The sequence below is a fragment of the Jidongwangia harbinensis genome, assembly GCF_020216025.1.
GTDB classification, from domain to species: Bacteria; Actinomycetota; Actinomycetes; order Mycobacteriales; family Micromonosporaceae; genus Actinoplanes; species Actinoplanes harbinensis.
Genome location: NZ_JAIWNC010000056.1, coordinates 1 through 53,995, shown reverse-complemented (window position 1 = coordinate 53,995; position 53,995 = coordinate 1). Strand labels below are relative to the sequence as shown.

Sequence of the window (53,995 nt, the reverse complement as noted above, 5' to 3'; positions counted from 1 at the left end):
CGAGGTGGAGGGCCTGCGCCGGGTACAACGACGCCGTGCGGTTATCGAGCAGGCCAAGGGCCTGCTGGTCGGCCGGCTCGGGTGCTCCCCCGACGAAGCATTCGCACATCTGTCCCAGATCTCACAGCAGAGCAACATGAAGGTCGTCGAGGTCGCCGCGGGCCTGCTCGGCATCGCCACGCCTGCGCCCGCCCCTGCTGCGGCGCCCAGGCCGGAGCCGTTCCGGCCGGAGCGGTACGTGCGGATGCGTCCGGGTGCACCGGGACCGGCAGACGCCGCGCCGTCACCGGCCGCCGCGCTGCTGGGCGAGGAAAGCATGGCCCGGTACCACCTGGCATGCGCGGCCGTGGCGAACGTGGACGACGCGCGTGAGCTGGCCGAGGCAGCCTGGGCGGAAGGGCTGCGGCACCTCGGCGTCACCGCGGTCGTCCTGGGCATTCTCGAACCCGACGGTGCGGTCCGCCTGGTCAGTACGCACGGCCTGGCACGCACCTTGGCCAGCAACTGGCAACGCGTTCCCGGCAGCCTCAACGTCGCGTTCCTCAAAGCTGTGGCCAACGGCCGACTGCTGTGGATCAGCCGCGCCGAGGCTGCCGAACAGGGATACGAGCTGCTCGGCGACGGCGAGATGCGGGGATGCTTGCCGCTGTACGACCGTGGACGCGTCTTCGGGGTGGCGTCTGTCATCTGGTCGCGAGGTCGCCGACCGGATGCCACCGTGCGGGCCTACGTCGGCGCGGTTGCCGAGGCCTGCGGCCGCCGGATGTCCCAGTTGCTGCACCGAGCGGACGGGACGGCGATCGCCTCCCCCGCGGCCCATTGGGTGGAGGCCGTGTTGGAGACGTTGCCTGGATCGTTCGCGCTGCTGTCGCCGATACGCGACGACGGCGGTGAGGTTCTCGATTGGCGCTTCGACCGTTGCAGCCCCGAGGCGGCGGACGCCGCCGGTCGCACCGCGGACGAGATCAGCGGTCGACGGCTGCTGGACCTTTATCCCCATGCCGGTACCAACGGCGTCTTCGACGGCTACCTTCACACCTTGCGCGCCGGCGAACCCTTCCGGTTGGGGCCTGCATTGACAGTTCTGGCCGGCGACCGGCACGACGTTCCCGCCGTGATGAGTGTGCGCGCGTCCCGCTTCGGCGACGGCGTGCTGGCCCATTGGCGATACCACGACGCCGAACGCCGCCTGATCTCGCACCTGGACCGGGTGCAGCGCCTCGGCGACGTCGGCTGGGCCGAGTGGAACCTCGTCACCGGCGACGACACCTGGAGTGCGCAGACCTACCGGATTCTGCGGCGCGGCCCCGGCCAGGGCCCCGTCAAGCTCAGTGGCCTCGTCCGGTACGTGGTGCCGGAGGATGCCACCGGCTTCACCGACGCGATCCAGAGACTGACGCGGGCCCAGGAGCCGATCGCGGTTTCGGTGCGGCTGCGCCGTGACGGCCGGCAGTTCCCGGTGCGCTTCGTGGCCGATCCGGTGACCGACGGCCGGGGCCGTCTGGTGGCGGTGCACGCCGCCGTGCACCGTCTCGCCGGCGGCGCGGGTTCCTGAGCCTCAGTCTCCCTCCAGCAGGCGCACGGCCCGGTCGGCGAGGTCGGCGTCGACCTGCACGTCGTAGTGCGTCGCGGTGATCCGGGAATGGGTGGCGAAGGATCGCCGGCCGCGGGTGAAGGCGTACCCGAGCAGCCCGGTGACGGCGCCGAGTACAGCGCCGAGGATCGCGGCGTTGAAGGCCAGCCAACCGACCGGCACAGTCGGCGTGACCAGGTCGAACAGGCCCAGCAGGGAGCCGACCAGAACGCCGACGACCAGCCCGGAGATTGCTCCGCGGGCAGTGACGTCTGCGGTGGACAGCTGTCCCGTGACACGGTCGACAATGGTCAGTCCCCGGCCGACGATGGTGGCGCGTTGCGCCGGGAAGCCGGCATCGGCGAGTGTCTGGACCGTCTGTTCCGCCTTCTCGTGGTCCGGGTGGACGGCGACCACCCGCTGCGCCACGCCCACTCGCGCGCCAGCCTCCTCCGCGGTCGGCCGGTCCGCTGCCGCGCGGCTCGGGCCATTCTGTTGTCCCGGGTATTCAGTGATGCTCATGATTGCCTCCTTTGGCGGATGCCGCTACCCCGCCCTGTCGGCCGCCAATCACGGCGGCCGCGGTGCACCCGTTGCCCCGCCGGTCAGCCCGGACCCGGCGCAGCAGAACAACGCTCGTCACGCGACGTGTGCTGCGCGCGGGCGTCTGCGGTGCCGCTGAGCTGGCTGTATGCCAGGAAGGCCCGTTCGGCGCCGGGTAGACCGTCGACGTTGTCCTGCTCCGGGTTGTAGCGCAGCACGAACCCGTCCTGGCAGAGCTCCCGGCCCACTGCGTCGATAGCGGGACTCGTCGGTGATCAGTCCGGGACGAGCAGGCGGTTGGAGACGTCGAAGACCCCGGGAATGGCCCAGGCCTGTTGTCCGGCCGCGTCGCGAGCCCGGCGGGAGTCCAGACGTCCCTCGAGGATGACCACGCGGTTCTGGACCGCGACGACCACATGGCCACTCCCGATCGCCGGGTCCGCGAGGAACCGGTGGGCGACCCGGCGCGCAAGCATCTCGTCGACCGGGTCGCCGAGGACGCCCTCGCTCTGCAGTCCCTGCGGGTACTCGGGCCAGTCGCCCTCGCCATCGGGCCTGTACGGATCCATCGGTCACCTCCCCGCCAGGGGCAGCATCGTGTCCGCGGCCTCCGCGGGCACCGTTTCTACCTGCAGCACGTTGTCCACGCGGGCCAGCATCAACATGCGGAGCACCGCCGGTCCCGGACTTCTCAGCAGCAGGTTCCCGCCGGCACGCACCATGGCCCGATGCGCGCTCAGCAACGCGGCGATGGCCGCGGCGTCCACCCTCGGGCATCCGGCGAGGTCCACGACGAGCCGCTCGGGCCGCACCTCCAGCGCATCGGCCAGAACAGCGCCCCAACGCCGCATGGTCCGGACGTCGAGATGCTCGACCACCAGAACAACGACTTCCTTCGGACCCATCGTTCACCTCCGCATCCTCAGGGTCGCGGCGTGGTGTGGCAGCGGTTCCGCGAGCGTGTGACGGTTGCATGACAGTCCGGCCCAAACGTCGCGCTGGAGCTGCCGAATCGCGCTGCAGCGGCAATGATGCAGTCATGTCGGCGGTACTGGTAATCGAGGACGACGATCGGATCCGGCTGTCGCTGGTGCTCGCGCTGGAGGACGAGGGGTACGCCGCGGTGGGTGCGGCGTCGGCCGAGGAGGGCCTGTCCGCACAACGCACCCGGCCGGCCGACACGGTGCTGGTCGACCTCATGCTGCCCGGCATCGACGGCTTCGAGTGCATCCGGCAGCTGCGCCGTACCGACGACGTGCCGGTGCTCGTGATCAGCGCCCGGGACGACACCAGCGACATCGTGGCCGCGCTGGAAGCCGGTGCGGACGACTATGTGGTGAAGCCGGTCGCGATCGCGGAGCTGACCGCGCGGCTGCGCGCGTTGCGTCGCCGAACCCGACCCCCGTCGTCGGACGAGGTGCCGGTGCTGCGTCTGGGCGATCTGGAGATCTCCGCCGAGGCCGGCGAGGTACGGCTGCACGGCGCCGCGGTCCAGTTGACCCGTACCGAGTTCCAGCTGCTGTGCGAGCTCGGCGGGCACGCCGGCCGGGTGCTGTCGCGGCAGCAGTTGCTGCAACGGGTGTGGGGCTACGACGGCGGCGACGAACGCCTGGTCGACGTGCACGTAGGCCGGCTCCGGCAGAAGATCGAGGACCAGCCCGGCACCCCGGAGCGCCTGGTCACCGTTCGTGGACTCGGCTACAAACTGCAACGATGAGGCGGCCCGGGCTACGCCTGCGGGTTACTGCCGGATTCGCCGCCGGGGCGCTGGCGTTGTCGGCCACCATGGCGCTGGTGTCGTACCAGATCACCCGGCAGTCACTGCTCGCCGAGCGGGAACGGACCACGATCCGGTCGGCGACCTACGACGCGGCAGTCGTCCGGGCCGGACTGGCCGGCACCCGGCCGGACGTCCGGGAGGTGCTCGGCTCGTTGGACACCGGCGGGAACCGGCGCGTGGTGGTGCAACGCTCCGGTACCTGGTACTCGCGCAGCGCGGACCCAGGCCTCACCGAGGCCATCCCGCCGGCGCTACGTGAACGGGCGACAGCGGGTAACGGCATCGCCGTGCAGCGGGTACGGGTCGACGGGAGAGCCGCCCTGGTCGTCGCCGTGCCGCTGTCGGAGTCCGCGGTGCTGTACGAGATCGACTCGTGGCAGGAACTCGAACGCACCCTGCAACTGCTGACTGTGGTACTGATCGTGGTGGCGCTGTGCACCGCCCTGTTCGGCGCCGGGCTCGGCTGGTATGCCGCCCGGTACGTGCTGCGCCCGCTGACCCGCGTCGCCGACGCCGCCCAGGAGATCGCCGGCGGCGCCCGGCAGGCGCGGCTGGACCCGGACGCCGCACCCGACCTGGACCGGCTCACGTCGTCGTTCAACCACATGGTCGACGAGTTGTCCGCGCGGATGGAACGGGACCGCCGGTTCGCCGCCGACGTCAGCCACGAGTTGCGGTCCCCCCTGCAGACTCTGGCCGCGGCGGCCAGTGTGCTGAACCGGCGCCGCGGTCAACTGGACGAACGGACCGCGGTCGCCGCGGGACTGGTCGTCGATGAGGTCGACCGCTTCCAGGGCCTGGTCAACGACCTCATCGAGCTGGCCCGAAGCGACCAGGCGGCAGACCGGACCCCGGTCGACATCACCGAACTGGCACGCCAGGTGTGCCGGGCACACGGCGTCGACCCGGCCCTGGTGAACGCGGCCGGCGGTGCGACCACCTGGTGCATCGACCGGCGCCGCATCGCACAGTTGCTGGGCAATCTGCTCGACAACGCGACCGCATACGGCGGCGGCGCAACGGCGGTCCACCTCCGGACCGCGGCGGACCGCGGCATCATCGAGGTCGACGACGAAGGTCCCGGGGTCAGCCCGGAGGACCAGCCGCTGATCTTCGACCGGTTCGTCCGCGGCCGATCCGCCACCGCACGTGCCAACGGCGCGGGCACCGGACTCGGACTGGCGCTGGTCGCTCAACACGCCGCGGCGCACCACGGCACCGTCGTCGTGCAGGACCGTCCGGGCGGCGGCGCGCGGTTCCGCGTCGAACTTGGCGAGTGCCTACCGTGACCCGCCGACTGTCGATGCTGCTGCTGGTCGCACTGCTCGGCGGCTGCGGCGTACCGCTGGACGACGCTCCTCGCGACGTGTCCGCCGTTCCTCCGCCCCGGGCGGGCGCCCCCGCCCCGGCCGACGCCGGCCCGGTGGTGGAGCGGATCTGCCTCGTCCGCGACGGGCGGCTGGTCCGGACGGCGCGGCGAATACCGTTCGCCCGCACCGCCCGGCAGCACCTGGCCGATCTGCTTGCCGGACCTACTGCCGCGGAAAGCGCCGACGGCCTGATCAGCGCCCTGACCACCGCCGAAGGGATCACGCTCGACCTGCAGGCGGGTCGGGCCGTGGTGGAGGTCGGTAGCCTGGTCGGCCAGGGCAGCCGCAGCGACCAGGTACTGGCCCTCGGGCAGATCGTCTGCACCCTCGGATCCCGCCTCGACGTCGGAACCGTAGCCTTCACCAGCCGCGGTCAGCCACTGGACGTACCCCGCGCGGACGGATCTCTGGCCAGCGGACCGGTCACCATCGCCGACTACTCCACCCTGATCGAGGCCTGACCCGCGACGACGACGGCCACGAGAAAGCGGCCTCGACCCGATTGGGGCGACCCGGACCTGGGGTAGGACGGCGGGCCCGGCCGGTCCGGAGACGTGACCGGCCCACCGATGCAGAAGGGAGAACCTGATGGCATCCCGAAGCACCACCTCGCTGGTCAAATTGAGCGACAGCGATCAGATCCTGGCCGACCCGACCGAGGACATCCGCGGCCGCAAGGTCGAAGACCGCAACGGTGAAGACCTCGGCAAGGTCGACGATCTGTTGATCGACGCTGAGGAAGGTAGGATCCGGTTCCTGCGGGTCGAACACGGAGGCATCCTGGGCATCGGCGCCACCGCGTCGTTCATCCCGATCGACGCGATCACCCGGATCGCCGAGGACACCGTGTACGTCGGAGAATCCCGCGAACGGGTCGGCGGGGCTCCGCAGTACGATCCCGACCTGATCGACGGGTCCCAGTACTACGACTCGCTGTACGGCTACTACGGCTACCCGCCCTCCTGGGGCGCGAGCGGCATATACCCCGGCATGCCCCACGGCCGGGCGTAAGCCAACCGGTCGGCTACCCGGGCGAGCGCCACACGCGCCCGCTCGGGTAGCACCATGCACACACCGTCACGGAGTCGACACAGTCCTGTGCAGTCATCGCGACCTCGGACGCTTACGCTCCAGACACGAAGGATTCACGACAAGGCCGGGTGGGGTGATCCCGTGTTCAGGATCCGACCGCAGTCAGAACGCCGACGGCATACGCGCGGCCGGCTGGTGGTTCTGGCCGTCTGCCTAGCGCTGGCCGGGTGCGACGCGCCCTGGCGGGACGAGATCCCGGAACCGGAGCCCACGCGCAGCGCGGTGCTCGACACCATCGCGGCCACCGACGTGGGCGAACGGCTGGTTCTCACCGCGAGTGTCGCCACGGTACTCGGCGACCGGGCATTCGTTGTCCGTGACGTCGACCTGCCCGACGACGGCCTACTCGTGCTCACCACGACGTCCACCGGGTTCCGGGCCCCTGATCTGGTGTCCGTCGAAGGGACCGTCCGACGCTTCACCTTCGCGGGCTTCAAGGTGCCGTTCGGACTATCCGGTCCACGCCCGTTCCAGCTGTTCGAGGGGCGCAAGGTCCTGGTCGCCGCCAAGGCGCAGTCGCTGGCGTGACGCGTCGGTCCGCGGCGGGTGTCACGGGTCGTCATCCGACCGCGCGGTCCGCTCTACACGAGCGCTCCAGACTCCTGAAGACCGGCCGGACCGATGCCGGCGAACCACACCACCGCCAGACGCTAGGAGAAGCCGTGTTCACCGTTTCGGATACCGCCGCCGACGCCATCCGTGAGCTCGTCGCCAACACCGACGCCCCACAAGGAACCGGCCTGCGCATCGCCACGCATCCCGGTGCCACCTCGCTCGAAGCCGCCCTCTCGGCCGAGCCACAGCCGGGCGACACCATCTACCACGCGGGCGAAGCACACATTCTCGTCGACGAGAGCGCCGCGGACGCGCTGGACGGCGAAGCGATCGACGCGATGACCGACGACAACGGGCACGTGCAGTTTATCCTCGGTCCCGCAGTGCCCGAACAGGCACTATGACGGCGATTCCACGACCGTGACCCGGTCACCGAAGCGTTCGCCTGGCGGGTAGGGCGACCAGTGCACTCAGGCGCAGCCCGCGCCGAGTGTACGTCGCGGCGATCATCGGACTGAGCGACGGGAGTGTCGTGGAACCTGGGCAGGACGACGGACTGCAACGGTGGGAACGCAAGACCGCAGCGGTGCTGACCGGCTTGGCCGTGCTTTTCATCGCGGTGTACGCGGTCCCGATCGTCCGCCCCGATCTGCCGCGTGTCTGGCTGCAGGTCTGCGCCGCAGCTGGGCTGATCATCTGGGCGCTGTTCGGTGTCGACTACCTGATCCGGCTGTCGCTGAGCGGTGATCGGCGCCGATTCGTGCGCACTCATCTCTTCGATCTGATTGTGCTGGTACTGCCGGTTCTCCGGCCCTTGCGCATGCTGCGCCTGGTAACGGCGATTCTGGTGCTCAACCGGCGGGCAGAGGCGTGGACGCGGGGCCGGTTGGCCCTGTACGTCGGATCCACCACTGTCCTGCTGGTCGTCGTGAGCGCCTTGGCGATCCTGGACGCCGAGCGCGGGAGCAAAGACGGCACCATCACGTCCTACTCCGACGCGCTGTGGTGGGCCGTCGTGACGATCACCACCGTCGGGTACGGCGATTTCTACCCGACCACGCTGACCGGGCGAATGGTGGCTGCCGGCTTGATGGTCGGCGGAATCGGACTGATCGGTTTCGTCACCGGATCGCTGGCCAGTTGGATCGTCGACCGAATCTCCACGACCGAGCGGGCCACCGAGGCGACCAAGGCCGACGTGGCGGCCGTACTCCAAGAAATTGGCGATCTCCGCGCGGAGTTGGCCGGCCTGCGCGACGACAGGGCCGTGGCCGGTCCGGGACGCCCGGCGTGCGGAACGTGCGGACAGAGCATCCCCGACTGAGGATGCGAACCACCCGGATCCGCGGCTTCGATGCTGAGCGGCGCTCTCGCCGGCTCACTGCCCTCGGGGAGGCGAACCCGCGTCTCCTGTTGTGCGGTGCAGGAGGCGTTCAACGATCAGGGCACCGATTCCGCACGCGATCAGCATCCCGGCCCAGCCGAAGGCCACCATGAGTACGCCGAGCGGCAGGCAGGCGATTGCGAGGAGCAGCACCAGGCGCAGTCCCCGTTGCCGGCGCGTCGTCCGCCCGGGACCATCCCCTGCGGGTGACGGCGACTGCAGGCAGGCGACCATCTCGTCGAACGCGTCGACGTCCATCAGGTCGGCGGTCGGTGCCCCGGCAGTGTCGGGCGGCACGCCACCAACCCGCGTCCGTACGCCGTTGCAGACGTCCCGCACGCCGTAGACGTCGCGGACCACCGCGCCCGCGACCGCCCGGGTGGGTCGGCTGTCGACGACGCCGGTGAGAAGCACGACACGATCCTGTACGTCGACGGTGATCCGCTGCCTGCGGGTGCGGTCGTCGGTCAGCAGCTTGTCGGTGACCTCGCGGGCGAGGCGTACATCCGCGTCCTCGGTTCGGCGCGATGAGCCGTCACCGTAGGGAGTAGATCGGTCTTCAGGCCACGGCCACACGATCATGTCTCCCCTCGAACCAGGGTCCTCACCTCGTCCGCCAAGTCTGGAACGGTCGTATGGAGGGCCGTGTGCGGGACAGTGACAGTTGTATGACGGTTACACATCGCTTGGCCGCGTCGCCGCTCGCGCCGCCCGGTGAACGTCATCGGACCGTCATGGCAGCGCGCCGATTCATACGCACGGAAGGCGCAACATGGAGGAGACGGTGCACCGCCGGCTCGGCACCGGTCCCGATCCAAACCGAGGGAGCTCCAGTGAAAGCACATCACCCGATCCCCGCGATCGTCGCAAGCGGGCTGGTCGTGTCCGCTGTTCTCCTCGCGGCCTGGCGCGGTTTGCCCCAGGGCGCCGTGTTCGGGGCAGTGGTCGGCCTTCTGACGAGCGCCTATCTGGTGCGCCACGTCGTGCGGAAGCGGCTGGTCTACGACCGTCTTCGGGACGGGTCGGACGGGAGCACCAGCCGAAGTATCGCTTCGGCGGGTAGTGCGGGACGGCAGACCCGCACTGCAGATGTGCGTGAGGCGAGCGGTGCGGCATGACGCGCAGCGACTGGCACCTGCTGGCACTCGCCGTCCTCGCGTCGCCGGTGCTGGTGACCGGGTGGGGACTCGCGATCAGCCGCGGGTACGCACCTGCGACGGCCGCGGCAACAGTCGTCCTCGGCACACTCGTCGTCTATCTAGCGCGCCACCGTATTCGGGTTCACCTCTGTGCCGTCGACACACCACGGCCGGGCGAGGCCCGCTCCGCCAGCGTGAACGAGGCATCGAAGCGAAAGTCGGCAGACATCCGCTGATCCTCCGGGGAGCGCCATTGACAGGCGTCGGTCACCGCGGCCGATACAGTAGACCGGATGGGTGACGATCCGGATCGGACCACGGGCGGGATCCTGCTGCCCTTGCGGCGGCCCGGCCCGGCGCGGACGATGACACGCCGGCTGGGGCTCGCGCTGGGCGCGCTGGCAACCATGAGTGTGACCGTGCTGGTGGACCGCGGTGGCTATGCGGACGAACGCGATGGCTACGTCTCGGTGCTCGACGCGGTGTATTACTCCGGGGTCAGCCTGTCCACGACCGGCTACGGAGACATCGTGCCGGTTTCGGACACGGCGCGTTTGGTGAACGTCGCGGTCATCATGCCGTTGCGAGTGTTCTTTCTCGCGTTGCTTGTCGGCACGACGTTCGAGGTGCTGACGCAGCGCACGCGCCGGCAGTGGCAGTTGAGCCGTTGGAGGGCACAGTTGCACGGACACACCGTGGTCGTCGGATACGGCAACAAGGGCCGGGCAGCGGTCAAGGCGCTCAGCGAGGGCGCTGAGACCCCGCCACAGTTCGTGGTCATCGACAGTTCTCCGACGACCGCCCAGGAAGCCACCGATGACGGCCACTCGGCGGTTGTCGGTGATGCGACCCGCGCGATGATTTTGCAGCGAGCCGGCGTTCGCCGCGCCTCTCGGATCATTGTCGCTGCGGACCGCGATGACACCGCCGCCCTGGTCACCTTGAGTGTGCGCCAGCTCAACGCCGACGCCCTGATCGCCGTGGCGGTCCGTGCGTCGGAGAATCTGCCGTTGCTGCGGCGCAGCGGCGCGACGACGGTCATCACCTCGTCCGAGGCCGCGGGCCGTCTGCTGGGTCTCGCCGCGCAGAGCCCGGCCGCCAGTGAGGTGATCGGAGACCTGCTCGTGCAGGGACACGGCCTGCACCTGATCGACCGGCCGGTGCGCCCGGATGAGGTCGGAACGTCGCCGGCGGATTGCGTGGACCTCATTCTGGCCGCGGTGCGCGGTGGTGAGCTGGTGCGCTACGACCGGATCGGCAAGTTCGTCGCCGGTGACCGGCTGATCCAGGTGCAGGCGCGCTCATTGCCACCGGCGCAATGACCACCGATCCCGCCGCATCCTCCGCAGTTCCCCCGCGACGATTGCAGCGTGGCGGCTCGCAGGCGACCGCAACGGCCGACGCTCGGCTCATCGCCGGCCTCTGGTCCGGATCGTCAAGGCGTGATTGCGGTGTACGCCTCCCCCGTCGTTGTTATGCCATCTTCATGGTCTGCTGATCCCCCACCGACGTAACGGCGGGCGCATCCCGTGGTCCTGTGCAGGACGAGTCCCGGCAGTTCGACCGTCGTGGCCGGTCAACCCCCCGCCGCCTCGGACAGCGAGCGGAATATCTGCTCGGCCGATGGGCGTCTTCTCGGTGACCGCGACAGACACGCGCGGTGGACACGTACGATGCGCTCGGGGAACTCATCGTTTCGTGGCAATCGCGGAACGGGAGAACCCGCTCGGGCGATCAGCACCTCATCGGTGCTGCGGCCCGGCCAGGCCGGCCGGCCGGTGAGACAGGCGTGCAGGACGAGCCCGAGGGCGTAGATATCGGTCGCAGGACCCGTGGGCCGGCCGCGGAGCTGCTCGGGCGCGAGATACGCGGGAGTCCCCCACACCCGTCCGTCTGAGTCCGCAGAGCTTTCGCCGGGCCCGGCGGCAACGCCGAAGTCGACGACCTTGACCTCGGTGGACGAGACCATGATGTTGGCCGGCTTGACGTCGTGGTGGACGATGCCCCGGCGGTGGGCCACGGTCAACGCCGCGGCGACAGCTGCGCAGGTCCGCGCGGCGTCGCGCCAGTGCATCGCGCCGTGCTGCGTCAGGCGGGCGGACAGCGTGCTTCCGGAGACGAGTTCCATCACCAGGAACGGCTGGCGCGTGCCCTGCCATTCTGCCTCGCCGTAGTCGAAGAGCCGAGCGATGTTGCGATGACTCAGGCGGGCCGCGGCCAGAGCCTCCCGGCGTACCGCCGCACGCAGGGTCGCATCGGTCGCACGGTCCGGAAGAAGCGTCTTGACCGCTACCGGCCGCTGCAACACGTTGTCGTCGGCACGGTGGACGACCGCCGTCCCACCACGGCCGATCGGTCGGCCCAGCCGGTATCGTCCGGCGAACAGCTGCATGCTCGGCGTCTCCGTGCTGAAATGTGTGCGGCAAGGGCTGTGCACCCGAAGTAGCCGGTGATCCCCGGTCGGCGCGCTCCGATCGTCCACCGGTCATACGGCGTCCGTCCTGCGGTTTCGTGACGGTCCGGCAACACTCGCACTGAACTGCCGCATCGCCCGATCAGGTGACCGCACGCTAAGCGGGCGATGAACGGCGCCGTCATGCAAATGTCATGCGACCGGGGGACGTCGGTGATTCCAGGAGGAAACGATGAGGGCCAAGGGAGGTAAGTAGTGCACAACTCGTTGATCGTGGTGGGCGTCGACGGCTCACCCCATTCGGAGACAGCAGTCGAGTGGGCCGCCACGCGCGCCCGGGAGACCGGCGCCCGCCTGCGGCTCACACACGCACACGACCTACCGGTACCCATCCCGACGATATCCTTGGCCGCCCCGGCATCACCCTCCACCGCGGATCCGGCGGCCGATGCCGCCCGGGCCGGCGAAGCCGTCCTCGCCACGGCGGTCGCGGTGGCCCACCGCCATGGCCGCGACATCGAGGTGACGACCGACCTACGCGTCGGCGGTGCCGCACCGGCACTCATCGACGCCTCCGAACAATGCGACCTGATCGTCGTGGGATCACGCGGGCGTGGCGGGTTCACCGGCATGCTCCTCGGCTCCGTCAGCGTGCAGGTTTCCGCCCACGCCGACTGTCCCACCATCGTCGTGCGCGACCAGCCACCCGACGCCGGTGCGGTAGTGGTGGGCGTCGACGATTCGGAAGCCGCACACACCGCGTTGGCGTTCGCGTTCACCGAAGCGGCCCGCCTCGGCACCACTGTCATCGCCGTGCACGCGTGGAGCCTGCCGCTCCCCACCGGACCCGGCGAAGCGGCTGCGGCCGCTTTGGCCGACGACCACACCCGACTCCGATACCAGGACGCCGCCCAGCAGGTGCTCACCGATGCGCTGGCCGGCTGTCGGCGGCAGCACCCGACCGTGCCGGTCGACGAGCGGCTCATCACCGGCAGCCCAGTAGGGGCCCTCCTCGAAGCCGCTACCGCACCGGCGCTGATCGTCGTCGGTTCACGCGGACGCGGCAGCTTCACCGGCCCGCTGCTCGGCTCGACCAGCCAGTCCGTGTTGCGCCACGCCCCCTGTCCCGTCGCAGTCATCCGTGCCAGGCAGGCCGTCTCACCGAATCCGCACCACGCCGATACGCGTGCACCGCAGAGGCCTACCGGAGCCTGATAAAGCCGCCGGTCGCTGTGTCTGCAGCGTAGCGATCTCAACGCACTCGACGCACAGCCCGGAACAGCGCACCACACCACCGGCGAGAGTGGACGTGCGACGGCACGACGAGGAGGACCGATGAGGCCGCTGACTGCGCACGGGCCGCAACAGACCAGCCCGGAACTGGTCGTGGTGGTGAGCCATCCGCTCGACGACGACATGGTCGAACGCTGGCAGACGACACTCGCGGAAGCGCTGGCGGCGCAACCGAAACGGTTGATCATCGACCTCAGCGCGTGCCCGCGCATGGACGCCGCAGCGATCGTGCTGCTGTTACGCGCACACCGGCAGATGGTGTGCGCGGACGGCACCCTGGTGCTGCGACGGCCGAAGCCGCGGGTTCGCCGACTGCTCAGCCTCGGCCGCATCGACCAGGTTCTCGAGGTCGATCCCGACGACCCGGAGACAACCTGACCCGGCGCATCCCGCGCGCACGCATCAGCGCGCGGACCACACCGAACCGGTGTGTCCGCGCGCTGACGGGCGAAGGACGGCGGCCGCAGTGCCGTCCGATTCAGCGGGGGGAGCCAATCGGCCGACGCGACGTGTCCCCTCGCCCGTGCACCAGCATCCCGGCGGAATATGGCGAATATCGGCCGGCCGCATGACGGTCGTATGACAGAGCGGGTGGACAGGTCTGTTGCTCGTCCGCGGAACGACGGATGACAGCCAGGTTGCCGTAATCTCAGGCGTCCGGGCTGGTCAGGCAATACTGCCGGCCCACCGGATCGCGCAGCGTCGTCTGCTCCGCCGCCACCCGCGCGATCGACGCGCCCAGTCCCGCATGCCGCCGCGCCTCGGCGGCACGATCCGCACATCTCAGATGCAGGTGCATGCCGGCCTCGTCGTCGCTGACGCGCCGCATCAACACATTCAACGGCGTAGGCCGCTCACGTACGAGCGCGGTACTCCAGAACCGCCCCTCGACGTCGAACATCGCCGATGGCGTGTCCAGGCACATTCGATGCAGTCGGCCCTCAGCCTCCGGCCACGCCGACTCACCCCGCCACGGCACCAGGCTAAACGACAGACCGGCAGGGGAACTCAGCGCCACCAGCTCACCGTCCCGGCGCACCACCGCCGCACCCACATCCACCATGCGACGCGCCTGTGCCGCCACATCGTCCACATGGAGATCCAGGTGCGCCCGCGCCGGACCCTCCTCGACCACGTGCAGAGCCAGGAAGGGATCACCGTACGCGGGACGGAGCGTCACGGAATCCCCACCGGCATCCCGCCACGGCGACAGCGTCGAGCTGGTGACCGCCTGCCAGAAATCATCCGCATCCGGTGACGGAGAATCCAGGACCCCGGTGATCCATCGAATCATGGCTCAAATCCTAGACGGACACTTCCGTCGCTCCCGAACCCGTTCGCTGTGCGTTTCGTGACGATGCAATGACCGTCTTTCTTCTGGTGGTCGTCGCCTGGGCGGCGATCCGGCGGTAGGTGGTCGTCCCGGTGGCCGCCGCCGGTCTGCTGCTCGTGCAGGCGATGGATCTGTGGACCGAGACGCCGCAGAGCCTGGCGGTGGTGCTGGTCGCCTCGGTGGTCGCGGCGGCGGCGTTCCGCTCGGCATTCTCGCGGCTCGCCACGACCGGGTACGTGCCATGGTCCGGCCGGTCCTGGATTTCATGCAGACTATGCCGGTCTTCGTCCATCTGCTGCCCGCGGTGTTTCTTCGGCATCGGCGTGGTGGCCACCACCATCTTCGCCGTCGCGCCCGCCGTGCGCTTGACCGATCTCGGCATCCGCCAGGTGGATTCCGAGGTGGTGGAGCCCTCCGCGGCCTTCGGCGCACGTCCGCGGCAGATCCTGTGGGACGTCCAGTTGCCGCTCGCGCTTCCGACGAACATGACCGGCGTAAATCAGATGATCATGCTGACGTTGACCGGTCCGGCACCACAACCCTCGGCCGCCGCAGTGCGCCGGACGCGTTGTCATCAGGCCGTCATACATCTGCGGGAAACCCTCCGCATTCGGCGAACAGGCTTGTCACTGGACACCCGGCGCCAAGGAGGAGAGCCATGGAAACGTTGCTCACGTCGCTGCGAAGCTGCGGATGAAAGGCGATCGGATGCATCCCTACTGGTCCTACTTCACCGACTACGGGTGGTCGCAGTCCCGCCGTAGCAGCCCCGGCCCGGCTGCCGCCCGAGACCCAGGCCGCGAGCTGGCGCATCGCGTCGCCGACCGGATTCTCACCGATCCCGCCATCCGCACCGGGGAGCTGGAGATCAGCGCGCAGAACGGCGTGGTCATCCTCGACGGGCGGATCGACTCCGCCGCCGCGAAGGAGGCCGCCGGTCGGCATGCGTGGTCGACACCTGACGTCCACGACGTGTGCAACCGCCTGGTCGTCGGTGTCTGATTCACTGCTGTCGACCGGCCGGACCGGCCGTCCCACAGTGCCATTCCGAGGTCGGCGACGGGCGGATCGGGTCGGACGCCGATGCACCAGACCGAGGCGCCACGAAGCGAACGTCGGTCAGGTGCACGCCTTGCGGCGGCGGCCTCGTTGGCCGACATGCCCATGCACCCTCTACTCCCGCGACTTCCGCAGAAACATGTCCGCCTCTTGCGACCCGGGTCAGCCCGATGAGGACGAGCGTTGTCTTGCCACTTGGCGAAGCCTGCGAAGCACGGGGCACCGTTGTTACGGCTCACGAACCACGGGTAGCAGCGGGGCATGAGAGCGAATTCAGCCATTGCCGTCATCACCGCCGTCATTCTCGCCGTACCCCTCAGTGCCTGCCGCACGGAGGATCCGGTAGCGATACCGGGCGACCAGCCGGAGCCCTTCCAGGAAAGTGTCATGGGAGCCAACGCCCAAGTAGGCGAGATCCTGCTGCGCAGCGTTCACGTCGAGGCACCGCAGAACCCGAGCTATCAACCTGGCGACGATGCTGTGGTTTGGTTCACGCTGCTCAATGAGGGTAGGCGACAGGACACCCTGACATCGCTCACAAGCACGGCCGCTGCGTCAGTGGAAATCCGATGGGACGACGACTGCGACGGAGCCGCGCGGACCGTGTCCGCACTCCCTCTGCAACCCGCCTTTCCCGGACTCACCGAGGCCTCCGGAGGCGTACCACCCTTCGACGCCTACTACGGCCGGCTGGTGAACTTCAAGCAACAGGTACTCGCCGGCACGACCGTTCCGGTGACTTTCACCTTCGCAGATGCGGGTCAGGTAACCGTCGGGGCACTCGTGCAGCCCAGCTCCGCGCCGCGTCCTGCACCCACCGCCCTCTGTCAGCCCCCCTCCGCATCTGCCGCATCCGCGCGTCCAAGCCGGTAGAGTCTCGATGCCGCGACGGTGAACGGGGGCACAACGTCAGTGCACCAGAGCACGGATTCGGGCAGGCCCGAACCGATCTTCCCGGCAGCCGGTCCAAGACCAAGCGTTGCATCTCAGTCGTCGGCTGAACGGTTGGATGCGTACGGTCCGCGACCGCCTGCCGGACGGCGGCCACCGGCCCTCGATGCCGCGCCCGTCAGTTCACAGCCCGGCCTGGTGCGGCGGAGGTACGACCGACGGCCCACCGTCCGAGGCCGCAGCCAGCGCCTCCGGCACAGTCTCGTACGCGGGGAACGCGGTGTGCAGGCGCATGGTCCGCAGCACGGTCAACACGAACCGCGACGGCGCCGCCAGCACGAGGTTACCGTCCCGCTGGCGGGCGGCCTGGCGGGCGCGGACCAGCGTGCCGAGCCCGACGGAGTCGATGGTGCCGGCCCCGGCCAGGTCGACGACGACGTGCGCACGGGCGGCTACAGCTGCCTCCAGCGCGGCGCGCAGCTCGTCCACCACATCGATGTCGACGTCCCCGCTCACCTGCACCAAGGATGCCGGCGCGGCGACGTGCCAGACGACCCGACCGGCAGCCGCATCGTCACCGGCCGGGCCGCGCGTGTGCCGGGGGGCCGCCAGCAGTGCCTCCTCGCAGGGCCGGCAGCGGTGCGGCCCCCGCGCGAACGCCGAGCCGGTCCAGCCGACCTCGGCGACCGCGACATAGACGACGTCGTCGTCATGCAGGCCGTGGCCGCCCGCGACGGCCACACTTCCGCAGCCGTCGCAGATCAGCTCCACGCCGGCGCCGGCCTTGGCGGGAACGGCTGTCATGTCGGATCTTCACCACCATTGGTCAAGGCCGATGCTCCCACTCGCTGGAGCTGGTCACGGCGCGATTGTCTCGGGACCCAGCATCACGGGAGGACATTGCGGCGGTTCCGCAGCGGCATGTCGGTTCCATGACGAAGCGGGGGCCCCGGTCGGACGTCAGGCCCGCTGCAGGACCATGGGGAGATCGCCGTCCTCGTCCGGCTGACGGGCAGGGAGCCGCCGATGCAGGTGTACCGGCCCTTGTCGAAGTACGGGCAGACATCCACTACGCCCGCAGCCGCGGCCGGCGCGCTGCCCGGCCCGCAGTCCGGCGCGAGACCGTGACGGGCAAGCGGACGCTCACCCGCACGGCGCGAGATACCCGGGTGGTCCTGGCCCTAGCGGTGTGGACCGGCGGCAGTATGGCTCCGCGAACCCATCTCGCCTGGGGGACGCGGGACACCGGACCGGCCGCCGCACCGATCGCTGTGCTGCTTTCCTCTTCCTCACCGCCATCGCAGTTCTGATCGGCGCAGGACTCAACGCCTCTGTGGACGACGTGTGGCCGCACGCGACCACCCAGCAGCGCCGCTGGCAGGTCCGCCTTCGACATGCCTAGCACCTCCCCTCGGGCTGGTTCCGAATCGGCATTGTCCGGTCCGGAACAGCGCTGAATGTCCTTCGAGGGTTCCGCACCTACCCGCTGCGAGCCCTGCTCGACCGGCTAAAGCGCCCAGCTCACCCGGAGCGCCTCGGCGTCGGGGTCACAGACCACCGTGTCAGGGCAGCACGCCTCGCGAGGCGAGCGCGTCCGCGATCTGCTCACGCAGCGCCTCGACGGTCTCGCGTGGCTGGATGTCGCCCGGCGGCGACAAGATCGCGGAGATGACCGTGGAGACGTTCTGATATGCGGGCGTCGTCGGGCGCACCGCGGCGTCGCGCAACTCAGCCAGGATGGTCTCCTTCATCGGGTACGCCCGCTCAATCTCCGGCGCGGCTGACCCGGGGGGCCAGTTCCGGAGCACCTTCCTGCAGCGCCGGATAGACGTACGGCCAGCTCAGCTGGAAGGCCCCACCGCCGTCCTGGAACTCCAGGCGCACCGGGTCCTCCACCGCGTTGCTGAGTGACGGGCTGGTGACGCCGGAGGTGGCGAAGCGCTTGAGCAGTTCCAGCGCCTGGACCGCGCCCTCGTCCAGCACCACCTCGTCACCCGCGTCATTGAGAATGCGCCCGCCCACACTGGCCACCAGTGTGTTGTAGAGGACGACCAGGCCTTCGTACCGGGCGCCCATGGTGAGGATGCGGTGGGTACGACCCTGAGCCTGCAGCTGCTGCGCTGTCCGGATCATCTCGGCCCAGGTCTGCGGCGGTTCCGCAACCAAGTCGGTGCGGTACCACAGCAGTTGGACGTTCGTGTTCTTCGGCGCCGCGTACAACCTGTCGCGGTACTGTCGTCCTCGGCCGCGAGCCGTCGCACCATCTGCACCCGCTGTTCGTCGGCCTGTCGCGGCAGTTGCTGATACTCGATGCGGTACCGGCCCCCGGCCGCCTCCGTGCAGTCGTCGACGACCTGTCGCAAGCTCTGCTCCGGGGCGCTGTAGAGAGCGATGTTTGGGATGCCGCCGTCGTCGTCTCCGCAGGCCGCCAGCGGCGCGAGCAGCACCGCCGAAGCGGCCGCGGCGGACGCGGTGTGTGAGTGCCCGGCGACGGGCACGGGTCTCGACCATGTCTTTCCTCCTCTGGCCGCAAACGACGTGGACGGCCGCTACCCGCGTCCTGCGACAGCCAATCGGCGCGTACCGGGCGCTTTCCAAAGCCGCGGGTGAAACCAACCCGGGCCTCGAGGCTGCTGCCGTGCATCGATCGACACACCAGTCACCGGTCGGGTGATCGTCGCCCGAATGTCACGAAGCGGCGGAACCGCCTACATATCCGGCCGCAACATTGGGCGCACGGATATCCGTGCCACGACGAGAACGGCCAGAGGAGCACCGCTGTGTTCACAGTTTCGGAGAACGCCATCAACGCGATACGTCAGATCGTCGCCCGCCCCGGGGTTCCACAGGGTGCCGGGCTACGCATCGCCACCAACGACGGCCAGGTCTCGCTCCACGTCGCCGTCGCTCCGACCTCGGAACCCGGTAACACGGTCTTCCAGGCCGCCTCCGACGCTGCGCTGTTCATCGCGGGCGACGCCGAGGAGTGCGTGGATGACAAGATCATCGACGCCCTCATCGACGACAACGGCCGAGTGCAGTTCGTCCTGGTCTCCCCGGCACCGGACAGACGCTCGTGACGGCCTGGCATGACTCGAGACTCAACGACGAAGTCGACTGCTGGGGTGCGCCCCGGTGACGTCGCTGCGGCTGACTCCACGAAGGTGCAGTCCGGTTTCGGTCCGGCCCAGCGGTCACTGCTGCCCACCGGCGGGAACTCCGGGTGCGGCGTTGTCCAACGGGACGGCTTCGGGACTCAGCAACCCCAACTGCACGGCCTGCCGGGCCAGGACCGTGTCGAGCAGCCAGTCGGCGACCACTCGTACCCGGTTACCTGGTAGCGACAGCAGGTGGTGACCGCGCGTCACCGCCTTGGCGGGACCCCCTGAGATGGAGGCCCAGCGGATTGGCCGCCGCGTCGGTTCCCGCAAGATCCACCACGAAGCCGAGATCGTGGTGCCGGTAGACGCGGCGACGACCGGTGCCGTAGGACGCGGCGATGTTGTCGGCCACCACCTTCCCCTGACGTACGGCGTGCTGAGCGGTCATCGGGGTGATCTTGCCCGGCCGAGTCAAATCCGGTACGGCGGCGGCGTCACCGCACGCATACACCTCCGGATGACCCGGCACCGTGAGGTACTCGTCGACCTCAAGCCGGCCGTCACGCAGCTTCAGACCCAGATCGGTGACCGAGGTGATCGGGGCGGACCCCGACGCACCAGATCAAGGACCTGGTCGCCACGAACCGGTGATCGGTCAGGTGCACTCCCGCGGCCGTCGCTCGGCCGCCGCACCGATCGCTGTTCTGCTGTTCCTCTCCCTCACCGCGATCGCCGTCTGGTCGGCGCGGAGGTCAACGCCTCCGTGGACGACGTATGGCCGGACGCTACGACCCAGCAGGGGCGTCGGCAGGCCCGCCGTCCGAGCGAGGACGACGTGAACGTCGGCCCCGGGCCGCCCACGGCTGTTTAGCGCGCCCCCTGCGAGGTAATCGGGCGACAGACCACGCCGTCCTGCACTCACCGGGAGCCCTCGACATGCCCAGCACCGCCCTCAGGCCGGCAACGAACCGGCATCCTCCGGCGCCGGACGACTCTGAATGACACTCAAGGGCGGCTCCGCCCGCACCCGCCTGCGCGTTCTGCTCGACAGGTTGCGCACCCAGCTGTGGCCACTGCCGGCGGCGGCGATCGCCGCGGCGATCGGCCTCGGGGTGGCCATGCCCCGGCTGGACGCCCGCCTTCTGGACGATGTGCCACCCACCGTCGCGGCGCTGCTGTTCTCCGGTGGTCCGGAGGCCGCCCGCAGCGTCCTGCAGACGGTCGCCGGATCGCTGATCACCGTGACGTCGCTGACCTTCTCGCTCACCGTGGTTACCCTGCAGCTCGCCAGCGGCCAGTATTCGCCCCGGCTGCTGCGCACGTTCGCCCGTGACCGGGTGGTGCACCTGACCCTGGCGATCCTGCTGGCGACATTCAGCTACGCGCTCACCGTGCTACGCACCGTGCGGACACAGGACGACGAAGCGCCGGCGTTCGTGCCGCGTCTGTCGGTCAGCACGGCATACGGACTCACCGTGGTCTGTGTGCTGGCCGTGGCCGGTTTTCTCGCTCATCTCGCCCAGCAGATCCGCGTCGAGTCGATGCTGCGGGACGTGCACGCGGAGAGCCGGCGGACGATCCTCGCCACGGTGCCGGAGGCCGCTTCCCCGCAGCCGGCTGCGCCGGCCCTGCCACCGGACGACGCCGGCGTCCGGCTGAGCGCGCACCGCTCCGGCTTTCTCGCCTCGGTGGACCACAACCGACTGCTCGCGATCGCCGACGCGACCACGACCGTCATCCGGATCGACCGGCATCCCGGAGCATCGATCATCGCCGGGACACCGATCGCTACGGCCTGGCCGCTGGACGGCCCGCATCCGGACGACGGGAAGAAAAAGAAATGGGCGAAGCGGGTGAACGCGGCAATCGAGTTCTCGTTCGAGCGCACGGCTGCGCAGGACGTGGCGTTCGGCATGCGGCAGATCACCGACGTGGCGGTCAAGGCGCTGTCCCCGTCCGTCAACGACCCGACCACCGCCGTGCACGCGCTGAGCCACGCCTCCGCCCTGCTGTGCGAGGCGGCCGGGTACAACTGGGGTCCGCAGCGCTGGTGCGACGACGCCGGCCGGGTGCGGGTGGTATTGACCCGGCCAAGCTTTCCGGCCCTGCTACAGCTGGCGGTCGGCCAGCCACGGCGGTACGGGGCGGCTAAGCCCGACGTACTCGCCCGGATCCTGCAGCTGCTGCGCGAGGTGGCGTGGGTCGTCCGGGACGACGGGTACCGGGCGGCCGTGCTAGAGCAACTCGCGCGCACCCGGGCCGTGGCCGCCCGTCAAGAGTTCGACGAGGCCGACCGCTCCGGGCTCGACGACGCCGCCCGGCTCGTCGAGTCCGCGATGCACGGCCGGTGGCCGTCGGACGCATGACCCTGGTGCTACGAGGGAAGGAATGCCCATGTCCGCTCGCGACGGCGGCCGCCCGTACGCCCGGCTGGTGCGGCCCGCCACGGCGGTGGCCGCGGCGCTGATACTCGCGCTCGCAGCCTACCTGGTGATCCGCATACTGGTCCGGCTGGTGCCGATGACCATGGCCATTATCGTAGCGCTGCTGCTCGCCGCGCTCCTCGGTCCGGTCACCGCCCAGCTCAGACGATGGGAGGGTTGCCGGCAACCGTGTCGGCCCTCTGTGGCGTCGCCGGCCTGCTCGGCCTGCTTACCGCGGTGTCATACCTGATCGGGCGACGCGCCGCCGAGCTGCAGCAGACCCTGCGCGAGACCCTGCCCAGCCCGGTCGCGGGTGCCACCGGAGCGGCGGAGGCGCTGGCGGCCGCCCTGCTCGCGATCTTCCTGCTGTTCTTCTTCCTTCGCGACGGCGCCGCCATGTGGCGGTGGCTGACCGCCCGCCTGCCGGCCACCGCAGCCGCCCGCGTGCACCGCGCCGGCCGGTCCGGATGGCACACACTGAGTTCGTACACCCACGGCATGGCCGCGGTGGACACGGTCGGCATCGGCGCCGCGCAGTTCCTGGTGGGAGTGCCGCTGGCGTTTGTCGCTGTCCGTGCTCACGTTCCTCGCGGCTGCTCGGGTACCGCGGCGCGAACGGCGCCGAGCCGGAGATCGATCGTCGGTCGCGGACGAGCGCGATTGACGCCTGCGCGTACGCTCGCAGATGGTGAGCCGGGAAGCCTGGTCGGCATGGTGATGACGTGTCGGCGGCTACCGGAGGCTCACGGTGAAAGTTCTGATCCTTACTCTCGGCACCCGCGGTGATGTCCAGCCGTTCGTGGCGCTGGCGCAGGAATTGCAGCGGCGCGGTCACGAGGCGGTGGTAGGAGCGCCGACGCGTTTCGCCGAGCTGGTCACCGGCCAGGGCGTGCAGTACGCGGGCATGGACGATGGCCCGCTGCATCTGCTGGACGGCGACTCCGCGGTCGGCGACGTCGCCTACGGCGGGCTCCGCGCGAAGCTGGCGCTGATGCGCCGGATGCCCGCGATGTTCACCCGGGTGCTCGAGGACTGTTGGCAGGTGGCTTCCGCAGGGCCGGGTCGGGCTGCTGACCTGATCGTGCACAACGGACAGGTCATAGCCGGACAGCATGTGGCGGAGAAGCTGGGTGTCCCGGCCGCGCTGGCGCTGCCGATGCCGATGTACGTGCCGACCGGGCAGTTCCCGTGGCCGGGCCAGCAGTTCCCGTCATGGTTGCCGGCGTCGATGAACCGGATGACCTATGCAGGTATGCGGGCGCCCGCGATGATGTTCGGCCGCACGGTGGATCGGTGGCGCGACGGACTGGGCCTGCCGCGGCGACCCGGCAGGCACAATCCGCTGCGCCGACCAGACGGTGGACCTGCGCCGGCGCTGCACGCGGTCAGCGCCGCGGTGGTACCCCGGCCCCCTGACTGGCCGCTCTCGGCAACCGTAACCGGATACTGGTTCGCGGACCGCACGAAAGCCGGCGTCGATCCGGGCCTTACCGAGGCGGTGCGGGACGACGGGCCGGAGCCGCTGGTTTTCGTCGGGTTCGGCAGTATGACCGGCGGGGATCCGCTGGCCAGAACCCGAATGGTCGTTGAGGCGTTGCGGGTGGCGGGTGCGCGGGGCGTGCTTGCCACCGGCTGGGGCGGACTGCGCGAAATTCCGTCGCCGAAGGATGTGTTCGTGACCGGAGAGGTCCCGCACGAGACGGTGTTTCCGCGGGTGGCGGCGGTAGTTCATCACGGTGGGGCGGGCACCACGGCAGCCGCGGTCCGGGCCGGAAAGCCGCACGTGGTGTGCCCGTTCGTCGGCGACCAGCCGTTCTGGGGTACGCGGATGCGGCAGCTTGGTGTCGCGCCGGATCCGATCGCGCAGCCCGATCTGACCGTGCCGGCGCTCGCCGCGGCGATCCGGCGGGCAATCAGCGATCCCGCGATGATCGACGCGGCCGCTCGGCTCGGTGAGCGTGTCCGGGCGGAGAATGGGGTCGCGACCGCGGTCGACCTGCTGGAACAGGAGGCCGCGGACCAGCGGTGACCGGCGTGCCGGGGTCCGGCGCCAAGCCGCCGGTCGACGACAGGTGACCGTGCACACCATTGCATGTCCGTAGTCCGTTGCTGGCGTCCCGGACGCCGGCACGGAACGTGACCGGCCACATTGCTCCCTCGCTCACCGCTGGTATGTCACCGGGCCAGCCTTCCACGGTGTTCGGCCCGAAGCGGGCACCGGCGCAGACGGCGGGCTTGACGTCGCAGGGCTGTCGTCAGTGCGAGTCCGTATGCGCCCCCGTCATGGTGGTGGACCTTCTGCGGTGGAGCGTGAACGTCAGGACCAGCACGACCAGTGCGCCGACGAGCAGCCCGAGGATCGCGCTGGCCACCGTCAGTACGGTGAGGACCACCGGCATGGCCCGCACCAGGCCGCGGCCGAACGCGGCGACGGCGCCGGAGAGTCGCGACAGGGTGATGACCATGATCTCCGCCGGGAGGATCAGATCCGTGCGTACCGCCCCGGAGACCAGCGCCTTCTCGTCCTGCACCTTCTCTCCGCCGCTCCGTGGGCGATGCGCTTGATCATCGGCAGCTCGCGCTCGGACGCCAGGCTCCGCACATACTTCGGCGTGACGGCGGCATCGTCGATGACGACGCCCGTGGCCTTCGCGCCGGCCGTCGCGGCCGCCGCACCGACATCATCGATCGACGCGGCGGCGGCACGAGCCAGCGCCGCCACATCATCGAACAGGGCGACGAGTCCGCCAGCCAAGAGATGTCCTTCCAGGGTCGTGAAGAGTCCTGCTGGCCATTCTCGTACGGCCCCCGGCCGCCTCGGCTGCCGCGTTCGACATGACCCCGATGCGGCGGGCGCTGTGACGGTGCGGTTGCCCGCACCGTCACGGCATCGTTCTATTCTTCTGCCCCGTCGTCCTCGAAGACTTCGTCGATGACCTCACCGGCGACGTAGCCGGCCGCGAGTCCTCCGGCAGCGCCCATGAGGACGCCGCCCATGCCGGATCCGTGACCGCCGGGGTGGTGGCCGCCGTGCGGGTGGCCGTGACCGGGCTGTCCGTAGCCGGGGGCGCCGTAGCCGCCGAGGTTCTGCCGGTGTTCGACGGCCTGCCGGATCCAGGCGTCGACCTGCTGGGTCCAGTCGAGGGTGTCGGCGGCGGCATGGTCGACGGTGTAGCGGCCGAAGCTGTCCTGGCTGCCGGTGAACATGCCGCCGCGCTTGTCGAACTCCAGGATGACCTCGACGGTGTGCGGGGTGGTCACGAAGGTCAGTTCGACCTCGTTGATGGCGTGCGCGTACTGGGGTGCCGGGAAATATTCGATCTCCTGGTAGAACGGCAGGCTCTGCGGCACGCCGGCGATCTGCCCGTACTCCAGGTCGGCACTCTTGAATCCGAAGCCGAGCTGGGCGAACGCGTCCAGGATGCGTTGCTGCGCCGGCAGCGGGTTGACGTGGATCGGGTCGAGGTCACCCTTGTCGACGGCACGGGCGATCGCGACCTCGGTACGCACGCCCATGACCATGCCCCGCAGCGGCTGGCCATAGACCGCGGTGATCGGGGTTTCCCAGGGCATGGCCAGTTGGAAGGGCAGGGACAGTTGCTGGCCGGCGGTCAGTCGCAGCGGGCCGCTGACGGTGGTGCGGTGGAACTCGCCGGTGGCGGCACCCTCGCCGTCGCCGCCCTCGATCTCCATCCGGGTGACCAGGCTCAGGGTGATGTGCTCGATCTCGACGTCGTGGTTGCCGCCGGTCAGGTTCACCTGCCCGGACGCCGAGCCGCCGGGTTGGGCGTTCGGGTCGGACAGCACCGTGTCGACGCTGGGACCGCCGACGCCGAGAGCGCCGAGCATCCGCTTGAAGACCACGTCTTTTCTCCTCCATGAGAGCAGTGTGGGCAGGTTCCCGGCCGGGCATGGTGCTGCGGCCGGACAGACGGTTAGCCGGGACTGATGGTGCGTCCGGCGCGGCGGGCGGCGTCGACGACCGGGTCGGTTTCGTCGTCGAACTGCCCGATCACCTGTTCCAGCAGGTCTTCCAGGGTTACCAGGCCGATCACCGTGGTGGTCTCGGCGACCAGGGCGAGGTGGCTGCGTCGTTGCCGCATCGTCGCGACGGCGTCCAGGACGCTGGTATCGGCCGGCAGCGACACCGTGGCGGTCATCAGGTCCCGTGCCGTGGCGGACCGCCGTGAGCTGGTGGCTTTGGCGGCGTCCCGGACGTGCACGACGCCCACGATCGCGCCGGCGTCGTCAGTGACGGGGAGCCGGGACCGGCCGGTCTCGGTGCTGCGCCGCTCGACCGCGCGGGCGTCGGTGCCGGCCGGGACGTCCAAGATGCGTGCGGTCGGCACCATCACCTCGCGTACGGTCAACGACTGCACCTGCAGCATCGCGGTGAGCAGTTCGTGTTCCGCGTCCGCGATGGTGCCGTGGTCCTTCGAGGTCTGCAGCAGCATGCGCAGCTGTTCGGCGTTGTGCACCTGGGCCAGTTCATCCTGCGGGGTCACCTTGAACAGGCGCAGGCAGGCGTTGGCCAGCCCGTTGAGCGTGACCAGGACCGGCCGGAGGACCGTGGTGAATCCGACGAACGGGATCGCCAGGATCTGCGCCGAGGTCTCCGGGTGGCTGATCGCCCACGACTTCGGCGCCATCTCACCGACGACGACGTGCAGGAAACCGACCAGGCAGACGGCCAGCACGAAGGCGATCACGTAGGCGGCCTCCTCCGGCAGGCCCACCTCGGTGAACACCGGTTCGAGCAGGTGCGCGACCGTTGGTTTGGCCAGTGCACCCAGGCCCAGGGTGCACAGGGTGATGCCGAGCTGCGCCCCGGCCAGCATCATCGAAAGTTGCCGGGTGCCGGTCAGGGCGGCGCGAGCGCCGCGCGAGCCGTCGGAGGCAGCGGTTTCGAGTCGATGGCGTTTCGCGGCGACCAGCGCGAATTCCGCGGCGACGAAGAATCCGTTGAACGCCAGCAGCATCACCGAAACGAGTAGCGACCAGGTGGTGCTCATGTGTTCACCGGCCCGTCGCTGTGGTGGTGGATGACGCTCAGGGCGACCCGGTCGGGTACGTGCCGACGCACGGCGAGCACCGTCAGCCGGGCCACACCCTGCGACCGCGAGCGCCCGCCGGCGTCGATCAGCGGTGGCAGCGGCACGTCGACCTGTTCGCCGGTGGCTGGGAGGTGACCGAGCCGGGCGAGGATCAACCCGGAGACGGTGTCGTAGAGGGTGTTGTCCGGGAGCCGGATGCCGGTGGTCTCGGCGATCTCGTCGACGCGGGCCCGGCCCGGGATCAGCCAGGATCCGTCGCGGGCGGGTTCGATGACTGGTTCGGGCAGGTCGTCCTCGTCGTGGATCTCACCGACGAGTTCCTCGGCGACATCCTCCAGGGTGATGATCCCGGCGAAGCCGCCGTACTCGTCGACCACGATCGCCATCTGCCGGTGTGCGGTCTTGAGCCGGTCCAGCACCTCGGGCAGCCGGGTGGCCTCCGGAACGGCCACCGGCACCGTGGCCAGCTCGCGTACCGGGGTGGTGGCCCGCACGTCCGGATCCAGGGTTACCACGTCGGCGATGGACGCCACGCCGACCACATCGTCCAGGCCGTCGCCGATCACGGGGAAGCGCGAGTGCCCGGTCTCCAGCAGGTCGACCACCCGAGACGCCGGCTCGTGCGCGCCGATGGTCGTGACGTCCACCCGAGGGCGCATCGCCTCCGCGGCGGTCCGGGTGCGGAAGTCCAGGCCGTGGTCAAGCAGCCGGGCGGCGCGTGCGTCGAGGGTGCCTTCGCTGCTGGCGTTGGCGATGATCCGGTCCAGGTCCTCGGAGGTGGCGCCCTGCGGCAGTTCCTCGATCGGTTCGATGCCGATGGCGCGTAGCAGCCGGTTCGCGGTGGCGTCGAACATGCGGATCAAAGGGCCCGCCACGGCCAGGTAGATCAGCGTCGAGCGGGACAGCGCCCGGGCGAGGGTCTCCGGTTTGGCGATGGCGAGGTTCTTCGGCGCCAGCTCGCCAAGCACCATCTGCACCACGGTCGCGAACAACAACGCGAACACCACCGCGATAGAGGTGCTGGCCGTCTCGGACAGGCCGGTCACACCGAGCAACTCGGCGGTCCCCCGACCCAGATACGGCTCCGCGACATAGCCGGCAAGCAACGCGGTGACGGTGATACCCACCTGGGCACCGGACAGCACGAACGACAACCGCTGCGTCACCCGCAACGCCCGTTGCGCCGCGGCGTCGCCGCGATCAGCCATCGCCCGCAGCCGTTGCCGGTCCACGGCCACGTAGGCGAACTCCTGCGCCACGAAATAGCCGGTCGCCGCCGTGAGCAGCACGATCGCGAGAACACCAACGGTGATCAGCACGAAAGGTCACCGCCGACGCGGCACCCACAGCGTGTCAAACAAGGCCGGGTCATACCCGGCCGAATACTGCAGCCCTCACCCGTATCATCAGACACAGACCGCAAACTAGCACGTCCAACTGTACGGTTGCTGAACGCCGATCCGCCCGGGAGGCCAACGAGGTGAGCAACCTTCTACGCATCGGCGAACTCGCCGCCCAGTCCGGCGTCAGCACCCGCACCGTCGACTACTACACCCAACTCGGCCTGCTGCAGACCGCCGAACGCACCGGTGGCGGATTCCGCCTCTACGATCCCGCCACCGTCGACACCATTGCCACGATCAGACAGCTCGAAGAACACGGCCTGAGCCTGCAGACCATCGCCACCGCGATCAACGGCGCCGGGGACACCGACCTGGCCTCAAGAATGGACAACCTCGCCGCAGGACTCAAAGCGTTGCAGGAAGCAGCCGAGAGCGCACCACACACTCAAGCACTGCTCACCCTAATAACCGCCCGGGCACACACCCTCATCGAATTGGCACTGGCCATCATCGACTCACCGCTCGTCTGACACCAACGGCGATCCGCCTTCCGGCGCAGCCCTCGGAATCACCACCCACCGGCACCCGCGACCGGCGCCGCCCGGATCGACGATCCGGGCGTTGGTAGCGCCCTGCCCGATCAGGGTCAGTACCTGAGGCTCGCGCCCGGTGACGGCGTTCAGCGACATTGAACGCTCCGCGTCGGCGATGGACGTTCGACCACCATTTCGATGAGGCGTCGGGTCACGCACGCGACCTGCTCGACTGCGCCTGACGGTGACGGCCCCGACGAAGGTGTCTCGCTGACCGCCGTCAGCCTACCCGCAGGTCGATGCGCGGCGGGTCGGTCAGGCTGTTGTGCACGGTGCAGTGGCTGGCGACCGCGGCGAGTGCGGGTATCCGTTCGGCGGGGAAGCCGGCCGGTGGGTGCACCACGATGCGGATCGAGGCGACCCGGGCCGGCCGGTCGCTTGCCATGGCGAAGCCGGCGCGCACCTGCATCCCGGCACGGTCGAAGCCGTGTCGGGTCAGGTACCGGCCGGCGTAGTAGGCCACGCAGGCGGCCAGGGAGGCCACGAACAGCTCGGTCGGGGTCGGGGCGAGGTCGGCGCCGCCATCGGTGGCCGGCTGGTCGACCCGGATGCGGTGACCGCGGACCTCGATCTCGTACTGCTCGCCGCCGCAGGGCGTCACGTCGAGCAGTTCCACGTCCGCAGCGGTTGTGTGCGTCATGGTGTTGCCTCCCATCGGTGCGGACGTTCAACCGATCAGGAACACCGGGCAGTGGGCCTGTTGGATCACCGACCGGCTCACCGAACCGAGCACCGCGCCGGTGAGGCCGCTGCGGCCACGCCGCCCGAGGATCACCGCGGCGGCGTTGCGCGAGGCGTCGATCAGCGCAGCCACCGGCTCGTCCCGGTGCATCTGATGGTGCACGGTGACGCCCTCGACTGTCTGCATGCGGTCGTAGAGGGTGGCCGCCTCCCCCGCGTGCAGCTGGATCAGCTCGCAGCCGCGGACCCGTGCCTCGGCCATGGCGAACTCCTTCGCACGCGCCGCGGCCGGGGAATCGTCCACGCCCACCACCACGGGCCGCCGCGCGAACTCCGGTCCGGGCGGCCAACCCGGCACCCGGACCACCAGGACCGGTCCGGGATGGTGAGCGGCGACGTGGTCGCCCACGGTCATGCCGAATGCCGCTCCGGCGGTGCCGTGCCGACGCCCCACGACGACGAGGTCCGCGTCCTTCACCGCGTGCAGCAGGGTTGCTGCGGGCGGGCCGGCCTCCAGCCGACCGATCGCCGGGACCGTCCGGGAATGCGCGTGGACGCGGTCGACCATCCGCTCGAGCAGCTGCGCGCCGCGGTCCCGGCCCTGATGGCGGCCGAGGCTGTGCTGCACGTGTACCAGGCGCAGGTTCCAGCCGTGCACGTCGGCCTCGACGGCGGCGTGGTCCAGGGCCACGCAACTGTCCGGCGAGTCGTCCACCCCTACCACCACGAGTCCAGCGGGCCGCGCCGGGACGGGCGCACGAGTCGGCGTAGGCACCCGGGCCGTCTCCCGGTAGAAGGTCGCGCCCAGATAGCGGCTCAGCGCCTCGCTGTAGCGGGTGGGGCGACCGAGATCGGCGGCATGCTGCCGGGATTCACGTTCCGTTCTGTGCCGGTCGAAGTCTGTCATCGCGCACCTCCCGCGCCGAGGCGTCCTACCTTCAGCACAACGCGCGACGGCTGCGGGCGCCAGAGTCATTGGTCCTGCGGTACCGGGCTGGGACTCCTCGGTGTGGTCTCGGGATAGGCGTACAGCTCGGCCAGACGGACCCGGGTGGCGTGCAGCCGCTCGGCCATCACGGCCAGGAATCGGGTGGTCAACTCGCGGCCCAGTTCCGCGTCCTCGGCGAGGAGCCGGCGAACCCCGGCCGCGTCGAGCTGGACAGCCTGGCATTCCGCGGCCACCACGGCACCCAGCGACCAGCGGTACGGCGGCAGCAGCCAGGACCAGCCGACGACGCCCTCGGCCCCGATCCGCTCGATGACGATGTCGCCTCGCCCCGGGACGTGGAAGTCGAGGGCGACCGCGCCGGAACGCAGCAGCCAGAAGCTGCCGGCCGGGGCACCCTCGTGGAACAGCCGGACGCCGGCGTGGCGCAGCGCCGGCCGTCCGTGCATCGCCAGCCGGTGCAGCCAGGTGGCCGGCACGTCCGCCAGGAACGGGTGCAGGGACAGGTGGTCAAAGACGGTCAGCGGCGCCATGGGCTCCTCCGCACGCATGCAGGTGGGACCCGGCCGTGGCGGCGGCCGGATCCCACGGGGCTTCACTTGGCCTTGCCCTTGCCTACCGTGATCGTGATGGGTTTGGCCCCGGACTCCGTTTCGCCGACGAGCGCGGTGATCTCGAGGATGCCATCGGTGTAGGTGGCGCTGAGCGTGTCCGCCCGGACGCCGGCCGGCAGTGGCATCGTGCGGTAGAACGTGCCGTAGTGGAACTCGGAGCGGCCCTTCTCGGCATGCTCCTCCTTGCGTTCCACCTGCAACCGCAGTTCGCCTTCGGCGAGCGTCAGATGCACGTCCTTGGCCGGGTCCACGCCGGGAATCTCCGCACGCAACACGTAACGGTCCTCCTCCACCGCCTCCTCAAGCCGGATGACCGGGCCCACCATCGGCAGCCAGGACAGTCCGAAGTCGAACGGATTCAGCATCGTGCCGCGGAACCGCGTGAGTGTCGACATGGCCCTGACCTCCTTTCGCATAGCTGTCACCACCATCCGATCTCTGCGCGTGCGGTGCCGTCCAGTGCCGAACGGCCCGGACCCGGTCACCGCTTTCAACGTCACCCGCTGGGCCGGTGTCAGCGCACCGGAAGGCTGGCCGAGAACGTCCGTGCCACAGAATCGAGTCCGGTCCCGCCATTCGGTGCCGTTGTGTCGGACACGCCGCCTCCCTCACGCCTTCAGGTGCACCGGCTGGTGAGGGAACTGCTCGATGTCACCGGCGGTCACGTCGAGCAGCTGGTACGCGAGTCCGCGAGCGCGCGGGCGGTGGCGAGTTCGTCGCCGATCTCCGGCACCTCCTTACCGTCGGCAATGCTCTCTTCATCCCAGCGCCGCCGCGTCACCGGACCCAGTGCCGTTGGTCCCGGCCGCAACGTCCGAAGCCCCTTGCCGCCGGCACCTCCCGGCGACACGGTGGAAGGGGAAGCAACCCAGGTGAGGTGGGCCATGGGCGCCGTCAACCACGCCGCAACGATCGAGACGCACGCGGCCGCGCTGTTCTTCGTCGGCGATCGGGCGTACAAGATGAAGAAGCCGGTGAATCTGGGCTTCCTGGACTTCCGCAGCCGGGCGGACCGCGAAGCGGCCTGTCACCGTGAGGTGGACCTCAACCGCCGCCTTGCCCCCGACGTCTACCTCGGCGTGGCCGACGTGCTCGGCCCCGACGGGCGGCCCTGCGACCATCTGGTGGTGATGCGCCGGATGTCGGCCGACCGGCGGCTGTCCTCCCTGGTCCGCGCCGGGGTACCGGTCAGCGGTCACCTGCGGCGCCTGGCTCGCGTCCTGGCGGCCTTCCACGCCACTGCCCGGCGCGGCCCGGCGATCTCCGCCGAGGGCACCTGCGAAGCGCTGAGGCAGCGCTGGGACGACTCGTTCGCGATGCTGCAGCCGTTTCACGGCGGCGTCCTCGACGCCGCCGTCGCCGCACGCATCGAGACGCTCACCCACGACTTCCTCGCCGGCCGGGCACCGTTGTTCGACGACCGGATCGCCGCCGGGCGCATCGTGGACGGACACGCCGACCTGCTCGCCGACGACATCTTCTGCCTGGACGACGGTCCACGCATCCTCGACTGCATCGAGTTCGACGACCGACTGCGCTACGTCGACATGCTCGACGACGCCGCGTTCCTGGCCATGGACGTCGAGCATCTCGGCGCGGCCAACGCAGCGCGGGACTTTCTGGACCGGTACGCCGCATTCAGCGGCGACACCGCACCGGCGGCGCTGCGCCACCATTACCTCGCCTACCGGGCGTTCGTCCGCGCGAAGGTGGCCTGTCTGCGCCGCACCCAGGGCGACGCAACCGCGGCCACGGACGTCGCCGACCACGTCGACCTGACGCTGCGGCATCTGCGGGCCGGCGTGGTCCGGCTGGTGCTGGTGGGCGGGTTGCCGGGAACCGGCAAGTCCACGCTGGCCGGCCGCCTTGCCGACCGGCTGGGTGCGGTGCTGATCAGCAGTGACCGGATCCGCAAGGAACTGGCCGGCCTGGACCCCGCCTGCGGGGCCGCCGCCGCCTACCGGGGCGGGATCTATACCGCGCAATGGACCGAGCGCACGTACGCCGAGCTGCTCCGGCGCGCGCACCGGCTGTTGGAGCGTGGCGAGAGCGTGGTGCTGGACGCGTCCTGGATCCGTGACGCGCCGCGCCAGGCCGCCCACCGAACTGCCGCCGACACGCACAGCGTGCTGGTGTCGCTGCGCTGCACTGCCGATCCTGCCACCGTCGACGAACGTCTGAGGCGGCGCGCCGCGGCCCGTGACTACCGATCGGACGCCGACGCGGTGATCGCGGCCGCGCTCGCCGCCGACGCCGACCCCTGGCCGCAGTCGCGGGCGGTGCCCACCGGCCGCCCCGCCGACCTGGTGGAACGGGACGCGCTGGCGATGATCCGGCGGGCCGAGACGCCGGCGGCAAAGGACCCTTGCGAGGTGAAGGAGAACCGCTGATGAACCACCGGCGATGGAAGGAACTCCCCCACTGGCAGCAGACCGCAACGCTGGTCCTGGCTCCGGTGGAGTTGGCGCTAACCGCGACCACGGCGATGGACCTGGCAGGCCGGCCACGATGTCGCGTCCGTGGCCCCAAAGCGCTGTGGTGGCTGGGCATCTTCGTGCAACCGTTCGGGCCGGTGGCCTACCTGGTCTGGGGCCGGATCCGGGAATGATCCGGTTTACGGGACCATCGGCCCTGCCGGAGGACCACGCCGTCGCGAGATTCTTGCCGTGTCACCCACCGGACGCTCGGCGAAAGGTCGTAGCGGTCGAGAGACATGGACGTGGCTGATGCGCCACCAGACCCACCGTCGCCAAGACGGGCATCGGCCGACACGACGCAAACCAGCGTTCGGTGGGTGTCGGACAAGCACCTCGCATCGGGAGGCACGATGTTCGCGCACATCGGCGACCGGCTGGTCGTAGAAGGCACCCATCTCGGAGACGTCCGCCGGGTCGGCATCATCACCGCCGTCACGCACACCGACGGGGCTCCGCCATACACGGTGCGGTGGCTGGACGACGGCCGCACAAGCCTGATCTTCCCCGGCCCGGCGGCGCGGGTCGAGCCACCCACCCCGCACCCGGTGCACGCCTGAGACAACCCGTAGAGAGGACCGCGTAACCATGCCCGCATTGACCAGAGGCCCTGTGGTGGTGGGCATCGACGGTTCGCCGCGCAGCCTGGACGCGGTCGAGGTGGCCGCCGCCGAAGCGGCGCTGCGCGGACGTCCGCTGCGGATCGTGCACGCTCTGGTGTGGCCGACGATCCATGTCACGCTCCCGCCCGGCGTCACGCAAGCACCGGACAGCGCATTCCTGGCCCAGGCCGAGACGTATCTGGACGAGGCAGTGCAGGCCGCCGCCAAGACCGCTCCCGAAGTGACGGTGACCTCCGAGATCGTGACCGGAGCGCCGGTACCGGTGCTGCTCGGCGAGACCCCGCGCGCCGACCTGCTGGTGCTCGGCGACCGCGGCCTGGGCCAGTTCACCGGCCTGCTCCTCGGTTCGGTCGCGGTACAGACCGCTACCCACGGCCGCTGTCCGGTGCTGGTGGTGCGCGGCGAGCGGCGCCCGTCCGGGCCGGTCGTCGTCGGTGTCGACGGTTCCCAAGTCTCGGCGAAGGCGATCGATTTCGCCGCCGAGGAGGCCGCCCGGCGGGGCGCTGCGTTGGTCGCGGTGCATGCCTGGCGCACCCCACCGGTGACCATGCCCGGTGACATGACTCCGCTGGTCTACGACCCGGAGCTCCTGGCCGCCGTGGAGGAGCGGGTGCTCGTCGAGTCGATCGCGGGCGTGCGCGAGCGCTACCCGGAGCTGCCGGTGCGGCACGAGATGGTGCAGGGTGCCGCGGGCCGGGTGCTCACCGACCGGTCGCGCGACGCCCAGTTGATGGTGGTCGGTGACCGCGGCCACGGAGGCTTCGCCGGGCTGCTGCTCGGCTCGGTCAGCCAACATCTGATCTACCACGGTGCATGCCCCGTCGCCGTCGTCCGCGGTGATCGGGAGAGCGACTGAACCGCGCCGGCGGCGGCCACCGAAGGTGACCGCCGCCAAGCACTGTCCCCCTTCACGCCACACCGAACGGCATGCCGGTGCCGAGGACGGCGCTGTCGTCGAAGTCGTACCCGAGTTTGTCGATCACCTCGACCACACCGCCGACCTGGCGGATCAGCCGGTCCGTCACGATCGTGGTGGACCAGCGCTCGACGCGTCCGGTGAGCGTGACCACACCGTTGTCGACATCGGCTTGCACAGACCCGCCCCGCTTCGGCAGGTAGGTGCCCAGCACGTCGCGCACCTCGGCGATGATCTCGTCGTCCGGGCGCAGGTGCACCTTGAGCAGGTCGCCGCGCGACACGATGCCGACCAGGCGGCCGAGGTCGTCGACGACCGGGAGCCGTTTGACGCCCTCGTCGTCCATCAACCGCGCCGCGGCCGCGATGGACGTGCCGGACTGCACGACGACCGGCGGAGTGCTCATCACCTCGGCCGCGGTCCGCCCGCCTGCCTTCGCGCGATCCGCGCGGCGCCGCCGGCCGTCGAACATCCGGGGTTCCTCGTCGCCGGCGTACTCGATCTTGCGGAGAAGGTCGGCCTCGGAGACCACACCGCTCACCCGCTGGAATGCGTCGGCCACCGGAACCGCGCTGAACCGGTTGGCGACCAGCAGATCCACCACGGCACGGTAGGGGGCCGTCTCCGGGACGCTCACCACCGCCGTGGTCATGACATCGTCTACGCACCATTTCTTCATCACGCGACCTCCTTGTCCCTTTACCGCGAACGCTAGGCGCGCGGCGGGCCATAGGTCAGGGCCGAGCGGCCCCCGCCGGCGGGACCTGCGTCCGCCCGGTCGCGGATCAGTCCACGGTCGCCGGCGGGCCGAGCGGGGCGCGGGCGATCATCGGATGCTGCCACTGCGGCGGCACCAGCAGCACCGGGCAGGCCACGGTCCGCATCATCGCCAGTCCCAGCGAGCCGTAGAGCAGCTCGGCGAAGCGGCCGTTGCGGCCGATGCCCGCGACGAGCAGCCGGCCGCGACGCGACGCGCGTTCCAGCGTGTACGCCACGTCCAGGTCATGCAGGACCAGGCGTTCCACTTCTACGTCCGGACAGGTCGCGGCCCATCCGGCCATGACCTCGGCGAGCTGGCGGTCCGCCGCGGCCCGGTCGGCGGCGTAGCCGGCGCTGACCGCTGCCCGCGTGGCGGCGTTGCGAGCGGACGGACGCGTCCACACGTGTACCGCGACGAGCCGGGACATCGACAGCGACGCTTCCTCGAAGGCGCAGGCGAGCGTCGCGGTGGCGCTGCGCCGGGCCGAGACCGCCACCACGACCGGACCACGTTCCGGCGCGGCGCCGCGGTGCACCAGCAGCGGGCACGCGCAGTGGTGAGCCAGGTAGGCGGCCGTCGAGCCCCAGCCGTGCCGGGTGAGCGCGTCGTCCCGGTGGCCGACGACCATCAGCTGCGCCCCGGCGGACTGCTGGGCCAGCGCGCCCGCGGCACCACCGGCCACCAGAGCGGTGCCGACCTCGAGGCCGGGGGCCCGGTGCCGGGCGCGCCGCTCCGCGATCTCCAGCAGATGCCGTCCGTCCTGCTCGGTGGGCATGGGATTCGCCGCCCACCGGCCGCTGTAGCGGCCCGGCCAGGCATGCACAACCAGCAACGGCGCATGACGGCGCTCCGCCTCGACGACCGCGAGGTCGAGCGTGTCGCCGTACGTACGGGAGCCGTCGATGCCGACCACGACGGACGGGGTCTGAGATGTCGACGCAGCGCTGAGCATATCGGCACGGTAGGCCGGTGCCGGCGAACCGCGGCAGCGCCTGCGGCCCCTCCGGGACGGGCCAAAGGGCCCGAAACCAGGGCGACTGCGGGCGCGCCAGCGGATCAAGGACTCCACCGACACGATCCGGCACGCACGTCGGGCCGTTCGCCCCTGGCGGGCTCGGGCCGCCCTCTGATGGGCTCGACAGGGCCATTTACGGTCGAGGAGGCCGACATGGATCAACCCCGTAGATTCCGCTCCCATCCGCCCGCCGGCCGCGTCGCGATCGCCGCGGCGACCGGGCTTGTCTCCGCTATCGCCCTAGCAGCGCCCTGGGCTCCGCCCGCCGCGGCCGATCCCGGTGCCCAGCCGGGTACCTACACCGGTCCGGGTTTCGACGCCTGCACCGCGCCGTCCAGCGCGACGATGCAGGCCTGGCTCGAGTCGCCGTACCGCGCGCTCGGCATCTACTTCGGCGGCAACAACCGCGCCTGCACCCAGCCCAACCTGACCGCCGAGTGGGTCACCGAACAGCAGGCCGCGGGCTGGCACCTGATGCCGATCTATCTGGGACCGCAGGCCTCGTGCACGACCTCGAACAAGCGGTACCGCATCGACGACACGCAGGCCGCAGTGCAGGGCCGCGCGGCCGCGGACGACGCCGTCGTCCAGGCCCAAGCCATCGGCCTGGCCCGGGAGAGCGTGCTCATCTACGACATGGAGGCGTACGCCACCGGCAACGCGACCTGCCGGGCCGGGGTCTACGCGTTCCTCAGCGCCTGGACCGCCCGGCTGCACGACCACGGCTACCTGTCCGGCTTCTACAGCAGCATGTCGTCCGGCGTGGCCGACCAGGTGGCCAACTACACCGCCGCCGGGTACGTCCGCCCCGACTACCTGGACTTCGCCCGCTGGGACAACGTCGCCACGGTCACCGATTCGGCCATTCCGGCGGCGTACTGGTCGCCGCACCGCCGGATCAAGCAGTACCGCGGCGGCCATGACGAGACCTGGGGCGGCGTCACCGTCAATGTCGACAACGACTACCTGGACGTGGCGCCGCTGCCGTCCGCACGCTTCGCCGATTTCACCGGCAACGGCTGGTCCGACGTGCTCGGCGTGGCCCGTAGCCTGGACGCCCTGGTGGTCTACCCCGGCAACGGCACGGTGCTGCAGATGTCGGCGTCGCAGCCGATGGGTACCGGGTGGACCGCGATGAACGCCGTGCTGCGGATCGGTGACCGCAACGGCGACGGGCACGAGGACGTGCTGGCGCGGCAGGCCTCGAACGGCGACCTGTGGTTCCACCCGGGCACCGGGTCGGGCCTGGGCGACCGGACGCGGGCCGGAGCCGGTTGGAACACCGTGCGCGAGATGACCGCGCCCGGTGACTTCAACCGCGACGGCTATCCCGACCTGATCGCGGTGCAGGGGGCGAACCTGTATCTGTACCGCAGCACCGCCGATGGCCAGTTCACCCCACGGGTACAGATCGGCACCGGCGGCTGGGACGCGATGAGCGAACTCGCCGGTGTCGGTGACTTCGACCGTGACGGGTACACCGACATGGTCGCCCGGTCCACCAACGGCAATCTTTACCTGTATCCCGGGCGCGGCAACGGTTTCGCCGCGCGCAAACAGGTCGGCACCGGCTGGGGTGCGATGCGCGATCTGGTCGGCGTCGGCGACTTCAACCGCGACGGGTACACCGACCTGGCCGCCGCCACGACATCGAGCGGCGTGATCTATCTCTACCCGGGGACCGGCACCGGGTTGCGGGCCCGCGTCCAGATCGGCGCGGGCTCCACGAGCCGGACCCCGTTGGCGTAGACCTCACAACCGGCACGTCGGACCGGGGATGCAGCGGTCCGGCCCGGCCGGCAACAGCTCAGGCGCTCGCCGTCCCGGTGTCGGGCGGGACGGTGAGCGGATGCCGGTCCGCGTCCCGTGCGGCCAGGTTCGCCATGGCGTGCCGGTATTGCGGTGGTGTCATCTCACCGGCGATGAGTTGCGCCAGCGGGGGTCGCGGCGTTTCCTCCCGGATCCTTCGGGCCGTCCGGCCCTGCACCGGCGCCGCGTCCGGCGATCTGCTGGAGGCAAAGCGTTCCGGGAGGTGTCATGAACCGCTATCCGTTGCGGGTCGAGGCGCACCGCGACGAGTCGTTGAGCCGATGGCTCTGGCTCGTCAAGTGGCTGTTGCTGATCCCGCACGTCATCGTGCTCATCGTCCTGTGGACCGGCCTGGTCGTGCTGACCCTGGTGGCGTACCTGGCCGTACTGTTCACCGGCCGTTACCCGGCCGCGATCGCGGCCTACCACACCGGGGTCCTGCGCTGGACCTGGCGGGTGAGCTACTACGGATACCAGGTGCTGGGAACCGACCGGTATCCGCCGTTCACCCTGGCCGACGTGCCGGACTATCCGGCCCGGTTGAGCGTCACCGGGCACCCTCGGCCGCCGCGCTGGCTACCCCTGGTGGCGTGGCTGTTCGCGGTGCCGCACGTACTGCTACTGGGGGCACTGACCGGCGCGATCACGTGGGAGTTCGACATCGGGGACGGCACTACGAGGTCGGCGCCGATCAGCGTGGTCGCCGCCGGTGTTCTGATCGCGGCAGCGGCGCTGTTGTTCACCGGCCGGTATCCGCGCGGGCTGTACGACCTGCTGGTCGGCGTCGCACGGTGGAACCTGCGGCTGATCGCGTACCTGCTCCTGCTCACCCCGCGGTATCCGCCGTTCCGGCTGGACCAGGGCGACCGGGAGCCGGACGACGACCCCGCCGGTGCAGCCGCGGCGGCACCGGTCGCACCGCGTACCGCATCGCACGGGGTCGCCGGACCGGTGACCGCGCTGATCGCCGGCGTACTGCTGCTGGCGCCCGGCGCCGGCCTGGCCGTCGCCGGTGGCGCGCTGCTGGCGCTGGATCGGGCGCGCGACGACCAGGGCTTCGTCAGCGCTCCGGTGATGAGTATGCGGTCCACCACCGCGGCGGTCACCGCGGAAGGCATCACGCTGTCCGCCGGTGACGTCCTGACCCGCGGCTTCACCGACATCGGTGAGGTTCGGATCACCGTCACCGGTACGGCCGGTCAGTACCTGTTCGTCGGCATCGCGCCGGAGTCCGCGGTGGACGCGTGGCTGGCCGGGACCGCGCACGACGAACTGGAGTCGGTGTCCTCCGGCATGGGCGACTACGTCCGGTCCGGCGGGGCGGTCCGGGCGGTGAGCGCTCCGGTGACGCAGGACTTCTGGCTGGCCACCGGCACCGGCGCGGGCACCGCCACCGTCAGCTGGCGGGCCACCGACGGCAACTTCGCCGTCGTGCTGGCCAACGGGGACGGATCCACCGGCATCGTCGGCGACGTCGAGGCGGCCACCAACCTGCCCGACCTGACCGGTCTGGGCGGCGGACTGCTGGGCGCGGGCATCGCGCTGACGCTGCTCGCCGTGGCGTTGATCATCTTGGGCGGTACGGGTCTCGGCCGCCGCCACGGCAGCGGACCGCGGGATCGGGGTCTGCCGCCGGCGCCGCCGGTGACCGGTCCGCCGCCGGCGTACGTCACCACGTCGTCGTGACGGCGCACGCCCCGGCGGTCAGTCTCGGCCGCCGGGGCGCGGACGCGTGTCCGGGGTGAACAGTGCGAGCAACTCGCCGACGCGGTGCTCGGCCTCCGCCGGGTGCCGGAAGCGTCCGGCCGGGTTCACCGTGTAGCGGTTGCGCCGGCCGATCCGTTCCCGGGTGAGATATCCGGCCGTCTCCAGGTCGGCCACGATCGCCTGCGCCGCGCGTTCGGTCACGCCGACCACGTCGGCGACGTCGCGTAGCCGGGCCTCCGGGTCCCGGGCGATCACGAGCAGTACGTGAGCGTGGTTGGTGAGAAACGTCCAGCCGGTCGACACGGGCGCCACCATACCGGAACGTTGACACACGAATCTCTCTTCGTGAATAATGGTTCGCAGTTCGAGGGGGAGTACCCGACGCACCACGCGCCGCCGTCAATACGGAACCGGACACGACCGGTCCCGGTGGCGCGACCGCCGCACCGCGCGGGCGGTCCGGGGAGACCGTCGACCGCACCGCCGGCTCCGGCCGGCCTGGTCGAGGGAGGTTCCCCATGTCCGTGTCCTGGTGGGTCTGGCTCGTGCTCACCGTCGTCATCGCCGCGATGCTGGCGGTCGACCTGCTCGCACACCGCGACAACCATGTCATCGGCTTCCGCGAGGCCGCGCTCTGGTCGGCCGCCTGGATCGCGGCCGGACTCAGCTTCGGCGCCCTGCTCTGGTGGTGGCAGGGCGGCGACGTGGCCGGCACGTACTACGCCGGCTACCTGATCGAGAAGGCGCTGTCGATCGACAACGTGTTCGTGTTCGCGCTCATCTTCAGCTGGTTCGCGGTGCCTCCCGCGGTGCAGCACAAGGTGCTGTTCTGGGGCGTCATCGGCGCGCTGCTGTTCCGCCTGGTGTTCATCTTCGTCGGCGCGGAACTGCTGGAGACGTTCTTCTGGACCGCGTACGTCTTCGGCGCGTTCCTGATCTGGACCGGCTACAAGATGGCGTTCCGCCACGGCAAGCAGGCGCCGCCGGACCGCAATCCAGTGGTCCGCCTGGTCCGGAGGGTCATTCCCACCGACCCGGCCTACCACGGCGACCGCTTCTTCGTCCGCCTCGACGGCCGCCGCGTCGCCACCCTGCTGTTCGTCGCGCTCGTCGCGGTGGAGGCCACCGACCTGATCTTCGCGATCGACTCGGTGGCCGCCATCCTGGCGATCACCACCAGCACGTTCATCGTCTGGTCCGCGAACGCGTTCGCCGTGCTCGGGCTGCGCAGCCTGTACTTCTGCCTGGCCGGGCTGCTGCGCCGGTTCGTCCACCTGCACTACGGGCTGGCGGTCCTGCTCGCCTTCGCCGGAGTCAAGCTGATCCTCTCCGAGACCCCGGTGGGCAAGCTGCCCATCCCGCTGACCCTCGGCGTCATCGTGGCCACGATCGGCGTCTCGATCGCCTGGAGCCTGATGTCCACCCGCGGTGGCACCGGCGAGCCGGACGCCGGTGAGTCCACCACCCCGGCATCCACAGCGCCACGGAACTGACCACGCCGCGTCTGCCTGTGCAGCACACCCGGCACAGCCGACCACCTCCCCACCCGGCAGAAGGAGCCCGGTATGCCACTCAGCGACAGCCCCGTACACCTCCACTCCGTCGCCGGCCGCGCCCCGGCGCCGGCACAGTGGTGGCCGTGTTCACCGACGGCCCGACCGACCCGGCCGTGGCCCGCACCGCCGCCGCCCTGCCGGACCCGCCGGCTACCTGCATCCCGTGGAGGCGCCCGCAACCCGGCGCCGGTCAACAGTCCGTCCCGACCGGAGGCGGCCGCTGCCGCACCCGCCGTGCGCCGTCTGCACTCGCTGGTCGACCAGGTCCGCCGAGGGCCGGCCGGGCATGCGCGCGCCCTGTACGCAAGCGCGTCCCACCAGGCGCTGATCCGGCTGCCGATCACCGGACCGCACGACCGGAGATGCTCGCCGTGGACGAGACCCTGTTCTACCCGGCCCGGCTCAGCGACGGCGGCGACACACTCATCCCGGCCCTGGACATCGACCATCCCGACGTCGTCGACGACGCGGTGGACGAACTCGTCGAGCTCGTCCTGGTCCGTGGCGGCTGGATCGCGTTCACCAGCCCGGGCACGCTGGCCGCCCACGACGGCGTCGCGCTCACCGTACGGCGCTAATGGGCCGGCACGGGCGCCGGCCGGTCGGTCACCGACTCGGCACGGTCCCGGATACCCAGCAGCATCCGGCGCTCCATGACCAGGCTGCCCGGCTCCATCAGGAGCCTGTCGGCCAAGCGCCGCAGCGGCGATGCCCCGGGTTCGGCGATCCGGTTGCGGCTGACCAGCCGCATGCCGCTGACGTCCGGGTACAGCCCGAAGATCCACACCCAGCGGCCGTCCTCGGAGCGCAGCGTCAAGGTCTGTTCCGGGTCGCACACCTCCACCCGCATACCGGGCGAGCCGTCACCCATCGGCAGCACGTCACCGACCGCCAGGTGCTGGAACTGCGGCAGGATCTCCGAAGCGCTGTGCATGTCCAGGCCGAGCAGGTTCTCGATCCAGTCGTAGGTGTACGCACCGCCGCGACCGCTGCCCATCTGCACCAGCCACGGCCACACCTCCGACGGCGGCGCGTCGATGGTGACCGCCCGGGTGGAGACGATGTCCGGCAACAGCAACAGTTCGTCGCCCGGCATCGTCCGAGCCACCTCGTCCGCCGTGGCCCCCCAGGTGAGATACCAGCGACGCGCCCTCGGCGAGTAGGCGGCGGTCACCGCCAGGCCGAGACCGCCGAACCACCACGACTTTCTCATCGGGTCAGCACCACCTTCAGCGCGCCGGTCTCGGCCGGGCGGGAGAACACGTCGTACGCCTCCATGATCTCGGGCAACCGGAACCGGTGCGTCACCATGTGACCGATGTCGAGCTGACCGGCGACCAGCATGTCCAGCAGCCGCGGCGTGGAGTACGTGTCGACCAGCCCGGTGGTGATGGTGACATTGCGGATCCACAGGTCTTCCAGGTGCAGCGTGGCCGGTCCGCCGTGCACGCCGATGTTGGCCACCCGGCCGCCCGGGCGTACCAGGGCCGCGCACAGCTCGAACGTCGCGGGCGTGCCCACCGCCTCCATCGCCACGTCGGCACCGAGGCCACCGGTCAGCGATCGCACGGCGGCCAACGGATCGTCGGCGGCCAGGACGGTGACGTCCGCGCCGACGACCTTCGCGGCCTGCAGCCGGCTCTCCGCCTTGTCGATTGCCACGACGTGCGCCGGCGAGAACAGCCGCGCGGTGATGATGGCGGCCAGGCCGATCGGGCCGGCGCCGACGATCGCGACGGTGTCTCCCGGGCGGACCCGGCCGTTGAGCACCCCCACCTCGTACGAGGTGGGCAGGATGTCGGCGAGCAGCACCGCCGCCTCGTCGGAGACGCCGTCCGGCAGGTGGTACGTCGACAGATCCGCGTACCGGATCCGGGCGAACTCGGCCTGCACGCCGTCGACCAGGTGACCGAGGATCCAGCCACCGCCGCCGAGGCACTGCCCGTAGCTGCCCTCGCGGCAGAACCGGCAGATGCCGCAGGCGGTGATGCAGGAGGCCAGCACCCGGTCGCCGACGGCGAGCCCGTGCACCGCGGATCCGGTCTCGACGACCGTGCCCACCGCCTCGTGACCGAGTATCCGTCCGGGCTGCACGGCCGGCACGTCGCCGCCCAGGATGTGCAGGTCGGTACCGCAGATGGTGACGGCGTCGACCCGAATGATCGCGTCGCCCGGCTGCTGGATCACCGGGTCCGGAACCTCGGTCCACGCACGTTTGCCGGGACCGTCGTACACGAGTCCTCGCATGACTCCTCCTCTCCCCCGTCCTCCTCCGACCTTGCGCCGCCGCGGCGGTGACCGTGAGGGCCGAACGGCCCGAACCGGCTATTCCGTTCCGTCCTCGATCAGGACCTCCGCGAGCCGGCGTCGCGGTGTGGCCGTCGCCGGGCGGCCATAGCCGACCCGGAGGACGATCTGGGCCCACTTGCCGGTGCGGGTGTCCGTCAGCAGTCTGCGCACGGCCGGGATCTCCACCGGCTGGCTGATCGGGGTGGTGGACAGGTTCAGCCAGGTCGCCGTGAGCAACACCCGCTGCAGAGCCTGCCCGGCGCCCACCCAGTGACGCCTGGTGTCGCCGTCGGTGGACAACACCATGATGGTCGGGTACGGCTCGAACTGAACCACCGGCCGGTCCAGGCGGGGCTGCAGCAACCCGAAATCGCGGATCGGCAGCACCTCCAGGGCGTCCCACGGGCCGATCGCCGTCGACGGCACGCCGTCTCGCCGGCCCCGATGCGGGCTGGTCCACCGGGCCAGTTCGGCGCGGTACCGGCCCTTCGCTCTCAGCACCCGGTCGGCCTGCTGAGACAGGCTCAGGATCGCGTTACGGCTCGCCGCACCCGCGACTGTGAGCGTCGCACCTTCGCGGCGGGCAGCGTCAACCAGACGTTCCACCGCGTCGGCCGGCACGACGGACCGGACGAACGGCCACCGGTTCGTGTGCCGGTGCGGAATTGCCGCCACCAGTGCTTCGGCGGCCGGGGGCGGTGCCATCGACCGTCGTACCGTGACGCGGGCGACGAGGTCGGGCTCCGCCGCGACCGGAAAGAGCTTCAGGTCGCTGAGGTACCCGGCGCCGCGGATGGCGAGCCGCAGCGTGAACATGGCGGCACCGACGCTGATCAGCATTTCCCGGCCGGTCGGGTCGAGGACGTCGAGCCGCCGGTGGGGATCGGCGTAGACCTCGACTCCGCGCGCTCCGATGTGGAAGCGCCACGGCTGGCTGTTGTGCAGCGAGGGAGCGGCCGTCGCCGACCGGACGCAGGCGGTGAGATCGGGTCCGGCCGGCCGCGATCGCGGCCGCTGAGTGCCGATGTCGTTCATCGCCGGCCTCCTACGCTGTGGCGTCTGCGCTCATCACAGCAACGTCGACCATGGCGGTGACAGGGTCGATGGTCCCGGGATCGCGTTACGTCACCACCACCGCGACCAGGCTCGATCAAGGACCAACGGCCCTGCCCGCGCGAGCACGCGGGGGTAACGCTTGCGGTGACATGGCGCATGTGGATGAGGAGGTCCCGATGAAGTCCGACCTCGGTGACCGGCTCGACGAGACAGCCACCGCCATCATTCGGGAGATCGACCGGCAGCCCGATGGGGAACGCGGCCACCACACCGCAGTCGGCGGCGGCGCGGTCCTGGTGAGCGGCCGGACCCCGGGACCGGCGGGCGCGATCGTGGCGGCAGCCGTCGACGACGACGCTTGTCCTGGTCGCGTCGTCCGGTACGCCGCCGAACAGGCCCGTCGCCTGGGTGTGCCCCTGCGCCTGGTGCACGTGTGGACCGGGCGCGCCATGGCTGTCCCCGGGACAGGGCGGGAGCTGATGTCCGACGCCGACCTGCTGCTGTCCACGGTGCTCTACGACCACCTGGATCCGGAACAGGCCGTGGCGGCCGAACGCGAGATTCTGCACGACCCCGACGTGGGGCGCGCCTTGATCGCGCTGAGCGCCGAGGCCGGACTTTTGGTGGTGGCCGCCCGCGGTACGCCGGACGTCACCGGCGAGCCGCTCGGACACACCGTCCGCCGGCTGGTCGGCCGGACGGCGTGCCCGCTCGCCGTACTTGCCCCGGGCTGAGCTGGTCATCTCACGCGACGCCGGACCCGCAGACCACCATCGGACAATGGGCACGGCGAGACAGGGCACCGACCAACGCTGTCCCGGCCGGATCCGCGGGCTGCGCAACGACGAGCAGGCCGCAGTCCCGCGACAGGGCCGCGAGCACCACGGCGGGATCGAGCCGGCGGCGAACCGTGATCGTGACATGCACATCGGGGTACTTCTCCGACCACCGCTGCACCATGTCGTCGTGGCCCACTCCACCGTCGCCCGGCTCGTCGCCGGCCAGCAGCACGAGCAACGCGGCGGCGCGGCGGCCGGCCTCGTCGAAGGCGTACCGCAACGCCTCTTCGGCCGGCGCGGCGCCGAGGACGCCGATGAGGACGGGGCCGACCGGTCCGGCCGGCCCTTGCGTGTCCCGGGACACCTCTCCTCCCCTCAGCTCACGATGTCATCTCCGCTCGGCCAGCAGCTTGGTCAGGTCGACCAGCCGGTTGGTGTAGCCCCACTCGTTGTCGTACCAGCCGAAGACCTTGACCAGCCGGCCACTCGCCTGGGTGAGCTGGGCGTCGAAGACGCAGGAGGCCGGGTCGCCGACGATGTCCGTCGACACGATCGGAGCCTGCGTGTAGCGGATGATGCCGTGCATCGGGCCGCCGGTCGCCGCGGCCTGCTCGACGGCCTGGTTCACCTGCTCGGCGGTCACCTCGGTGCCGAGTTGGAGGGTCAGGTCGCTGATCGAGCCGTCCACGACCGGGACCCGCAGGGCGACCCCGTCGAGCCGGCCGGCCAGCTCCGGCAGGACCAGGCCCACGGCCTTGGCGGCGCCGGTGCTGGTCGGGATGATGTTCACTCCCGCGGCCCGGGCCCGGCGCGCATCCTTGTGCGGCGCGTCCAGGACGTTCTGATCGTTGGTGTACGCGTGCACGGTCGTCAGATAGCCGCGTTCGAGGCCGAATGCCTCGTGCAGCACCTTCACCAGCGGCGCCACGCAGTTGGTGGTGCAGGAAGCCCCGGAGACAATGCGGTGCCGCAACGGGTCATAAGTGTCGGCGTTGACACCCGGCACCAACGTCGCGTCGACACCCTTGCCCGGCGAGGAGATCAGGACCCGCGACGCGCCCGCCTTGAGGTGCAGCGCGGCGTCGTCCCGGGCGCGCAACTTGCCGGTCGACTCGATGACGAGATCGACGCCGAGCTCCGCCCACGGCAGCTGGTCGGGCGAACGCCGCGAGAAGACCGGGATGGTATGCCAGCCGACAGTCAGGGCGTCGTCGGTGTAGCTCACCTCTGCGTCGAGCCGGCCGAACGTCGAGTCGTACTCGAGGAGGTGGGCGAGGGTGGCGGTGTCGTAAAGGTCGTTGATCGCGACCACCTGGAAGCCCGCGTTGGACAGGTCCTTGTTCAGCAGGGCGCGAAGATAGTTGCGGCCGATGCGGCCGAATCCGTTGATGGCGATGCGGTAGCTCATCGTTGCCTCCAGGCGTTGTCGTCACCTCCAGCCTCTCGCCGTGTGCCGAGGCGGGAGCAGGGCCGTCCGGCCCTACTGGCCGGGACGTCGCCGGGCGTACCACCAGAGGAGGACACATACGCGCCGAGCTGATGAGGGTGAGCCGGATGGCCAGGTACGTCTACGACTTCGCGGAAGGCAACAAGGATCTCAAGGACCTGCTCGGCGGCAAGGGCGCCAACCTCGCGGAGATGACCCGGATGGGTCTGCCGGTGCCGCCCGGCTTCACCATCACCACCGAGGCCTGCCGTGCCTATCTGCGTACCGGATCGGTCCCGGCCGGACTGTTCGGCGAGGTGCAGGAGCATCTGCGGCTGGTCGAGGCCCGGATGGAGAAGGAGCTCGGCGACCCGCAGGATCCGCTGCTGCTGTCGGTCCGTTCCGGCGGCAAGTTCTCGATGCCCGGCATGATGGAGACCATTCTGGACATCGGCCTGACCGACTCCAGTGTGCGGGGACTGGCCGTGCAGAGCGGCGACGAGCGGTTCGCCTGGGACTCGTACCGGCGCCTCATCCAGATGTTCGGCAAGACCGTGTTCGGCGTACCCGCCGAGGACTTCGGGCATCTTCGCCGCGTCACCGTTCGAAACGATCGACACCGACGGCGTCGGCGAACTCGTCCGGATCGCCGTCGAACGCGGCCGAGCCACCCGGCCGGACCTGACCGTCGGGGTCTGCGGGGAACACGGCGGCGACCCCGCCTCCGTCCGGTTCTTCCACCACGCCGGGCTGGACTACGTGTCCTGCTCACCGTTCCGCGTCCCCGTCGCCCGGCTGGAAGCCGGCCGCGCCGCCTGCCCGGCGGCCTCGTCGGACAGCAGATAGGGAGCGACTGTGATGACCACCTCGATCGACGACCGGCCCGCCGCGACACCCGCCGCTGTCACCGTGCTACTCGTGGTCGACGGCGAACGGCCCGTCGGCGCCTGGATCGTCGGCCCGGACGGCGCCGCGTTCCGGCCCGTCGTCGGCGTGACCCGGTTGGCCGGCTCCGTTTCGCCACCGTCGCCGCCGAGGCCGTAGTGGCGGCGGCCTGATCGTCTGCTGAACGAGCCATGGGCACGGCGCGCGGTCAGTGCGGATGCTCCCCGAGGAGCCGGGTGGCGAGCACCGCGGCCTGGGTACGCCGCTCCAGGCCGAGCTTGGCGAGCAGGCTGGACACATAGTTCTTCACGGTCTTCTCGGCCAGGAACATCCGGCCCGCGATCTCCCGGTTGGTCAGGCCCTCCGCCACGTACTCGAGGATCTTGCGCTCCTGCGCGCTCAACGACGCCAGTTCGCGTGGTTGCTCCACGCCGTTGCGAATGCGTTCGAGCACCCGCTGGGTCACCGCCGGATCGAGCAGCGACTGCCCGGCCGCGACCCGCCGGATGCCGTCGACCAGATCGCTGCCGCGGATCTGCTTGAGAACGTAGCCCGCAGCGCCCGCCATGATCGCGGCGAACAGCGCCTCGTCGTCCTCATACGAAGTCAGGATCAGCCCTTTGATCGACGAGTCCACCGCCCGCACGTCCCGGCACACGTCGATGCCGCTGCCGTCAGGTAACCGGGCGTCGAGGACCGCCACGCGCGGCCGCAGCGCCGGGATGCGGCGGGCCGCCTCCTGCGCGGAGCCGGACTCGCCCACCACCTCGATGTCGCCGGCGGCATGGAGGAGGTCGGCGAGGCCGCGGCGGACGACCTCATGGTCGTCGAGGAGGAAGACACGAATCATTCCACCTTCCTACTCACCCGGGGGCTCTGTGCCAAGGCTGGCAGCCGCCACCGGGCCCGGCGGACCGGGTCCAACGGCCCTGCCACCCCGCGCCCGGTCCGCGAAACCTGGAGGGTGCGATGCCCGACCGAGGCGAAGGAGCCGATCGTGGACACCAGCACGGTTGCCGCGACCCGCGGCCTGACCACTGTCGAGGCGGCTGTCCGGCTGGCCGCCGACGGCCCCAACACGGTGGCCGCGGCGGCACCCCGACGGCTGGTGGCCCGCATCGCCCGGCAGCTGGCAGATCCGCTCATCGCGCTGCTGCTCGTCGCCGCCGTCGTCACCGCCCTGCTGGGCGACCTGCCCGACACCGCCGTGATCCTGCTGGTCGTCACCGTGAACACCTTGATCGGTGTCATTCAGGAGATCCGTGCGGACCGGGCGATCGCCGCACTCGATCAGCTCGCCGCCCCGACCGCCCGGGTGGTACGCGACGGTGCCGACCAGATCGTTCCCGCGGCCCAGCTGGTCCAGGGTGATCTGGTCCGGCTGGAGGCGGGTGACATCGTGCCCGCCGACCTCGATCTCGTCGACGTGCAGCGGGCGCGCTTCGACGAGTCGGCACTGACCGGCGAATCCGTCCCGGTGCACCGGGAGACCGGCGAGGAGGCCGGCGCCGGAACAGTCCTGACCGTCGGGCGCGCCGCCGGCGTGGTCGTCCGGACCGGGGCGGCGAGTTCGTTGGGCCGCATCTCGGCCCTGGTGGCCCGCACGAAGCCCGGCCCGACCCCGCTGCAGCGGCGGATCGCCGCCCTCGGACGGGTGCTGGGCGGCACCGCCGTCGCGGTTTCCGGCGTCGTCTTCGCCCTCGGTGTGCTGGCCGGTGAGCCGGTCGCGCGCATGGCGATCACCGCCGTCAGCCTGGTCGTCGCGGCGGTGCCGGAGTCACTACCCGCTGTCGTCACCCTGGCGCTCGCCCTCGGTGCGCGACGGATGGCCCACACCCGGGCGATCCCCCGCCGGCTACACGCCGTCGAGACGCTCGGATCGGTGACCGTGATCGCGTCCGACAAGACCGGCACGCTCACCCAGAACCGGATGTCGGTGCAGCAGGCCGTCACCGCGGACGGCACCCGCTACACGGTCTCGGGCGCCGGATACTCCCCCAGCGGCGAGATCCGGCGCGAGGGCGGTCCGGTGCCGGCACCCGATGATCTTCGGATGCTCGCCGAGGCAGGGCTGCTCTGCAACGACGCCGATCTGATTCCGCCGGCCGGCGACGGATCGGACTGGGCACCGGCCGGGGATCCGATGGAAGTTGCGCTGGTCGCCTTTGCCGCCCGGTGCGGGCTGGACCCTCGCCGGCAACGGGCAGCCACCCCGCGAATCGCCGAACACCCGTTCGACCAGGCGACCAGACGGATGACGACCGTGCACCGCTCGCCCACCGGAGACGCGCTGGTGGTTGCCAAGGGGGCCCCGGAAAGCCTACTCGACACGGGCTCGGACGCGACGCTGCTGGCCGCGGCCGCGGAACTCGCGGCGAACGGCCTACGGGTGCTGGCGATCAGCGCTGCTACGGTCGCGGTCGCGCCGGATCCCGCCGACCCGCCGCCCCTGCGCACCCTCGGTCTGGTGGGCATCGGCGACCCGTTGCGCGACACCGCACGTGACACCGCCGCGGCGTTTGAGGCCGCCGGCGTACACCTGCTGCTCATCACCGGCGATCACCCGGCCACCGCCGCCGCGATCGGCGCACAACTCGGGATCCTCGAGCCGGGCGACCGGGTGGCCCGCGGCGACACCGGCCCATTGACCGCGGCCGACATCGACCGGACCCGCGTGTTCGCCCGCATCCAGCCGGAACAGAAGCTCGACATCATCGCCGAACCGCAGCGCCGCGGCGAAGTGGTCGCCATGACCGGCGACGGGGTCAACGACGCACCCGCCCTGCGGCGTGCCGACATCGGTGTGGCCATGGGCGGCGGCACCGAAGTGGCGCGACAGGCCGCCGAGCTCGTCCTGGTCGACGACAACCTGGCCACCGTCGCCGCCGCGATCGGCGAAGGCCGCCGGATCTACGACAACATCCGCCGCTTCCTGCGCTACGCCCTCTCCGGCGGCATCGCCGAACTGCTGGTGATGCTGGCCGGACCGTTCCTCGGCATGCCCCTGCCGCTACTGCCGGGCCAATTGCTCTGGGTCAATCTGCTCACCCACGGCATCCCCGGAGTGGCACTGGGAGCCGAACCCGCGGAGGCCGGTGTGTTGCGGCGCCGCCCCCGCTCGCCACAGGAGTCGGTACTCGGCGACGGGTTGCTCCGCAGTGTGCTGCTCGGCGGCCTGTGCGTCGCGGCCGTCGTGCTGAGCGCCGGCGTGGTGGCCCACCAGCTCGACCGGCCGTGGCAGTCGGTGATGTTCGTCGTCCTCGGACTCGCCCAGCTCGGCGTCGCTCTGGCCGTACGCGCCACCCCGCAGCCCGGCACTCCCCGCAACCTTTCGCTGCTGGGCGCCGTCGCGCTCTCCGCCGTCCTGCAGGTCGCCGGGGTGCTGCTGACACCCCTGCAGACGTTGCTCGGCACGGAAGCGCTCACCCTCACCGAGCTGGCGGCCTGCACGCTCATCGCGGTGATCCCAGGGCTCGCACTCCACCTCGTCCGCCGCTGGAAAAAAGGAGCAACACCATGAACACCAGAAGGATCATCGTGGGCTACGACCAGTCGGCCGACGCCCGCGCCGCCGCCCGGTGGGCGCTCGATGAAGCCACCCGCACCGGAGCCTCGGTCGAGTTCTTCTACGCCTACGAGTGGCCGCAATGGGCACCGGCGGTCGCCACCACCTCGGCCCCTGCAGTCTGGCCCGACGGGGAAACCGACCGGGCCGTCAAGGGGATGCTCCGGGAGGCCGTCACGGCGGCAAAGCACAGTCACCCCGACGTGCGGACCGAGATGTCCATCGTGAGTGCGAGCGCGGCGTTGACGCTCATCGAACGATCGATCGACGCCGGCCTCGTGGTGGTCGGCAGCCGGGGCCACAGCGCCGTAGCGGGACTGCTCGGTTCCGTCAGCGTCGCGGTCAGCGCGCACGCCCACTGCCCGGTCCTCGTGGTCCGCGGCGACCCGGCACCGAACCAGCCGGTCGTGGTCGGAGTGGACGACTCGCCCAGCGCCCACCTTGCGCTGCGCTTCGCGGTCGAACAAGCGGCTGCTCGCGGCGTGCCGCTGCGGGTGATCCGCGCCTGGGCGCCAGTGACCGGCATCTGGGCGGAGAGCCCGATCGTCGCGCGCAGCGTCACGGCCGACGAACGCCGCCCGTTGGACGAGGCAGTCGCCACCTGGCGCGACAAGTTCCCCACGTTGGAGATCACCGCCGAAGCCGTGGTGGACCACCCGGCCAACGCGTTGGCCCTGGCCGGCACCACCGCCCAACTCCTCGTGGTCGGCACCCGGGGACGAGGCGCCGTCCGCGGCATGCTGCTCGGCTCAGTCAGTCAGCATCTGCTGCACCACGCCGCCTGCACCGTCGCGGTCGTTCGGGAGATCCCCGGCGGATGACCACCGGCGCTCCTGGCCGAGTGCCTCCGGTCGCGGGCCCCCGCATCGATCCACCGGCCGAGGGCCCGCGGTCAGGCGACCAGGAACACCGGGCAGTCGGCACGCTGGAGCAGGGCCCGGCTCACGGAGCCCTGCCGCAGAGCGCCGACGGACCGACCGCCGTGCCGGCCCACGATGACGGCGGCTGCCTTGCCGGACGCGTCCACCAGCGCGGTGACCGGATCGCCGCCGACGTACCGCTGATGGACGACCACGTCGTCGCGGCGGTCCAGCCGGTCCGGCGGCACGCGGCCGGCCCCGGTGGCGTGCAGCATGACCAATTCACTGCCCCGCAGCTGGGCCTCGCGCAGCGCGAACCGGATCGTCAGCGGCGATGTCGGCGAGGCATCCACGCCGACCACGATCGGCCGACTGCCGAACCGCGGACCAGGGGGCCAACCGGGTACCCGCACCACCAGAACGGCACCGTGGTGGTGGATGGCGACGCGGTCTCCGACCGTCATACCGAGCGTGGCAACGGCGAGACCGTGCCGGTGCCCGACGACGACCAGATCCGAGGTCTCGGCCTGGGTCAGCAGCATCGTGGCCGGCGACCCGATCACCAGGCGGCTGGTCACCGCCACGGTCGGCGAGTAGTCGTGTACCCGGTCGGTCATCCGTTCGAGCAGCCGCGCGCCGAGGTCGCGGGCCGGATACCTGGCGGTACCGGCATGCTGCACGTGTACCAGCCGCAGATCCCAGCCGCGTAGCTCCGCCTCGATCGCGGCATGGTCCACCGCGGTGTAGCTGGTCGGGGAGTCGTCCACGCCGACCAGCACCGATCCGAACCTGCTCCGCTCGGGCTGCGTCGGGGCCAGGACGGGCGCGGCATCCCGCGTCTCGTGGTAGCCGTACGCGCCGAGGTAGCGGTTGACGGCATCGCGGTAGGGGCTCGCGCGGCGCACCTCACCGGCGGCACAGGGTCGGAGGGCCCGCCGCAACGGGCCCTCCGCACTCCACGCCGGAGGCGGTCACTTGCCGTAGTAGGCGTTTCGCATGATGTCCTGCATGTCGTCCAGCATCGGCATCCGGGGGTTGGCCGGCGCGCACTGGTCCTGGTAGGCGTTCAGGGACTGCTGCGGCATCGCGTCCAGG

At 70.5% G+C, this 53,995-nt stretch carries 64 protein-coding genes and 2 pseudogenes (1 of these 66 cut by a window edge); 34 read left to right on the top strand and 32 right to left on the bottom strand.

Annotated elements, in window-relative coordinates:
• Positions 1-1,555: the 3' portion of an ANTAR domain-containing protein gene (locus tag LDL48_RS40270; protein WP_225260451.1), read on the top strand. The gene continues 77 nt to the left of window position 1, outside the view; the window shows 1,555 of its 1,632 coding nt (coding positions 78-1,632); its start codon lies off the left edge, out of view; its stop codon occupies positions 1,553-1,555.
• 3 nt (positions 1,556-1,558) lie between these two features.
• Here LDL48_RS40270 and LDL48_RS40265 read toward each other — a convergent pair whose 3' ends face one another.
• The 4 genes from LDL48_RS40265 to LDL48_RS40250 all read right to left on the bottom strand — a co-directional run bounded on the left by LDL48_RS40265 (position 1,559) and on the right by LDL48_RS40250 (position 3,021).
• The gene (locus tag LDL48_RS40265; protein WP_225260450.1) at positions 1,559-2,095 is read right to left on the bottom strand and encodes a general stress protein; all 537 of its coding nucleotides are present in this window, start codon (positions 2,093-2,095) and stop codon (positions 1,559-1,561) included.
• Between the two features lie 83 nt (positions 2,096-2,178).
• Positions 2,179-2,334, bottom strand: a complete 156-nt coding sequence (locus LDL48_RS40260) for a hypothetical protein (RefSeq protein WP_225260449.1) — start codon at positions 2,332-2,334, stop codon at positions 2,179-2,181.
• 57 nt (positions 2,335-2,391) lie between these two features.
• Complete coding sequence (locus LDL48_RS40255; RefSeq protein WP_225260448.1) at positions 2,392-2,685, bottom strand: BON domain-containing protein; 294 nt, start codon at positions 2,683-2,685, stop codon at positions 2,392-2,394.
• 3 nt (positions 2,686-2,688) lie between these two features.
• The gene (locus LDL48_RS40250; protein ID WP_225260447.1) at positions 2,689-3,021 is read right to left on the bottom strand and encodes an STAS domain-containing protein; all 333 of its coding nucleotides are present in this window, start codon (positions 3,019-3,021) and stop codon (positions 2,689-2,691) included.
• A 134-nt stretch (positions 3,022-3,155) separates the two neighbouring features.
• On the opposite strand from LDL48_RS40250, the gene LDL48_RS40245 reads away from it, so the two are divergent.
• The 7 genes from LDL48_RS40245 to LDL48_RS40215 all read left to right on the top strand — a co-directional run bounded on the left by LDL48_RS40245 (position 3,156) and on the right by LDL48_RS40215 (position 8,237).
• On the top strand, positions 3,156-3,833 hold the full coding sequence (locus LDL48_RS40245; protein WP_225260446.1) for a response regulator transcription factor: 678 nt from the start codon (positions 3,156-3,158) through the stop codon (positions 3,831-3,833).
• On the top strand, positions 3,830-5,185 hold the full coding sequence (locus LDL48_RS40240; RefSeq protein ID WP_225260445.1) for a sensor histidine kinase: 1,356 nt from the start codon (positions 3,830-3,832) through the stop codon (positions 5,183-5,185). The genes LDL48_RS40245 and LDL48_RS40240 overlap by 4 nt, the downstream gene beginning before the upstream one ends.
• Complete coding sequence (locus LDL48_RS40235) at positions 5,182-5,727, top strand: GerMN domain-containing protein (RefSeq protein ID WP_225260444.1); 546 nt, start codon at positions 5,182-5,184, stop codon at positions 5,725-5,727. Before LDL48_RS40240 ends, LDL48_RS40235 begins: the two co-directional genes overlap by 4 nt.
• A gap of 127 nt (positions 5,728-5,854) precedes the next feature.
• Positions 5,855-6,277: a PRC-barrel domain-containing protein gene (locus LDL48_RS40230; protein ID WP_225260443.1), complete on the top strand. Its 423-nt coding sequence runs from the start codon at positions 5,855-5,857 to the stop codon at positions 6,275-6,277.
• 216 nt (positions 6,278-6,493) lie between these two features.
• Positions 6,494-6,886 (top strand): hypothetical protein, encoded by a 393-nt coding sequence (locus LDL48_RS40225; protein ID WP_225260442.1) that lies wholly within the window; start codon positions 6,494-6,496, stop codon positions 6,884-6,886.
• 134 nt (positions 6,887-7,020) lie between these two features.
• On the top strand, positions 7,021-7,317 hold the full coding sequence (locus LDL48_RS40220; RefSeq protein ID WP_225260441.1) for a hypothetical protein: 297 nt from the start codon (positions 7,021-7,023) through the stop codon (positions 7,315-7,317).
• 128 nt (positions 7,318-7,445) lie between these two features.
• The gene (locus LDL48_RS40215; protein WP_225260470.1) at positions 7,446-8,237 is read left to right on the top strand and encodes a potassium channel family protein; all 792 of its coding nucleotides are present in this window, start codon (positions 7,446-7,448) and stop codon (positions 8,235-8,237) included.
• A gap of 54 nt (positions 8,238-8,291) precedes the next feature.
• On the opposite strand, the gene LDL48_RS40210 is transcribed toward LDL48_RS40215, so the two are convergent.
• Positions 8,292-8,879 carry a BON domain-containing protein gene (locus LDL48_RS40210; protein ID WP_225260440.1) on the bottom strand — a complete coding sequence of 196 codons (588 nt, stop codon included), beginning with the start codon at positions 8,877-8,879 and terminating at the stop codon, positions 8,292-8,294.
• A gap of 251 nt (positions 8,880-9,130) precedes the next feature.
• Between LDL48_RS40210 and LDL48_RS40205 the strand changes: the two genes are divergently transcribed.
• From LDL48_RS40205 to LDL48_RS40195, 3 genes are read left to right on the top strand one after another with little or no spacing between them, the layout of a single operon-like run.
• Complete coding sequence (locus LDL48_RS40205; protein ID WP_225260439.1) at positions 9,131-9,415, top strand: hypothetical protein; 285 nt, start codon at positions 9,131-9,133, stop codon at positions 9,413-9,415.
• Positions 9,412-9,672, top strand: a complete 261-nt coding sequence (locus LDL48_RS40200) for a hypothetical protein (RefSeq protein ID WP_225260438.1) — start codon at positions 9,412-9,414, stop codon at positions 9,670-9,672. Before LDL48_RS40205 ends, LDL48_RS40200 begins: the two co-directional genes overlap by 4 nt.
• Before the next feature lie 57 nt (positions 9,673-9,729).
• Positions 9,730-10,758: a potassium channel family protein gene (locus tag LDL48_RS40195; protein ID WP_225260437.1), complete on the top strand. Its 1,029-nt coding sequence runs from the start codon at positions 9,730-9,732 to the stop codon at positions 10,756-10,758.
• A 254-nt stretch (positions 10,759-11,012) separates the two neighbouring features.
• Here LDL48_RS40195 and LDL48_RS40190 read toward each other — a convergent pair whose 3' ends face one another.
• Positions 11,013-11,828, bottom strand: coding sequence for a serine/threonine-protein kinase (locus tag LDL48_RS40190; protein WP_225260436.1), 816 nt, complete (start codon positions 11,826-11,828; stop codon positions 11,013-11,015).
• 276 nt (positions 11,829-12,104) lie between these two features.
• Between LDL48_RS40190 and LDL48_RS40185 the strand changes: the two genes are divergently transcribed.
• Both LDL48_RS40185 and LDL48_RS40180 read left to right on the top strand, forming a co-directional pair.
• On the top strand, positions 12,105-13,064 hold the full coding sequence (locus LDL48_RS40185; protein WP_225260435.1) for a universal stress protein: 960 nt from the start codon (positions 12,105-12,107) through the stop codon (positions 13,062-13,064).
• Between the two features lie 120 nt (positions 13,065-13,184).
• Positions 13,185-13,520: an STAS domain-containing protein gene (locus LDL48_RS40180; RefSeq protein ID WP_225260434.1), complete on the top strand. Its 336-nt coding sequence runs from the start codon at positions 13,185-13,187 to the stop codon at positions 13,518-13,520.
• A 271-nt stretch (positions 13,521-13,791) separates the two neighbouring features.
• Here the strand turns inward: LDL48_RS40180 and LDL48_RS40175 are convergent, their stop codons facing one another.
• A complete protein-coding gene (locus LDL48_RS40175) occupies positions 13,792-14,436 on the bottom strand; it encodes a VOC family protein (protein ID WP_225260433.1) in 645 nt (214 codons plus the stop codon).
• 10 nt (positions 14,437-14,446) lie between these two features.
• Entirely contained in the window at positions 14,447-14,962 is a 516-nt protein-coding gene (locus tag LDL48_RS44870) for a hypothetical protein (RefSeq protein WP_225260473.1), read from the bottom strand.
• Here LDL48_RS44870 and LDL48_RS44865 point away from each other — a divergent pair.
• Both LDL48_RS44865 and LDL48_RS40160 read left to right on the top strand, forming a co-directional pair.
• Positions 14,856-15,239 (top strand): hypothetical protein, encoded by a 384-nt coding sequence (locus LDL48_RS44865; RefSeq protein WP_225260469.1) that lies wholly within the window; start codon positions 14,856-14,858, stop codon positions 15,237-15,239. The two genes, LDL48_RS44870 and LDL48_RS44865, sit on opposite strands and share 107 nt — an antisense overlap.
• Entirely contained in the window at positions 15,184-15,477 is a 294-nt protein-coding gene (locus tag LDL48_RS40160) for a BON domain-containing protein (protein WP_225260432.1), read from the top strand. The genes LDL48_RS44865 and LDL48_RS40160 overlap by 56 nt, the downstream gene beginning before the upstream one ends.
• A gap of 330 nt (positions 15,478-15,807) precedes the next feature.
• On the opposite strand, the gene LDL48_RS40155 is transcribed toward LDL48_RS40160, so the two are convergent.
• Complete coding sequence (locus LDL48_RS40155) at positions 15,808-15,969, bottom strand: hypothetical protein (RefSeq protein WP_225260431.1); 162 nt, start codon at positions 15,967-15,969, stop codon at positions 15,808-15,810.
• Here LDL48_RS40155 and LDL48_RS45465 point away from each other — a divergent pair.
• Positions 15,922-16,407 (top strand): copper chaperone PCu(A)C domain-containing protein, encoded by a 486-nt coding sequence (locus LDL48_RS45465; RefSeq protein WP_504786606.1) that lies wholly within the window; start codon positions 15,922-15,924, stop codon positions 16,405-16,407. The genes LDL48_RS40155 and LDL48_RS45465 overlap by 48 nt on opposite strands.
• A gap of 201 nt (positions 16,408-16,608) precedes the next feature.
• Here the strand turns inward: LDL48_RS45465 and LDL48_RS40150 are convergent, their stop codons facing one another.
• The 3 genes from LDL48_RS40150 to LDL48_RS40140 form a co-directional block, all read right to left on the bottom strand.
• The gene (locus LDL48_RS40150) at positions 16,609-17,229 is read right to left on the bottom strand and encodes an STAS domain-containing protein (RefSeq protein WP_225260430.1); all 621 of its coding nucleotides are present in this window, start codon (positions 17,227-17,229) and stop codon (positions 16,609-16,611) included.
• Positions 17,230-17,987: 758 nt separating this feature from the next.
• A complete protein-coding gene (locus LDL48_RS40145) occupies positions 17,988-18,176 on the bottom strand; it encodes a hypothetical protein (RefSeq protein WP_225260429.1) in 189 nt (62 codons plus the stop codon).
• 13 nt (positions 18,177-18,189) lie between these two features.
• The gene (locus tag LDL48_RS40140; RefSeq protein WP_225260428.1) at positions 18,190-18,936 is read right to left on the bottom strand and encodes an extracellular solute-binding protein; all 747 of its coding nucleotides are present in this window, start codon (positions 18,934-18,936) and stop codon (positions 18,190-18,192) included.
• Between the two features lie 269 nt (positions 18,937-19,205).
• Between LDL48_RS40140 and LDL48_RS40135 the strand changes: the two genes are divergently transcribed.
• On the top strand, positions 19,206-19,505 hold the full coding sequence (locus LDL48_RS40135) for a hypothetical protein (protein ID WP_225260427.1): 300 nt from the start codon (positions 19,206-19,208) through the stop codon (positions 19,503-19,505).
• Between the two features lie 114 nt (positions 19,506-19,619).
• Here LDL48_RS40135 and LDL48_RS40130 read toward each other — a convergent pair.
• Positions 19,620-20,206: pseudogene (locus LDL48_RS40130) on the bottom strand (NAD(P)/FAD-dependent oxidoreductase); the annotation flags it as partial.
• A gap of 318 nt (positions 20,207-20,524) precedes the next feature.
• Between LDL48_RS40130 and LDL48_RS40125 the strand changes: the two are divergent.
• The 4 genes from LDL48_RS40125 to LDL48_RS40110 are packed head-to-tail and all read left to right on the top strand — an operon-like array spanning position 20,525 to position 23,978.
• Positions 20,525-21,892, top strand: a complete 1,368-nt coding sequence (locus tag LDL48_RS40125) for a DUF2254 domain-containing protein (RefSeq protein WP_225260426.1) — start codon at positions 20,525-20,527, stop codon at positions 21,890-21,892.
• 28 nt (positions 21,893-21,920) lie between these two features.
• Entirely contained in the window at positions 21,921-22,199 is a 279-nt protein-coding gene (locus LDL48_RS40120) for a hypothetical protein (protein WP_225260425.1), read from the top strand.
• Positions 22,187-22,735 carry a hypothetical protein gene (locus tag LDL48_RS40115; protein ID WP_225260424.1) on the top strand — a complete coding sequence of 183 codons (549 nt, stop codon included), beginning with the start codon at positions 22,187-22,189 and terminating at the stop codon, positions 22,733-22,735. The genes LDL48_RS40120 and LDL48_RS40115 overlap by 13 nt, the downstream gene beginning before the upstream one ends.
• A 13-nt stretch (positions 22,736-22,748) precedes the next feature.
• Positions 22,749-23,978, top strand: a complete 1,230-nt coding sequence (locus LDL48_RS40110; protein WP_308016552.1) for a glycosyltransferase — start codon at positions 22,749-22,751, stop codon at positions 23,976-23,978.
• 226 nt (positions 23,979-24,204) lie between these two features.
• On the opposite strand, the gene LDL48_RS40105 is transcribed toward LDL48_RS40110, so the two are convergent.
• The 5 genes from LDL48_RS40105 to LDL48_RS40085 form a co-directional block, all read right to left on the bottom strand.
• Positions 24,205-24,480, bottom strand: a complete 276-nt coding sequence (locus LDL48_RS40105; protein ID WP_225260422.1) for a DUF808 family protein — start codon at positions 24,478-24,480, stop codon at positions 24,205-24,207.
• Entirely contained in the window at positions 24,432-24,704 is a 273-nt protein-coding gene (locus tag LDL48_RS40100) for a DUF808 family protein (RefSeq protein ID WP_225260421.1), read from the bottom strand. Before LDL48_RS40100 ends, LDL48_RS40105 begins: the two co-directional genes overlap by 49 nt.
• 140 nt (positions 24,705-24,844) lie before the next feature.
• Positions 24,845-25,813 carry a sporulation protein gene (locus LDL48_RS40095; RefSeq protein WP_225260420.1) on the bottom strand — a complete coding sequence of 323 codons (969 nt, stop codon included), beginning with the start codon at positions 25,811-25,813 and terminating at the stop codon, positions 24,845-24,847.
• Between the two features lie 71 nt (positions 25,814-25,884).
• A complete protein-coding gene (locus tag LDL48_RS40090) occupies positions 25,885-26,961 on the bottom strand; it encodes a hemolysin family protein (RefSeq protein WP_225260419.1) in 1,077 nt (358 codons plus the stop codon).
• Entirely contained in the window at positions 26,958-28,322 is a 1,365-nt protein-coding gene (locus LDL48_RS40085) for a hemolysin family protein (protein WP_225260418.1), read from the bottom strand. Before LDL48_RS40085 ends, LDL48_RS40090 begins: the two co-directional genes overlap by 4 nt.
• 161 nt (positions 28,323-28,483) lie before the next feature.
• On the opposite strand from LDL48_RS40085, the gene LDL48_RS40080 reads away from it, so the two are divergent.
• Entirely contained in the window at positions 28,484-28,876 is a 393-nt protein-coding gene (locus tag LDL48_RS40080; RefSeq protein ID WP_225260417.1) for a MerR family transcriptional regulator, read from the top strand.
• Positions 28,877-29,159: 283 nt separating this feature from the next.
• On the opposite strand, the gene LDL48_RS40075 is transcribed toward LDL48_RS40080, so the two are convergent.
• The 4 genes from LDL48_RS40075 to LDL48_RS40060 form a co-directional block, all read right to left on the bottom strand.
• Positions 29,160-29,579 carry an OsmC family protein gene (locus LDL48_RS40075; protein WP_225260416.1) on the bottom strand — a complete coding sequence of 140 codons (420 nt, stop codon included), beginning with the start codon at positions 29,577-29,579 and terminating at the stop codon, positions 29,160-29,162.
• Positions 29,580-29,606: 27 nt separating this feature from the next.
• Complete coding sequence (locus tag LDL48_RS40070) at positions 29,607-30,527, bottom strand: universal stress protein (protein ID WP_225260415.1); 921 nt, start codon at positions 30,525-30,527, stop codon at positions 29,607-29,609.
• 65 nt (positions 30,528-30,592) lie between these two features.
• Positions 30,593-31,099 (bottom strand): cyclic nucleotide-binding domain-containing protein, encoded by a 507-nt coding sequence (locus tag LDL48_RS40065; protein ID WP_225260414.1) that lies wholly within the window; start codon positions 31,097-31,099, stop codon positions 30,593-30,595.
• A gap of 62 nt (positions 31,100-31,161) precedes the next feature.
• The gene (locus tag LDL48_RS40060) at positions 31,162-31,575 is read right to left on the bottom strand and encodes an Hsp20/alpha crystallin family protein (RefSeq protein WP_225260413.1); all 414 of its coding nucleotides are present in this window, start codon (positions 31,573-31,575) and stop codon (positions 31,162-31,164) included.
• A 489-nt stretch (positions 31,576-32,064) separates the two neighbouring features.
• Between LDL48_RS40060 and LDL48_RS40055 the strand changes: the two genes are divergently transcribed.
• The 4 genes from LDL48_RS40055 (at position 32,065) to LDL48_RS40040 (ending at position 35,133) form a co-directional block, all read left to right on the top strand.
• Positions 32,065-33,570 (top strand): bifunctional aminoglycoside phosphotransferase/ATP-binding protein, encoded by a 1,506-nt coding sequence (locus LDL48_RS40055; RefSeq protein WP_225260412.1) that lies wholly within the window; start codon positions 32,065-32,067, stop codon positions 33,568-33,570.
• Positions 33,570-33,788, top strand: coding sequence for a PLDc N-terminal domain-containing protein (locus tag LDL48_RS40050; RefSeq protein WP_225260411.1), 219 nt, complete (start codon positions 33,570-33,572; stop codon positions 33,786-33,788). Before LDL48_RS40055 ends, LDL48_RS40050 begins: the two co-directional genes overlap by 1 nt.
• A gap of 219 nt (positions 33,789-34,007) precedes the next feature.
• Positions 34,008-34,214: a DUF1918 domain-containing protein gene (locus tag LDL48_RS40045; protein ID WP_225260410.1), complete on the top strand. Its 207-nt coding sequence runs from the start codon at positions 34,008-34,010 to the stop codon at positions 34,212-34,214.
• Between the two features lie 37 nt (positions 34,215-34,251).
• Positions 34,252-35,133: a universal stress protein gene (locus tag LDL48_RS40040; protein WP_372472299.1), complete on the top strand. Its 882-nt coding sequence runs from the start codon at positions 34,252-34,254 to the stop codon at positions 35,131-35,133.
• A 52-nt stretch (positions 35,134-35,185) separates the two neighbouring features.
• On the opposite strand, the gene LDL48_RS40035 is transcribed toward LDL48_RS40040, so the two are convergent.
• Both LDL48_RS40035 and LDL48_RS40030 read right to left on the bottom strand, forming a co-directional pair.
• Positions 35,186-35,872: a CBS domain-containing protein gene (locus LDL48_RS40035; RefSeq protein WP_225260468.1), complete on the bottom strand. Its 687-nt coding sequence runs from the start codon at positions 35,870-35,872 to the stop codon at positions 35,186-35,188.
• Positions 35,873-35,978: 106 nt separating this feature from the next.
• Positions 35,979-36,905 carry a universal stress protein gene (locus LDL48_RS40030; protein WP_225260408.1) on the bottom strand — a complete coding sequence of 309 codons (927 nt, stop codon included), beginning with the start codon at positions 36,903-36,905 and terminating at the stop codon, positions 35,979-35,981.
• Positions 36,906-37,121: 216 nt separating this feature from the next.
• Here LDL48_RS40030 and LDL48_RS40025 point away from each other — a divergent pair, with 216 nt between their 5' ends.
• Both LDL48_RS40025 and LDL48_RS40020 read left to right on the top strand, forming a co-directional pair.
• Positions 37,122-38,717 (top strand): glycoside hydrolase domain-containing protein, encoded by a 1,596-nt coding sequence (locus LDL48_RS40025; RefSeq protein WP_225260407.1) that lies wholly within the window; start codon positions 37,122-37,124, stop codon positions 38,715-38,717.
• Between the two features lie 288 nt (positions 38,718-39,005).
• On the top strand, positions 39,006-40,463 hold the full coding sequence (locus LDL48_RS40020) for a DUF4389 domain-containing protein (RefSeq protein ID WP_225260406.1): 1,458 nt from the start codon (positions 39,006-39,008) through the stop codon (positions 40,461-40,463).
• 18 nt (positions 40,464-40,481) lie between these two features.
• Here LDL48_RS40020 and LDL48_RS40015 read toward each other — a convergent pair whose 3' ends face one another.
• Complete coding sequence (locus LDL48_RS40015) at positions 40,482-40,787, bottom strand: helix-turn-helix transcriptional regulator (RefSeq protein ID WP_225260405.1); 306 nt, start codon at positions 40,785-40,787, stop codon at positions 40,482-40,484.
• Positions 40,788-41,002: 215 nt separating this feature from the next.
• Here LDL48_RS40015 and LDL48_RS40010 point away from each other — a divergent pair, with 215 nt between their 5' ends.
• Both LDL48_RS40010 and LDL48_RS40005 read left to right on the top strand, forming a co-directional pair.
• On the top strand, positions 41,003-41,977 hold the full coding sequence (locus tag LDL48_RS40010; protein WP_225260404.1) for a TerC family protein: 975 nt from the start codon (positions 41,003-41,005) through the stop codon (positions 41,975-41,977).
• A gap of 434 nt (positions 41,978-42,411) precedes the next feature.
• Entirely contained in the window at positions 42,412-42,618 is a 207-nt protein-coding gene (locus LDL48_RS40005; RefSeq protein WP_225260403.1) for a hypothetical protein, read from the top strand.
• Here the strand turns inward: LDL48_RS40005 and LDL48_RS40000 are convergent.
• From LDL48_RS40000 to LDL48_RS39990, 3 genes are all read right to left on the bottom strand, one after another.
• The gene (locus tag LDL48_RS40000) at positions 42,615-43,253 is read right to left on the bottom strand and encodes an SRPBCC family protein (RefSeq protein ID WP_225260402.1); all 639 of its coding nucleotides are present in this window, start codon (positions 43,251-43,253) and stop codon (positions 42,615-42,617) included. The two genes, LDL48_RS40005 and LDL48_RS40000, sit on opposite strands and share 4 nt — an antisense overlap.
• On the bottom strand, positions 43,250-44,287 hold the full coding sequence (locus tag LDL48_RS39995; RefSeq protein ID WP_225260401.1) for a zinc-dependent alcohol dehydrogenase family protein: 1,038 nt from the start codon (positions 44,285-44,287) through the stop codon (positions 43,250-43,252). The genes LDL48_RS40000 and LDL48_RS39995 overlap by 4 nt, the downstream gene beginning before the upstream one ends.
• Positions 44,288-44,365: 78 nt before the next feature.
• A complete protein-coding gene (locus LDL48_RS39990) occupies positions 44,366-45,364 on the bottom strand; it encodes an Acg family FMN-binding oxidoreductase (RefSeq protein ID WP_225260400.1) in 999 nt (332 codons plus the stop codon).
• Between the two features lie 197 nt (positions 45,365-45,561).
• Here LDL48_RS39990 and LDL48_RS39985 point away from each other — a divergent pair, with 197 nt between their 5' ends.
• Positions 45,562-46,119: a universal stress protein gene (locus LDL48_RS39985; RefSeq protein WP_225260399.1), complete on the top strand. Its 558-nt coding sequence runs from the start codon at positions 45,562-45,564 to the stop codon at positions 46,117-46,119.
• A 10-nt stretch (positions 46,120-46,129) separates the two neighbouring features.
• On the opposite strand, the gene LDL48_RS39980 is transcribed toward LDL48_RS39985, so the two are convergent.
• Complete coding sequence (locus tag LDL48_RS39980; RefSeq protein ID WP_225260398.1) at positions 46,130-46,528, bottom strand: adenine nucleotide alpha hydrolase family protein; 399 nt, start codon at positions 46,526-46,528, stop codon at positions 46,130-46,132.
• 24 nt (positions 46,529-46,552) lie between these two features.
• The gene (gap, locus tag LDL48_RS39975) at positions 46,553-47,572 is read right to left on the bottom strand and encodes a type I glyceraldehyde-3-phosphate dehydrogenase (RefSeq protein ID WP_225260397.1); all 1,020 of its coding nucleotides are present in this window, start codon (positions 47,570-47,572) and stop codon (positions 46,553-46,555) included.
• Positions 47,573-47,718: 146 nt separating this feature from the next.
• Here gap and LDL48_RS39970 point away from each other — a divergent pair.
• Positions 47,719-48,177 (top strand): annotated as a pseudogene (locus tag LDL48_RS39970) (PEP/pyruvate-binding domain-containing protein); the annotation flags it as partial.
• 506 nt (positions 48,178-48,683) lie between these two features.
• Here LDL48_RS39970 and LDL48_RS39960 read toward each other — a convergent pair.
• Positions 48,684-49,325: a LuxR C-terminal-related transcriptional regulator gene (locus tag LDL48_RS39960; RefSeq protein WP_225260396.1), complete on the bottom strand. Its 642-nt coding sequence runs from the start codon at positions 49,323-49,325 to the stop codon at positions 48,684-48,686.
• 147 nt (positions 49,326-49,472) lie between these two features.
• Here LDL48_RS39960 and LDL48_RS39955 point away from each other — a divergent pair, with 147 nt between their 5' ends.
• Positions 49,473-51,995, top strand: a complete 2,523-nt coding sequence (locus LDL48_RS39955) for a cation-translocating P-type ATPase (RefSeq protein WP_225260395.1) — start codon at positions 49,473-49,475, stop codon at positions 51,993-51,995.
• A complete protein-coding gene (locus LDL48_RS39950; protein WP_225260394.1) occupies positions 51,992-52,861 on the top strand; it encodes a universal stress protein in 870 nt (289 codons plus the stop codon). The genes LDL48_RS39955 and LDL48_RS39950 overlap by 4 nt, the downstream gene beginning before the upstream one ends.
• A gap of 71 nt (positions 52,862-52,932) precedes the next feature.
• Here the strand turns inward: LDL48_RS39950 and LDL48_RS39945 are convergent, their stop codons facing one another.
• On the bottom strand, positions 52,933-53,841 hold the full coding sequence (locus LDL48_RS39945) for a universal stress protein (protein WP_225260393.1): 909 nt from the start codon (positions 53,839-53,841) through the stop codon (positions 52,933-52,935).
• Between the last annotated feature and the right edge of the window lie 154 nt (positions 53,842-53,995).

What these genes read in the sequence shown, in the direction of transcription:
- LDL48_RS40200 (WP_225260438.1), top strand. Translation starts at nt 9,412, where the DNA reads ATGACGCGCAGCGACTGGCACCTGCTGGCACTCGCCGTCCTCGCGTCG.
- LDL48_RS39990 (WP_225260400.1), bottom strand. Translation starts at nt 45,364, where the DNA reads ATGAACGACATCGGCACTCAGCGGCCGCGATCGCGGCCGGCCGGACCC.
- LDL48_RS40030 (WP_225260408.1), bottom strand. Translation starts at nt 36,905, where the DNA reads ATGCTCAGCGCTGCGTCGACATCTCAGACCCCGTCCGTCGTGGTCGGC.
- LDL48_RS39960 (WP_225260396.1), bottom strand. Translation starts at nt 49,325, where the DNA reads ATGATTCGTGTCTTCCTCCTCGACGACCATGAGGTCGTCCGCCGCGGC.
- LDL48_RS40075 (WP_225260416.1), bottom strand. Translation starts at nt 29,579, where the DNA reads ATGACGCACACAACCGCTGCGGACGTGGAACTGCTCGACGTGACGCCC.
- LDL48_RS39950 (WP_225260394.1), top strand. Translation starts at nt 51,992, where the DNA reads ATGAACACCAGAAGGATCATCGTGGGCTACGACCAGTCGGCCGACGCC.
- LDL48_RS40245 (WP_225260446.1), top strand. Translation starts at nt 3,156, where the DNA reads ATGTCGGCGGTACTGGTAATCGAGGACGACGATCGGATCCGGCTGTCG.
- LDL48_RS39995 (WP_225260401.1), bottom strand. Translation starts at nt 44,287, where the DNA reads ATGCGAGGACTCGTGTACGACGGTCCCGGCAAACGTGCGTGGACCGAG.
- LDL48_RS40180 (WP_225260434.1), top strand. Translation starts at nt 13,185, where the DNA reads ATGAGGCCGCTGACTGCGCACGGGCCGCAACAGACCAGCCCGGAACTG.
- LDL48_RS40070 (WP_225260415.1), bottom strand. Translation starts at nt 30,527, where the DNA reads ATGACAGACTTCGACCGGCACAGAACGGAACGTGAATCCCGGCAGCAT.
- LDL48_RS40035 (WP_225260468.1), bottom strand. Translation starts at nt 35,872, where the DNA reads ATGAAGAAATGGTGCGTAGACGATGTCATGACCACGGCGGTGGTGAGC.
- LDL48_RS40150 (WP_225260430.1), bottom strand. Translation starts at nt 17,229, where the DNA reads ATGACAGCCGTTCCCGCCAAGGCCGGCGCCGGCGTGGAGCTGATCTGC.
- LDL48_RS40175 (WP_225260433.1), bottom strand. Translation starts at nt 14,436, where the DNA reads ATGATTCGATGGATCACCGGGGTCCTGGATTCTCCGTCACCGGATGCG.
- LDL48_RS40250 (WP_225260447.1), bottom strand. Translation starts at nt 3,021, where the DNA reads ATGGGTCCGAAGGAAGTCGTTGTTCTGGTGGTCGAGCATCTCGACGTC.
- LDL48_RS40125 (WP_225260426.1), top strand. Translation starts at nt 20,525, where the DNA reads ATGACACTCAAGGGCGGCTCCGCCCGCACCCGCCTGCGCGTTCTGCTC.
- LDL48_RS40195 (WP_225260437.1), top strand. Translation starts at nt 9,730, where the DNA reads ATGGGTGACGATCCGGATCGGACCACGGGCGGGATCCTGCTGCCCTTG.
- LDL48_RS40045 (WP_225260410.1), top strand. Translation starts at nt 34,008, where the DNA reads ATGTTCGCGCACATCGGCGACCGGCTGGTCGTAGAAGGCACCCATCTC.
- LDL48_RS40230 (WP_225260443.1), top strand. Translation starts at nt 5,855, where the DNA reads ATGGCATCCCGAAGCACCACCTCGCTGGTCAAATTGAGCGACAGCGAT.
- LDL48_RS40065 (WP_225260414.1), bottom strand. Translation starts at nt 31,099, where the DNA reads ATGGCGCCGCTGACCGTCTTTGACCACCTGTCCCTGCACCCGTTCCTG.
- LDL48_RS40010 (WP_225260404.1), top strand. Translation starts at nt 41,003, where the DNA reads ATGTCCGTGTCCTGGTGGGTCTGGCTCGTGCTCACCGTCGTCATCGCC.
- LDL48_RS40025 (WP_225260407.1), top strand. Translation starts at nt 37,122, where the DNA reads ATGGATCAACCCCGTAGATTCCGCTCCCATCCGCCCGCCGGCCGCGTC.
- LDL48_RS40120 (WP_225260425.1), top strand. Translation starts at nt 21,921, where the DNA reads ATGTCCGCTCGCGACGGCGGCCGCCCGTACGCCCGGCTGGTGCGGCCC.
- LDL48_RS40255 (WP_225260448.1), bottom strand. Translation starts at nt 2,685, where the DNA reads ATGGATCCGTACAGGCCCGATGGCGAGGGCGACTGGCCCGAGTACCCG.
- LDL48_RS40050 (WP_225260411.1), top strand. Translation starts at nt 33,570, where the DNA reads ATGAACCACCGGCGATGGAAGGAACTCCCCCACTGGCAGCAGACCGCA.
- LDL48_RS40190 (WP_225260436.1), bottom strand. Translation starts at nt 11,828, where the DNA reads ATGCAGCTGTTCGCCGGACGATACCGGCTGGGCCGACCGATCGGCCGT.
- LDL48_RS40000 (WP_225260402.1), bottom strand. Translation starts at nt 43,253, where the DNA reads ATGAGAAAGTCGTGGTGGTTCGGCGGTCTCGGCCTGGCGGTGACCGCC.
- LDL48_RS40160 (WP_225260432.1), top strand. Translation starts at nt 15,184, where the DNA reads ATGCATCCCTACTGGTCCTACTTCACCGACTACGGGTGGTCGCAGTCC.
- LDL48_RS40145 (WP_225260429.1), bottom strand. Translation starts at nt 18,176, where the DNA reads ATGAAGGAGACCATCCTGGCTGAGTTGCGCGACGCCGCGGTGCGCCCG.
- LDL48_RS40090 (WP_225260419.1), bottom strand. Translation starts at nt 26,961, where the DNA reads ATGAGCACCACCTGGTCGCTACTCGTTTCGGTGATGCTGCTGGCGTTC.
- LDL48_RS40060 (WP_225260413.1), bottom strand. Translation starts at nt 31,575, where the DNA reads ATGTCGACACTCACGCGGTTCCGCGGCACGATGCTGAATCCGTTCGAC.
- LDL48_RS40140 (WP_225260428.1), bottom strand. Translation starts at nt 18,936, where the DNA reads ATGGTCGAGACCCGTGCCCGTCGCCGGGCACTCACACACCGCGTCCGC.
- LDL48_RS39985 (WP_225260399.1), top strand. Translation starts at nt 45,562, where the DNA reads ATGAAGTCCGACCTCGGTGACCGGCTCGACGAGACAGCCACCGCCATC.
- gap (WP_225260397.1), bottom strand. Translation starts at nt 47,572, where the DNA reads ATGAGCTACCGCATCGCCATCAACGGATTCGGCCGCATCGGCCGCAAC.
- LDL48_RS45465 (WP_504786606.1), top strand. Translation starts at nt 15,922, where the DNA reads ATGGGAGCCAACGCCCAAGTAGGCGAGATCCTGCTGCGCAGCGTTCAC.
- LDL48_RS40055 (WP_225260412.1), top strand. Translation starts at nt 32,065, where the DNA reads ATGGGCGCCGTCAACCACGCCGCAACGATCGAGACGCACGCGGCCGCG.
- LDL48_RS40265 (WP_225260450.1), bottom strand. Translation starts at nt 2,095, where the DNA reads ATGAGCATCACTGAATACCCGGGACAACAGAATGGCCCGAGCCGCGCG.
- LDL48_RS40020 (WP_225260406.1), top strand. Translation starts at nt 39,006, where the DNA reads ATGAACCGCTATCCGTTGCGGGTCGAGGCGCACCGCGACGAGTCGTTG.
- LDL48_RS44870 (WP_225260473.1), bottom strand. Translation starts at nt 14,962, where the DNA reads ATGTTCGTCGGAAGCGCGAGCGGCAACTGGACGTCCCACAGGATCTGC.
- LDL48_RS40210 (WP_225260440.1), bottom strand. Translation starts at nt 8,879, where the DNA reads ATGATCGTGTGGCCGTGGCCTGAAGACCGATCTACTCCCTACGGTGAC.
- LDL48_RS40240 (WP_225260445.1), top strand. Translation starts at nt 3,830, where the DNA reads ATGAGGCGGCCCGGGCTACGCCTGCGGGTTACTGCCGGATTCGCCGCC.